Genomic DNA, 45,816 nt, shown 5'->3' on the forward strand with positions numbered 1-45,816 from the left:
ATGCTTAGGTCTTCCTATAGAAAATACACAATCTCTGGCTTTTGTCAATTTTTCTGTGAAGAAAGATGTTTATAATGAATAGCTTTTTAAGGGGGTTGGGGGATCTCTTCTGCATAAGTCCTAAGTTAGATCAGCAGTTGCCACAAAACCTCAATCTTCCTCTCTGCGCCTCTGCGTGAGCTTTACTAATTTACCAACGCCAACCACCATAACTCACAAAAAGCGTGTCAGAATCAACATTAGCCATCAATAAATGTGAGTATATGTTCTGGCGAGACGGACAGCTAATATACAACAGCAAATACAAAATAGAAAAATACTTGGGTGGTGGCGGTTTTGCAGTTACCTACCAAGCGATGCATACCAAGCTAAACCGCCGAGTTGTCATCAAAACCCCCAACATCAGCGTCCAAAACGATCCAGACTATCCCAAGTATGTTGAACGCTTCAAAAAAGAGGCACAGATGCTGGCAATGTGTTGTCCAGACTCACATCCTCATATTGTGCAAGTATTCGACTTTTTTGTTGAAGAAAATGGTCGCTACTGCTTAGAGATGCAATATATAGCAGGTCAGAGTTTATGGCAATACGTGCAAGACCAAGGGAAATTAGCCGAAACTGAAGCTATAAAATACATCCGCCAAATGGGTTTAGCCTTGGTAGATGTACATAAAAAAGGAGTTTTACATCTTGATGTCACTCCTCCTAATATTATGCTCAACTTTAATTCAGGGATTCCTAACTCTGGCAAAGCGGTGTTGATAGACTTTGGTATTGCCGGCGATATGTCCCCACCGAGTACCCTGTCTAGGTCTTTTGGTAACAAAGCATTCGCACTTTATGAGTTAATACACAAAGGAATCCGTCACCCAACAGTTGATATCTACTGTTTAGCTGGATCATTGTACTATGCCATTACTGGACAACGCCCCACCAATTCCTTTAACCGTAAGTATGACCAAGAGGAATTAGTACCACCAAAGCAACTTGTCCCCAGTCTCAGCGATGCGGTAAATGAAGCGATTCTGCAAGGCATGGCATTAGAGGCAAAAGACCGGCCCCAGACAATGGAAAAGTGGTTGAATTTACTCTCCTCCTCGCAAACTAATCTAACAGAAGTGATATTAGCTTCAGATGTAGGGGTAAATTACCAAAATCTAGAAAATTTACTCAAAGCGGGTCAATGGAAAGCAGCAGACGAAGAAACCACCAGAGTCATGCTGAAAGTAGCCAAAAGAGAACAGCAAGGCTGGCTTAATTATGAATCCACTGAAAATTTTCCCTGCACAGACTTACGCACAATTGACCAATTGTGGGTAAAATACAGCAATGGTCATTTTGGCTTTAGCGTACAAAAACGCATTTGGCTAGAATGCGGTGGCAAAGTAGATTATAAAACGGAGTATCTTTTGGGCGATCGCTTAGGCTGGCGCAATAACGACTCTTGGCTATCAAGAAATGAATACAACTATTCGCTAGACTCTACCCAGGGACATTTCCCTCACTGTCTTTACATCACATCTCCCTTAATGCAGACTTTTTACGACTCCATTAAAATAATTTTTCTCTCGCGTCCAGATTTGTAAATTGTAATCTATAAAGGTTTTCGAGATTTGTAAAACTTTGTGAACAAGATATATTCCACGAAGCCTTGCAGGTTCTCGCTTTTCGTTACCTGGCACTGTTTAAATAGGCGATGCACTAAGGCGCACGCTTGGCAAACACAAAAAGCCGAAATCAATATTTCAATATTAGATAATATATAAATGTAATATATAAATCAATACCCAGTTTTTCAACCTTGTAAACACAAGGCTAATAATGACTACTAAGGAACAAATTAATCAAGAACTAGAAAAATTACCTGAACCCTTATTACAGGAAATTTTAGATTTTGTGCAATTTTTGCAAGCCAAACATCAAACAAACAGCATATCTTCAGATAGCCAATCTGCTCAAACGGTTACAACAGAGCATACCTTAACAGGTTCTACTGCTGAAGATTTATTAGAATTTGTGGGCAGTTGGGAAGGTTCAGATATTAGAGAATGCCTGCAACTAGTTCATGACAGTCGGATACCTCTAGAATTTTAATTATGTATCTCTTGGATACTAATCACTGTTCCTTCTTGATGGAAGGTGTGTCTAGCGTTGTAAATCACTTGCGATCGCTTGGTCAGATACAATTAGCAATCAGTGTTATTGTTGCTGGTGAGTTGCACTTTATGGCACAAAACTCACATCAAAAAGCTGCTAATTTAATAAAAATCAATGCATTTCTCAAACGAATTAACCTATACGGAATCGACAAAGAAACAACAGAAATCTACGGTGATTTTAAATCAGAAATTATCAAACAATTCGCCGCAAAAGAAAAAAATAAACGTAAAAAAACCAAACTAAATACCATAGGCATTAGTGAAAATGACCTCTGGATAGCTGCTACATGTTTCATCTGATAGCGACTTTGAGCGAATGCGATAAGTAAGAGAAATTTCTTGGGAAAGTTGGGTGTAAATTAAACAGGGTAAAAAAACAGCTAATTTACACCTACTCAATTAATTCAAAAACTTCTCCACACATCTCACAAATATTTCCACACCCATTCCCAAGGCGGTTTCGTCAAAATCAAACCGGGGATGATGATGGGGATACGCCAAATCTTTCGCGGGGTTAGCAGAACCTAAAAAGAAATAGCAACCGGGAACCTCTTGCAAGAAGAATGACATATCTTCAGCAGCCATAGTTTGGCATTCTGGCACAATACCCATCGGGGTCTCTACCACTTCTTCTGCTACTGTTCGCACCAATTCTGCTATCTTAATATCATTAATTACTGGTGGATAAAGTGCCCAGTATTCTAAGTCATAACTCGCACCATGACTTTGACAAATTCCAGCAATAATCTGCTCGACGCGCTGGTTGAAAAAGCCTTTCAAACTAGGATTAAAATACCTGACAGTAGCACTCATTCTCGCTGTATCAGCAATCACATTCCGCTTGGTTCCAGCATGAAGTTCGCCCACTGTCACCACTGCTGAATCAATGGGATTAACATTCCGAGCGACAATGGTTTGCAGAGCATTTACAATTTGGGCAGCAACTACTACCGAGTCAACAGTTTGATGGGGTAGTGCGCCGTGTCCACCTTTGCCCAAAATTGTGCAGTTAAAGCACTCCACAGCTGCCATCAACGCCCCAGCACGTACACCCACTGTTCCCAAGGGCAAATTATTCCACAAGTGCAAACCAATAATCGCGTCAACATCAGGATTTTTCAGAACTCCAGCTTCAATCATCGGCTTTGCGCCTCCTGGTGATTCTTCTGCTGGCTGAAAGATAATTTTCACGATACCAGAGAAGTCTTGGCGATGCTGCTGGAGATGGTAAGCTGTACCTAAAGCGATCGCAGTATGTCCATCATGTCCACAAGCGTGCATCACTCCATCATGCTGCGATTTGTACGGCACTTCGTTGAGTTCTTGGATTGGCAAAGCATCCATATCTGCCCGAATCGCTAAAACTTGGGGAGTGGGGAGTGGGGAGTGGGGAGTGGGAAGTTTGCTACCTTTGATGGTGGCAACAATGCCAGTGTGGGCAATGTCAGTTTGATGCTCAATTCCCCATTCTTGCAGCTTTTGTGATACAAACTCAGCCGTCAGTTTTTCTTGAAAACCCAACTCTGGTTGTTGATGCAATCGCCGCCGCCACTCTACTAATTGCGGTTGCAATGAACGGATTGTCAGTCGGATGCGAGATAGGTCAACAGAAGAGGGATTGGGAAAGGTAGAAACCATTATAAAGACAAACTAGTTTAAGTACAGCTAACGCAAGTTTATTTTCCTAGTTTATCGTAGGGAATGGGGAAGAATCAGAATCTTCTCAATCACTCAATTCACAACACTTTCGGATTTGGTGAAGTGCGAGTGGAAAGCACTATTTTTTTTTCGGCTGGCTTTTCTAAAAAATTTTCGGATAGTAATTTGGTCAAGGCATCGGGGTGTAGTTGCCAATTTAATAATCCAGATAAGCCCATGACCAAGCCAAATATAGTTGGAACCAAGGCGAGGTAGAACAACCATTTTTTCTGAGATAGAGATGTGATGGCAAATAGCGAGACAGAGAGCGATAAGGAGGCATCAGCTAGGTCAAACTGGTCGTCATGGTAATTCAGCTGGTCATAGGTTGTTTGATCTTTTTCGGCAACTGCCTTCTGTTCCTGCTTTTTCTGGTCTTCTTTATCAGCAATTACTTGATAAGCCGCAATCTGTTTTTCATAGTCAGCCCTCACCGGAGAAGGTTGAGAAACAGATTGCAATTTGAGTTGCGTCACATTAGATTTGGCTATTTCTTCACGAATATTACGAGCTTGGTATAACGCCCAATCGTCAACTTTATTTGCTTGAGCTTGCTGCATTGCCTGAACCAGATTATCGTCTTTGACTTTGCAGATTCCCATAAAGGTTGCGATCAATGCAACTGCAATTGCAACAGCACTATTTAAACGACTTTTGCGTTTTTCGCGGTTAGCTGACGTTTCGGGTTCATCGTTTTCCGGCTCAACTAGGTCAATCGGGTTTATGTCCATATTGTTATACCAATTTCACAACCCCTTTCGGGGTGGGAGTAGGGAGTGGGGAGTGGGGAGTGGGGAACAGAAGAGAAAACTAGAGATAGAAAACTTGGTTTTAAGCCTCGCCCGATGTTAAGCGGCTTAGTTTCCCCACTCCCCACTCATTTCAAGATAAAAGAATGTTTTTAGTGCCGAAAAACTTTTGGATTATTCATGTAATACTGCTGCTCTCAGTTTTCTGTTCCGATGCTACTAAGCTGTTCTACATTTAACTTGCTCCCATTAGGGCGGGCAAGATGCCCACCCCACAATAATTATGTTTAATTTGGTTATGCAAATTAGATGTTTTTCAGCTTAATACTCCATTATCAGTTCAAATCAATTTTGCAACCAACCAGCCATCACAGCAACTATCAAAAATACACCCATTGCCAAGCGGTAGAAAATAAAAATCAAGGTACTGTGTTTTTCCAGGTAGCGTAGGAGTCCCCAAATTGCTAGAAAAGCGGAAATGCTGGCGGAGATTAAGCCCACCAACAAAGTCAACCAACCAGCCGCACTCAGTCCGGCTTTCGTAAGTGTGTGGAGTTCTACAGCACCTGCCAAAATCACGGCTGGTAAGCCCAACAAAAAAGAAAATCGGGCTGATGTCTCCCGTTTCATGCCCAAAAATAACCCGGCGGTGAGGGTGGAACCAGAGCGAGAAACGCCAGGGATGAGGGCAAAAGCTTGAGCAACTCCTACCCAAATGCCATCCCAGAGATTGAGGTTGTCGAAAGTGCGATCGCGTCCTCCGCGTTTTTCAGCGATCGCCAGCAATCCTGACATAATAATTGAAGCCGCACCAATAACTACTAACCCTCGTATTGGTGAATTACAAGCGTTAAGAATTGGTTTGAGTAGCACACCAGCCACAGCAATGGGCAAAGTTCCTATCAATAAACCTAACATCAGTTGCAAAGAACTAGATTGATAGTCTTGCCTGCTAATTGCTCTAATTGTCTCTCCGGTTAATTTTTTTAAGTCTTGCCAAAAATAGACTAAAACAGCAGTTAAACTAGCTAACTGCATTGCTGCGGAAAAAGCAGACCCCGGATCTTTCAGTCCCAGTAGAGTTGGCACTATCCGCAAATGAGCAGTACTGCTAATTGGCAGTAGTTCTGTAATTCCCTGAACGATGCCTAAAATAATCACGTCAATCCAGCTAAAGTTAGCAAAGTCTAGATTTACTTCGCTACCGTTGCCACAGACTGCACTCGCCACCGCAAAAGAAAGCATCATGATATCAGGCGTAACTAATTTACTGTTAATCAAATACCGACAAACTAACTTATGCCAGTGACGTTTCTGTGACTAAGATATGGCACTTGGATGACATTTAATATCAATACACCGTGTAAATGTATCGTGTATTCGCGCAGCGTACCGTCAGGCAAGGAATACCATTTGGTAATTCTAAAAACGTCTTTAACTATTCATATTTCGCACAGACAAAGCTGCTAATGAAGTGGTGTTTTAGTCCCAAAGATGAAATAAGGCAGGTAAATCCTGCCTGATGTGTCACTAGAGTTAGGTTAATTTCATCCTTACTCACCATTGCACGTCTTATTGACAAAGGTATTACCGAGTTATGTCAAAACTGTGACTGCACCAGTTGTAAACCTTCTACCTTTGCCTTGATTGTAAAATGGGTGAAAAGTGACCAATTAGGTGTCTTTTCTAGCCAAAATAATCATCCTATTATCAAGAAATTCTATATCTTGAGGGTACATCCAGATTGGAGTTTTTTTTAGTTCCTGATCAAAGATGATTTTATAAGGATATTTTTCACTAATTAAGTTATTAAAAAATTGCTTACTAGTAGGATAATATAAGCCTGCTCTTCCCCTTATAAACCTACCAAAAGTCATAGAGTTTATCAAAATATAATCGGGTTTTCTGGATATTAACTCTTTGAGAGAGTACCATTGTTCATTTGGCTCTTTCTCCGCAAATTTTAGTTTTTCCAGAAGCCATTTATTGTCTTTAAATTGTTGTTTAAATACTCTATATCTTCCTCCAATGAACGGCATTCTTACAACTGTAAACTTCATCTCAGGCAATTCACTCATATCTGGAGTATACGTTGTCTGTTCTATTGAGCTACCTTTTGGTATATTTTCTTTAATCCATTTCCTAGCTATCATTCTTGGTTCTTCTACAAAACTCTTGCCTACATTTACACTACAAAGTACGTTGTAGCTGATTAAAGCTATTAGAAGTATTGATACAGCTACCCTCTTATTTCTTAATTTTTCCCAAAATGGCGCAGACATTATTAGTAAATAAGGTACGATAGGCAGCACAAAACGAGGAACTATTCGTGGAAAAGAACCAAACTTATAATAATAAATTAAAAATACACCCATAAGTAATAACATAGCTTTCTTTTCCATCCAGTTTTGATTCCTAGAAAAAACTAGATAAATAGAAATCAAGATAGCTATAAAGAAAATAACAACTGATGGCCACCCAATAATCGTTGGAATAGTTACAAAAAATTTCCAATAAGAATTGCCTGTGTGTTGCCCCTCGTATACAGGAGTAATAATATAGTTATACAAAAAATCAGATCGAAAAGTGGGATAATCAAGTATTGCGAAGGGATTACCTACTATAAAACCTATAACTACCATAGATAATCCTACTATTAATTTCTTGCTAAAAAGTAATTTTTTCCATAATAAATAATTCAATGAAAAAATATGAGCCAAAACAATTGCTAGTCCTATAGGCAACCCATTATATTTAGTAGCTGTAGCAATACCCGTAAAAAAGCCAGCTAAAATATAGTTTCGTAAACCTCCATGCAACAGTATGTTTTGACTAAAGTAAAAAGCTAGTAACATGCCAAATGTTACTGGTATATCTGTCGTTAAATAGTGAATATGAACTATAAAGGTAGCGCTAGTAGCAAAAACAACTGTGATAATTCGAGCAGAAAACAAACCAAAAAAATTTTTGGTAATTTGGAAAACTAGGACAATTGAACCTAAAAAAAGAAAACCTGTTAAAACTTGCGCCCAAATAAGGATAATAAAATCAAGAGTATTTTGAGGTATATGTAGAATTGTACCTAAAAGTCCTAAGGGGAATCTATCTAGAAAAAAAATATAATATGTATAGAATGGTGGCTTTAAAAATTCGCCAGGATTTAGTGGCATTTTCCCTGCAAGAAATAAGTTTTTAAATGCCATTTGATCGGGATGCCAAGACTCGACTATACCCCAATTAATTCCATACAGACAAGAACAAAAAGTCAAGATCACAACTGCTAATAAAAACCTGTCTACTTTCAAAGAATGGAAAATTTCAATTTTCTTAGACATAAACTTATTCTCTACGCACTCAGTAATATTGGGAAGTATTCAAGCAAATTTTGGTATCGGCTCAACAATCAGGGGTGGGCTGTTTGGGTCGATGGTTTGCAGGAGCCTATCTACTGGTATCTGCGTCAACTGCTTTTGCATCATGCATCATATTCTATAATGCCGCACGACCTCTAAAATCATAATTTTCTTGCGCTACCCCTACTTATTGAGCCGATACAAAAAATCAATTTAGCGATCGCCTGACGTTTCTGTTCGTCGGTCACTTCTAAATAACGCTACTGTTAATACCTAATGCCCAATCCCCAATTTAAAATGTCAGCGTTTCCCAATCTAAATCTGATGCTATTTGAGCAAGTTTATCTAAATCAGTCAGGTTATCTAAATAGGGCAAGCAGCCTAAAACTGGCGTGTTGGTGAGTGATTGAATCAATTGCTGTGGTGTCCAGTCGGCTATTTCTGCATCCGTTCGGGGTTGTACGCAGTTCAAAACAATGCCTTTGAGATTGACGCGCGATTGTCTAGCTAATGCTACATTCGCCACTGCTTGAGCGATCGCACCTAATCTAACGGGCACTACCAATACCGTTGGTAAACGCCATTCTCCCGCTAAATCGGCTACCGTTAATTCTTCTGTTACTGGCGAACCTAATCCTCCCAAGGCTTCTACAAGCACAAAATCACGATGCGATCGCAATTTAGATAAAGCTTGCCACACAAGTGCTAAATCTACTCGGCGGTTTTCCCGTGCTGCTGCTATCGGAGGAGCTAAAGGTGCTTGAAAGTATAAAGGTGTAATTTCTTCTGCGGTTTGTTCTAGTGTAAATAGCTTTTGATACCACTCGCGATCGCCAATCCCCGATTGAATCGGTTTCATGATTCCCCAGCTACGCTGCGGATAATATTTTTGCCAATAGGCTGCTAATGCTGTTGTTAAAACAGTTTTACCAGCTTCGGTATCAGTTCCAGTAATCAATAGTGTGTTTAACATTAATTTCTTTGGCCAGAAAACGGTTGTGTTCCATCAACCGGGGGAAAAGTTGGCGTTTCACCACTCGGAGGAAGCAGGGTGGGTGTTTCTGTCGGAATTGGGAAGGGTGTCTCTGTTGGAATTGGAATCGGTGTTTCTGTGGGAATTGGAATTGGTGTCTCTGTGGGAATTGGAATCGGTGTTTCTGTCGGAATTGGGAAGGGTGTTTCTGTAGGTGTTGGTTTGACTGGTTTTTCTAATGCAACATTGAGATTGTAATTGCTTTCGGCTACTCCTGAAACCAGTGTTAACTCAATAGTATATCTACCAGTAACCAGTAATGTGCTTTCATAAGATGTTACTTGCTGGGCATTATTATTAATTGGTTGTTGATTAGGACTTAAGACTGTTAGCAAAACGCTGTTTCTTGGGTCAATAAAAGCAGTTAACTTGTCACCTTCCTGACCAAAAAAAGTGTACCGGATTATTTGATTTGTTTTGAGAGTATCTTGAACCGTGGCTGTGTTATTAAATGCTGCCAGATTGAGGCGCTTAGTAGATACAACAGGTTGATCGTTAGTGGGTGTGGGTGTGGGTGTGAATGTAGTACCACCAGAAATCACTGGTGAAGGGAAATTTTGTGGAAGCGTCTCAGTTGGTGGTGTTTTCGGCTGACTGCGGATGGAACTTACCAGCGCCCAAGAACCAAATCCCGCGATGATCACTACAGCAGCGCCAATTGCGGCGATCGCTAAGGGATTATCCAAGACTGAGCTAGTGGAACTTGGTGGAATCACAGGATCGGGTTGTTTCCTGGGCGAAGTTGCTGGTCGTACTAGCTGAGGACGGCGACCAACAGCCATTGTTTGCAAGTTCGATACATCGGGAGTAGAAACACTGGGTTGAGCCAGAGATTGCAGTGCTTGGGATACATTAGCAGCACTTTGATAGCGATCGCTCGGTATATGATTCAACATTCGATTCAAAACCAAGGCAAATCGCGGATTAACTCTTACCCACCGTTGCCAATTCCAAGTTAGTTGGTTTTCGTCAAATAGCTCCCTTGGTTCTTTACCAGTCAGCAAAACAATTGCACTCACCGCTAATCCATACAAATCACTACTAGGATAAGCTCCCCCTGTTTGCATTTGTTCACTAGGAGAGTAGCCTAATTTTCCCACAGTGGTTTCTGGCATTGCACTCTCTGGCGATCGTAAACGCGTTGCCAGTTCCTTTACCACCCCAAAGTCAATTAATACAGGTTTAGCGTCACTATCTCGCAAAATAATATTTTCTGGCGAGATATCCCGGTGAATAATCCCTCGACTGTGAATATGCTCTAAAACAGGCAGCAATAATTGTATCAGCCGCAAAACTTCAGCTTCTGTGAAGGTTTGACCCATAGCTTGACGTTCAGCCAGCAGAGTTCGGTACGTTTGACCTGCAACGTAGTCCTCCACCAAAAATAAGCGTTGGTCTTGCTCAAATCTTTCCCGGAATTTAGGTATTTGTGGGTGTTGTATTTGATACAAAATAGCCGCTTCTCGGTAAAAAAGCTCTTGTGCCTTCTCCCAAGCCAAAGCCTCCGTTGCTGTTGGAATCAATTCCTTGATCGCGCAAAGTTCGTTAAAACGCCTCTGATCTTCTGCCAGATAAGTTCTACCAAATCCTCCTTGTCCGAGAATTTGAATTATGCGGTAACGGTTTTGCAAGACAGTGCCAACTGTAATGGGTGGTTGCATGATCGAATGATTGAGTGTAGTAGCAACTGAGGAGAAAGTCACCCACAAAGATTAAGTCCAAGAGGCGACATACAGTTACCTGCGGCAATATTCTACTATACCCAATGGGTATATCCCCAGCAGGGCAAGGTTGTTTCCTACTGCTTGAAGGAGAATTCAGGAGTCAGAATTCAGGAGTCAGAATCAAGACGCTTATTCAGCGTTCGATGGTTCCTGAGCGAATGGCACTAAGAAAAGATATAGCCCCTGCCCTCACTGTTTAAGAGCCTCCAGGCTCTTAACCGATTCTGGGAGGGCTGCCGCCTCCAGGGGCTTGACCAGAGGCAGAGCCTATGAGAATACATTCCCAGCCTCCCGGCTGGGAATGAGGCTACACAAGCCTTTGGGCTTTACAAGCGTGCCATTCGTTCAGTAACCATCGTACAGAATCTGCAAACACCACCAGGTTTTTTGTCCATTGTCGCGGTCGCATGGCAGCTAAACAGTACGCCGACTTCTTGGAACTAGTTGCTATGGCAGTAAAGATTTTTCTACTACTGAAGTCGGTCGAGAGTTCATAAGTATGCTGTCGCCTGCCTGTGTCAGGAGAATTAGATTGAACAACTTTCCCTGGTTTTTTGAAATTTATTTATCTTAGTAAAATTACTTACAACTTTTTACCAAGCTGATAGTAGCCTTGTTGGGTAATATTTTGATATTAAAAAATACATTTTTATACAATCTTTATCTAAAAATTTATACGTGAGTAAATTATGTTCAGTGCTAGAGAATCATAGACATATTCTTTTTTGTCAATGCGTAATTAGTAGAACAATAAGCTACATTTTGGATACTTAGACAGAAGTGTTATACTCTTATAAGAACAAACTTCAATATCACTTAAGTTATAAATGAGGTAGTTAGCAGAAGCTATCTAGCAAACCAATTTTTAAGAGATTGGGTTATTTACCTCAGCTCAAAAAATTTTAACTATAGACCTAGTGGACGGTCTTGATGTCCGTTAAGCTATCAATAGCTTGTAAACCTTAGAAAATTAGACAATTAGCAAATTATAATTTTATGGAAAAATGTTTTAATTTTGTATGGAAGCTTCAACAAAACTCACAGATGTTTTTTTAAGCGATTTCTCGGTTAAATCTATTAAATCTCTAATGAGAATATTGCTATGAATGCACATAGAGGATCTGCTGTGCTCAGTTCTGCAACTTTCAAAGTGCAACCATCTGTAACAGGACTAACGAATAATCATCGCCTGCGGCTGTTTTCTGGCTCTGCCAATATACAACTGTCTCAAGAAGTCGCTAGTTATGTGGGCATGGATTTGGGGCCAATGATTCGCAAAAGATTTGCGGATGGAGAACTTTACGTTCAAATCCAAGAATCGATTCGGGGTTGTGATGTCTATTTAATCCAGCCATGTTGTCAACCTGTGAACGATCATTTGATGGAATTATTGATTATGGTTGACGCCTGTCGTCGAGCTTCGGCGCGACAGGTAACGGCAGTAATTCCCTACTATGGCTACGCCCGCGCCGATCGCAAAACGGCAGGACGAGAGTCAATAACCGCCAAGCTGGTTGCTAACTTGATCACTGAAGCCGGTGCCAACCGCGTTCTCGCAATGGATTTACACTCGGCTCAAATTCAAGGCTATTTCGATATACCCTTTGACCATGTTTACGGTTCGCCAGTATTGCTGGATTATCTAGCAAGCAAACAACTGCCCGACCTGGTGGTTGTTTCCCCCGATGTTGGTGGTGTAGCACGAGCTAGGGCATTTGCAAAAAAACTGAATGATGCTCCACTGGCAATTATTGACAAACGTCGTCAGGCACATAATGTTGCCGAAGTGTTAAATATCATCGGCGATGTTAAAGGCAAAACGGCAGTGTTGGTGGATGACATGATCGACACTGGGGGCACGATCGCAGAAGGGGCGCGATTACTGCGTGAAGAAGGAGCGCGTCAGGTATACGCCTGTGCAACTCATGCGGTGTTTTCTCCACCGGCGATGGAGCGGTTATCCAGTGGCTTGTTTGAGGAAGTCATTGTGACAAATACGATTCCCATACCAGAAAACAACCGCTTTCCACAATTAGTGGTGCTGTCTGTAGCTAATCTTTTAGGAGAAACTATCTGGCGGATTCATGAAGATACTTCAGTCAGTAGTATGTTTCGCTAGACTGTCATTCGTGTTACTGGCGTAAATTACCCACATTGACCCCTTGATCGGGTACAATGTGGGCTTTTAGTTACATAACTCAATACGCTTGGGTTAAGGCTTAACTGTTTGTCAAAGTGAATTTTTTTTTAACGAACCGCGAAGGAAGAGAAGGAAGAGAAGGAAAAGAAGGAAGAGAACGTCCCTTGTGGGCGATCGCACCTCTGCTCCCAGTACAAGAGCTTTTTCATGTGCGCTAGTAAAATGGATGCAGCACTGCCAAATTAAAATACTTTGATTCAGTTTGGACAATTTGGGTAAAGAGGACAAAGGGATGGTTACAACTCCTAAAAAAGTGATTTCAGTTTTACCTCTGGAAAATGGCGATCGCTTATCTCGCTGCGAATTTGAGCGTCGCTATCAAGCAATGCCGCATTTAAGAAAAGCTGAACTGGTTGAAGGAGTTGTATATATCATGGCATCCCCACTCAGAATTAAAAGTCATGGGGAACCACATGGAAACCTGATCGGGTGGTTGTGGAACTATAAAACGGCAACGCCTGGCCTTGTTCTGGGAATTGAACCCACAGTGCGTTTAGATGCGGATAATGAACCACAGCCTGACGCGGTACTATTCATTCCGGGCAGACAGGCGTTGATTAGTGAGGATGATTATATCCAAGGCGCACCCGAACTGGTGATAGAAGTGGCAGCAAGCAGTGCAGCCATCGATTTACATGATAAAAAACGCACCTATCGACGGAATGGAGTACAAGAGTATATTGTCTGGCGAACATTAGATAATCAGTTGGATTGGTTTAGGCTGCAAGCGGACGAGTATGTTTCGCTACCAACCGATGAGCAGGGAATTATTCGCAGTCAGGTGTTTCCGGGGTTGTGGTTGCCGGTACCTGCCTTACTGTCAGGAGAAATGGCAACGGTGTTATCTGTGTTACAAGCAGGTTTAGCTGCCACTGAACATCAAGAATTTATGCAAAAGTTAAAATAATTCCTAATTCGTAATAGAGCCTCCGGCAAGCTACGCGAACGTAATTAAGTTTTGTAAGGGGGATTGGCTCTGCATGGGAACGAGAGACTCCCTACTTCCTTACCGATATAGCCAAACCCGGAGTAGTGAAAGCAGTTGCTCAGTATCTACAGGTTTGGTGATGTAGTCAGAAGCTCCAGCTTCGATGCACTTTTCCTTGTCGCCTGGCATGGCTTTGGCAGTTAAAGCAATGATTGGTAGTGAGCGAAACTGTTGTTGCTGACGGATGGCGCGGGTGGTTTCGTAACCATCCATTTCCGGCATCATGATATCCATCAAAACTATATTAATCTCAGGATTAGCTTCCAGCCTCTCGATGCCATCTCTACCATTTTCGGCAAACAGCACTTGCATTTGATAGCTTTCTAAAAAGCTGGTGAGAGCAAAAATATTTCGGAGGTCATCATCTACAATCAAAATTTTCCGATTAGCTAGCACCGGATCAGTTTGATGTAGTTGCTCTAGCATTTGACGCTTTGGTGGGGGCAAATTTGCTTGCACCCGATGCAAAAACAGGGCAGTTTCGTCTAACAATCGCTCTGGCGATCGCACATTTTTAATGATAATTGTCTCTGCTAGTCCCCGCAGTTGGGTTTCTTCTTGTCGGCTGAGTTCTTTGCCGGTATAAACGATGATCGGCAGTTTCAAAAGTCTGGGTTCAAGCTTGATCTGCTCAATGAGTGCAAACCCGCTCATATCCGGCAGACCGAGATCCAATACCATACAATCAAAGTGATGCGATCGCAAAATCGAGAGCGCTTCTGCCCCCGTACCCACTGCTGTACTCTGGACATCACTATTACCGATCAGTTCGATAATACTTTGGGCTTGTACGGGATCATCTTCGACGATTAAGAGAGTTCTTACCTGACGCTCAATAAAGCCTTTAATCTCAGTCAATACTTGAGTTAGCGCTTCTGGAGAAACGGGTTTTTGCAGATAGGTAATTGCTCCTAGATGTAATCCCCGTTGCTGTCTTTCATCAACAGAAAGTATATGTACTGGGATATGTCTGGTATCTGGCTTGTGTTTCAGACGATCCAGCACCGTCCAACCATCCATCTCTGGCATGTGGATATCTAGCATAATCGCATTGGGTTTAAACTGTTGCGCCAGTGCTAAACCTTGTTTGCTCTGTAAAGCAACGATGGTTTTAAAGCCCTGCTGACGTGCCATATCTAGTAAGATGCGGGCGAATTTATCGTCATCTTCGATAATTAGCAAAATGCGATCGCCCGGTTGAATTATTTCCCGATCATCTGGAATTTCGTTTGGGAAGCTACTAAGTATTTTCGCGGGTGGAGAGGTATCTACTGTTCTGGCTCTGTTTTCGACCATTGACACTTCTTTGATGGTCGATGCCGTGCGGATAGAGGTGATTGCCTCAGAGGGTAGTATGGTGAGAGTATTTTGACCATTCTTTTCCAGTCGCCTGGGCAAGTAAAGGGTGAAGGTGCTTCCCTTTCCTGGTTGGCTGACTAGTTCAATTCTCCCTCCCAACAGTTGAGCTAGTTCGCGGCTGATGGACAAGCCCAAACCAGTCCCCCCATACTTGCGGCTGGTGGTGCCATCTGCCTGCTGAAATGCCTCGAAAATAATCTTCTGCTTCTCGGCTGGAATGCCTATACCCGTGTCGCTAACTGCAAAAGCAATCATGGGATTATCAACTTCGGCTGCCTCAGTTGCCATGCTAATTTGTAAGTTCACGCCTCCTTCTTCGGTAAACTTAAAGGCGTTAGCCAGGAGATTTTTCAGCACTTGTTGCAGGCGTTTGGAGTCGTTAGAAATTGTCGAGGGTAACTTCTCATCCAGTTCAATAGTAAAATTGAGTTTTTTATTCTGGGCAACTTCCCGGAAAGTCTGCTCTAGAGATGTCTGCAAATCTGCAAAATAAATTTGCTCAATATCGAGCGACATAGTACCCGACTCAATTTTTGCCAAATCTAGAATGTCATTGATCAACTCTAGCAAATCAGTTCCAGCCGAGTAAATAGTCCGGCTATACTCAACCTGTTTGTCGGTCAAGTTGCTAAGAGAGTTATCTGCTAGCAGCCTTGCTAAAATTAACAGGCTATTTAGCGGTGTCCGCAACTCGTGGGACATATTCGCCAGAAATTCTGACTTATATTTGGAAGACAACGCCAGTTGTTCAGCTTTTTCTTCCAAAGATTGCCTCGCCCGCTCAACTTGCTGGTTCTTGCGGGCAACTTCCTGATTTTGAACTTCTAACAATTCTGCCTTTTCTTCTAACTCCTCATTTAATTGTTGTAATTCTTCGTTAGACTGCTTGACAAGAAATTGTGATTCCTCTAACTCGTGCGCCTGTTCTTCCAGGCGTTGATTGCTCTGCTGTAGTTCTTCTTGCTGGCTTTGCAATTCCTCTGTTAAAGTAACAGACTCTTCAAGTAGTTGCTGGGTTTGCACTTGTGAGGTGATATTATTTAAAAATACACCCAGATTTTCACTCAATTGCTCTAGAAATGTTAGGTGTAACTCGTTAAAAGACGCAAAAGAGGCAAGTTCAATTACGGCATTTACCTGCGTCTCAAATAGTATGGGCAGCACAATAATATTTAGCGGTGGTGCTTCTCCCAAGCCGGAACTGATGCGGATATAGTCATTAGGAACTTCTGTGAGCAGGATTCTTTGTTTTTCTAGGGCGGATTGTCCCACCAATCCCTCACCCAAGCGAAACTGATTTGCCAGATTTTTCCGCTCTTTATAAGCATAACTACTCAACAACTTCAGTACAGGCTGGTCGTCTATTGAGTCCATTAGATAAAAAACGCCTTGGGATGCTCCAACCAGTGGTGCTAAATTCGACAAGATCAGGCGAGATACACTTTCCAGATTTCGCTGCCCTTGAAGCATCTGGGTAAATTCAGCTAAGTTTGATTTTAGCCAGTTTTGCTCCTCATTTTTTTGAGTTGTGTTTCGCAAATTAACGATCATCTGGTTGAAGGTGCGCGTCAACACACCAATTTCATCCAGGCGATCGCTATCTGGTAAACTCACCGATAAATCCCCATCCGCCATTTTTTCTGCCAAATCAGAAACTTGCTTGAGCGGTACTGAGATATTTCGGGTCAGGGCAAACCCGATCAAAGCTAAGATCAAAGAAAATAAAGGAATACTATAGACAATATTGGCGATCGTTTGCTGGGCAGCTGCTCGTGCCTTACCAGAGCGCTTTTCCAGCAATGTATTCTCCTCAGTTTTCATGGTCTGGATAACTTTGCGGATTTCACCCATTAGCTGCTTGCCCCGGTCTGTCAGAACGACCTTCTGAGAAGCTTCAAAGCCTTGGTTCTGGCGCAAGTCAATAGTTTCTTTAAGTTCAGCCAGCTTTTGATCGATTAATGGCTGTAAAATATCAAGCCGACTCTGTTGATTGGGGTTATCTGCTGTTAACCTTTGAAGTTCCTTGACTTTTTGATTCAGTACTTGAATGGCAGCGTTATAAGGTTCTAAATAACGCTCTTCTCCAGTAATAATGTAACCACGTTGCCCAGTTTCAGCATTTGTCAGTTGCAAGTTGAGGTCTTCAAGCTGACTTAACACTTGGTAGGTATGGCTTTCTTGGCGCGAAGTTTCGATTAGATCGTTGGTGCTTTGGTAGGAGATTAGACCAATGGTGGTCAGAGTTGCCAAACTCAAAGCAAAACTTACTCCAATCTTGGTTCCAATCTTCAAACGGTTCAACATTATTCCAGGCAACTATTCAAATTATTTCTGTTTTTGAGACTTTTCTGATTATGTTTTAACTATCCAAAACAAATCTATAATATTTCGTTTACGTAGGATATGTCTAGTTTTTTGCACACCAGACATTATTATATATATCCTAGTATATTTAAAAATGTAACGCTATTTTAAATAACAAGTATATAAATAAATTTTTTCTCTAACATTTTGATAATTTTTTCACAAATTTTAATAGACAGCAGAAATTATTACAAAATAAGCAACCAGCTTATTTTGTAATTGAATCTAGCGGTGGATAATTAAAAATTTGTTATTAGATTATAAATTTAACATCGGGCTTTACTAAAAAATGGTGGTTTTTATGAGCGCAGTAATTGACCTAGCAAGACCAAAATTCTGCAATCAAGAATTCAACCTCATTTTATATTACTAAATATAGTGGCTTTTGCGGTTGGATATGACATCAATGCTATTGTACATCACTATATAGATCAACCCTATTAAGATTAACTAGGAGTTCGTAATAATCTGGCGATCGCTTCTAGCCGCATCAAGTTCAGATTGGCTATAGATCCCAAAATGTTGAATCTTGTGACTCTCTAAAATAGCTCTTGCACCGGCGATGTAGATATCAGTACTATTTAGAACTAATAGGTAATTGCCAAGGGTCACTTGATGTTGATAATATCTGGCTATATCGTCAGGAATACCTAAATTAGTGTAGTTATCTTTGGAACTGCTAATATCTACCTCTGTAATACCACTCAGGCTATTTGTATCCTTAGCAATCACCGACACTTGACTCATGGCAAAGCCAGCAGTTTTCAGTTCAGTAAGCGCTCTTTGTGTGTCTTGGCGCGTAGAAAAAACACCAACTGCATTTTTATAGCGACTATTTGGGGTCGAGTATGGCTCATAAATAACCCACTGTTGAATATTACAGCGATTAAAAATGCTCTTAGCAAGACGAATTTCTATGTCTATCCCGGTTACAATCACCAAATAGTAACCTTTACAAACTAGATCACTGTAACCCTGTGCTTGCTCTTTAGGAATTCCTAAAGCTAGCAACACACTATGCAAATCACCTGCGGTTACATTGATCGCACCACCTGCTAAAGTGGTAGCGATCGCTATTGCTTCTGCTCCGGCTAGGATGACTCGGCCTATATCAGGAATTACCCAGAGGACTAAACCGACTAATAAGCCAGTAATCTCTCCAGCAGTATCTTTTGAGGATATATTGCCAGTGCTATCTTTGACTTCAACACTAGCAATATCATTTTGTTCTTCTGCATCCCGTGCAATTAGGGAAACTTTGTGCATTGGAAAATTAGCAGCTTTTAGTTCCTCAAGTGCCAATTGTGCATCCAAACATCTAGCGAAAACTCCTATAGTTCTTCGCTCTTTTTCTAATGTCATTTTATCGGTTTATTGCAGCTAGAAGTGATTCCCAAAAGTGTTAGCTAATTTGAGGTTATTACACAGCCCGACGAGTCAGTACACCCCAAAGGAAAATCAGTAGCATAGCACCAAGAACAGCAAATAAAATGCTTCCAAGGGAAAAAGCTCCTACAGATGCGGCGGCTGCCGAACTACTTCCTAGCAAAGTTTGACCCAAATAACCCCCGACAACGGCTCCAAGGATTCCCAAAACAATGGTGGAGACAATACCGCCACCTTGGGTTCCTGGATAAAAGACCTTAGCTAACGCACCTGCAATTAAACCCAAAACCAGCCAAGCAATAATGTTACCCATTGAATTTTTCCTTACGTGAAAATCTGCTTTGTTTGCTTTTGACTTTTTTATCTTAAAGTTTGGCGATAAAATTTCTGATCTATCTAGAGAATTAATACCAGAAATCTTTAGATATCATTTTAAGATTCACTAGGTCGTCTTTGAGGATGAATATATGAATTAGTGAATTTACCAAACCAGGGAAACTTAAAAAATGGCTTGTGTATTTTACTTTCCTTGAAATCTGCTGTAATTTGTTGCACCAAACTAGATCATTTGATTTGCTGTTGTGTGTATCAAGTTGTAATCGGACGGTGGGTAAATACCTTTGTATAACTTTAACGGCTTAAAGCTTTTCGAGGAAAGTAGTGAGAATAGTTCTTTTTTGATTTCTTTAGATTGGCATCCGTGGTACGTGCTTTTGCTGCCGCAAGTCTGGATTACCTTTGTATGGCAGACGTTTTGCACCAACGATGTATCACTAGGAACATCTGCTTCCATGCTTTTAGATTACAAGCAAATGGAAATTTCTGTTGCGATCGCCTGATGAATCGAGCGGCTCAAAATGAAATGCTAAAGTGAATAATCAAGCTTTTCCAGAGCTACATTACCCTGATCACAGATAAAATTTATATTATGAACGCTACACAAGAAAAACTAAAACTTCAGCTTGAGCAGGCAATAGTTGCGGCTTTTGGCGCTGACTTCGCTGGATTAGATCCAATTTTGGTTCCTGCTAGCAATCCTAAATTTGGTGATTATCAGGCGAATGTGGCTTTATCCCTGAGTAAAAAGAAAGGATTGCAACCAAGAGCGATCGCAGCTGCGATCGTTGATAAATTAGATGTATCCGAAATCTGCGAAGCACCGGAAATCGCTGGGCCAGGCTTTATCAATCTGAAACTAAAAACAGCATACTTAGAAGCGCAACTAAACGCGATTCAAGCTGATTCCAGACTGGGAGTTCCAGCCGCGAAAACGCCGAAGCGGGAAATTGTGGATTTTTCTAGTCCGAATATTGCCAAAGAAATGCACGTCGGACACTTGCGTTCTACGATTATTGGTGATTCCATCGCCCGAATTTTAGAATTCCAAGGACACGATGTGCTGCGGTTAAATCATGTAGGTGATTGGGGTACGCAGTTTGGGATGTTAATCGCCTATCTCCGGGAAGTCTACCCAGACGCGCTTACCACCGCGAATGCTTTAGATATTGGTGATTTAGTCTCTTTTTACCGTAAAGCCAAACTGCGGTTTGATACAGATGCAGCTTTTCAAGAGACAGCACGCCAAGAAGTCGTCAGATTACAAGCAGGCGCAGAAGATACACTCCATGCTTGGAAACTACTGTGTGAACAATCACGGCGGGAGTTTCAAATAATTTATGAGTTGCTGGATATCAAGTTAACTGAACGCGGAGAATCTTTCTACAACTCTTTATTATCTGGCGTTGTGGAAGATTTAGAAAAATCTGGGTTACTGGTAGAAAACCAGGGGGCAAAATGCGTTTTCTTGGAAGGGTTTACAAATAGAGAAGGTGAACCTTTGCCCTTAATTGTGCAGAAATCAGATGGCGGTTATAACTACGCCACTACAGATTTAGCATCCCTCCGCTACCGAATTCAGCAGGATCAAGCAAAGCGGATAATTTATGTAACCGATGCTGGACAAGGAAACCACTTTGCCCAATTCTTCCAGGTAGCACGCAAAGCCGGGTGGATTCCCGATGATGTGGAATTAGTGCATATTCCCTTTGGGTTGGTGTTAGGAGAAGACGGTAAAAAACTCAAAACTCGTTCTGGGGATACTGTACGGTTGCGGGATTTATTAGATGAAGCTGTTTCTCGTGCCCATGCTGACTTAAAAACTAGATTACAAGAAGAAGAACGCCAAGAAACTGAAGAATTTATTAATGAAGTTGCTAGGGTAGTTGGAATCAGTGCAGTTAAGTATGCAGACTTAAGCCAAAATCGCACCAGTAACTATATCTTCAGTTACGACAAAATGCTAGATTTCAAAGGTAATACTGCACCCTATATGCTGTATGCTTATGCCCGGGTTCAGGGGATTAGCCGCAAGGGTGATATTAACTTTAAGGAGTTGGGAAACAATGCCGTTCTGTTAGAGCATGAAACAGAATTAGCGCTGGCAAAATATTTACTTCAACTGGATGAAGTTGTTAGTAGTGTAGGGCAAGACTTGCTGCCCAATCGTTTATGTGAGTATTTGTATGAACTGAGTAAAAAGTTTAATCAGTTTTATGATCGGAATCAGGGAGTTCAGGTGTTGGAGGCGGAGGAACCGCAACGAACATCTCGCTTGATTTTATGTGATTTGACTGCTAGAACCCTGAAGTTGGGACTATCTTTGTTGGGAATTCAGGTATTGGAGAGGATGTAATACTAATTCGTAATTCGTAATTCGTAATTCGTAATTGGTGGAGTTGTCAGAGGGCGTTTTGTTGGAGGCGATCGCAAATGGTACGGACACCATCTAAAAACATAACTTTGGCGGAGTTTCTAATGCTACCAGAAACGAAGCCCGCTAGCGAGTACATCAATGGTGAAATTATTCAAAAACCTATGGCACAGGGAGAGCATAGCACTATTCAAGGTGAACTCATTATTACTGTTAATGCTGTCTTGAAACCTCAAAGAGTTGCACGAGCATATCCAGAACTGCGGTGTACATTTGGTGGCAGATCAATTGTCCCGGATGTAGCGGTATTTACTTGGGAAAGAATACCTCGTAAAGAAAATGGCAGGGTAGCAAATATATTTTTAGCCGCTCCCGATTGGACTATCGAGATTCTATCGCCTGATCAAAGACAAACGAAAGTTACAAAAAATATTTTACATTGCCTGAATTATGAAACACAAATGGGTTGGCTGATTGATCCAGAAGAACAAACCGTATTTGTGTACATCCGCAATCAACAGCCAGTCATGTTCGATGAATTAGAAGCTTTACTCCCTGTGCCAGATTTTGCAAGTGAGTTGAGGTTGACAGTAGGAGATTTATTTGGTTGGCTGTTGGAGTAAACCAAACCCTGACGAACTAAGTAAGAAAATACATCAAGTGCAACAGGTTTTATGGGTAGGAATTGGTTGTAAACGGGGAACCTCATGGCAGTTGATTGATCGGGCCATTGAGCAAATATTTCGAGAAAATCAACTTATTCAACGTGCGATCGCAGGTCTTGCTACCATTGACACTAAAGCCTCGGAAGTTGGTTTAGTAGAACTTTGCAACCTCCGCAATTTGCCCCTAAAAACCTTTTCTGCCCAAATCCTTCGCTCTGTCTGTGTCCCCAACCCTGCCACAATTACCGACCACAAAGTAGGTACACCTAGCGTAGCAGAAGCAGCTGCTATTCTTGCAGCCGCTCAACTCACATCGTTGACTGTTTTCCCATTTACAAGCATAGAGGAATTGCAGGTGAGATTCTTAGTTCCTAAACAAATTTTCCGACTACAAGGGCAGCCAGGAGCGGTAACACTAGCTGTTGCTCAAGCCTCAAATATTATGAGTATTACCGAAGAAGAATTCAGAATTCAGGAGCCAATACGCTTGGGTTAAGCTAAAACTCTTTGTGAAAGTTAATTTTTTTTAACCAACCGCAGAGGCGCAGAGAACACAGAGAGAAGGAAGAAATACTTAACTGAACTGTATTCATTCAGGAGCCAGAATTTAGAATGGATATAAACTCAGAGTTACTGTTGGCAATTGTGTTCGTGATTGAGAAATTATTCCTAAAACAGCCTATGCTGAAGAATTAAGCGATCGTGTTCAATACTTACCTTTGTAAGGCTCGTGGAGAACATAAGATGGAAACGAAAAGTGCAAATAAACTGTAAAAATCTAGAAGAGCGCTCTTATGGGTTCCTATCAATGATAATTTTAAGGATTGGGAACCCCTAAAAATCAAAGTTTATGAACGCAGCCGACGACAAAACGATTGTTCGCGAGTATTTCAATTCCACAGGATTTGACCGTTGGAAGCGAATCTACGGCGATGGCGAAGTCAACAAAGTCCAACTAGACATCCGCAATGGACACCAGCAAACCGTGGATACAGTTCTCGGCTGGCTGAAGGCTGATAACAATTTACCAGAGCTATCAATCTGCGATGCTGGGTGTGGTGTCGGTAGTCTCAGCATCCCCCTGGCGGTAGATGGTGCCAAAGTCTATGCCACCGATATTTCTGAAAAAATGGTCGAAGAAGGCAAGGATAGAGCCAAACAAACCTTGCCAAATGCCGAAAATCCCACTTTTGCCGTGCAGGATTTGGAATCGTTGAGTGGTAGTTACCATACCGTTATTTGCTTGGATGTTCTCATCCACTACCCCCAAGAAAAAGCCGATGAGATGATTTCTCACCTCTGTTCTTTGGCACAGTCGCGGATAATTCTCAGTTTTGCACCGAAGACCTGCGCCCTAAGTATACTCAAGAAAATTGGCAGTTTCTTTCCTGGCCCAAGTAAAGCCACTCGTGCATATTTGCATCGTGAGGCTGATGTGGTGAAAATTTTAGAAAGTAATGGCTTTTCATTGCAGCGAGAGTCTATGACTCGGACTCGTTTTTATTTTTCCCGCCTACTGGAAGCTACACGTAAGTGAAGTTAAAATCGCAGCAAGATGAATACTATCCTTATATCTTGCACCAGGCGACTGGAAGTCACGCGCCAGGTGCAACAAGAGTGGCTCGCCGGACGCCAGTCGCCTCAAGTCGGGAAACCTGCCCACAGCGCTGGCTCCCCAACGCACTGGCTTGGCTACACAGGCAAAACCCACCTCCGTGGGTTAAAAACCCTTGATTTCCTCTTAGTCCACGGACGTGGACGAGAGTTTGTATAGCCGCGATTTCTAATCGCTAGGGCTAGGTGCAAGATGAATACTATACCTTTGCTGCGATTTGATAATCTTAAGGCTGAAGCGCTTACAAAGCTATCATCAGGAGTAGATTGATATACTAGATCCTTTGCGAAAGTCAGGTTAAAATCGCTAGCAAAGTGTAAATCTAAAGTGGAACTATGAAAACTGCTGAAAAATTAGCTGCCGGTTGGCTACTGACACTCGGATTCATGTTTTTAACGCTATCAGCAACAGCGACATTGGAAAAATTTGCTGCACGTAAAATATACATACCAGTGCAAGATGCGGATACTTTTACCGCACCAAATGCTACTTATGAAGATGATAATAGTGCTATTGGTGGTCTAATTTTTGGCGTTCCTACTCTAACACTGGGTACATGGTTAGCATTGGGATTATACCGTCAAAGCCGACAGGAAAAAAAGGCGCTTAATCAACAAGTTAGCGATCGCCTGCAATCAATTTTTTATGAGATGCTACAAGAAAATCAGGGGCGCGTAACTGTTTTAGGGTTTGCAATGCAGTCACAACTACCCGCAGCCAACGCCAGACAATATTTAGATGAAAAAGCTAAAGAATTCAATGCAAACTTTAAGGTGAACGAAGAAGGGGCTATATCATATCATTTTGATGTCTAATTGCCATTTGTCATTTGCCATTTGTTATTCACTAATCACCAATGACCAATGACCAATGACGATCTTAAACTTACAGCTATGTCTAATGACGCAGATTTTTTTGAGCGTAGCTGCCATTTTAGGCGGTTTGTCAGTTGCTGCTGGGGCTTTTGCTACCCATGCCTTGCGGGAAAAAATTAGTGAGCGATCCCTAGAAATTTTTGAAACTGGCGCTCGTTACCAAATGTATCATGCTCTGGCACTTTTTCTCGTAGCATTACTAATTAGTCGCACCGAATTTCCTCAACCCACTCTCGTAGCCAGTGGATGGCTGTTTATCACTGGGATTGCTATTTTCTCAGGCAGCTTGTATGTCCTTAGCTTAACTGGTATTAAATCCTTGGGAGCGATCGCACCACTAGGCGGCACAGCCTTGATTGCTGGTTGGGGTGCTTTAGCTTTTGCTGCTTGGAGTTTGAAGTTGTAAAAAAGTTAGGAGTTAGGAGTTAGGAGTTAGGAGTGGGTACAGACGCGATTAATCGCGTCTGTACTGAGTTAGGAGTTAGGAGTTAAAAACTCTTAGAGGATGTTTGAAAAGTATTTTTGGTAACATCTAAGCCTCCCAAACCTAACCCCCCTAGCCCCCCTCCCGAAGAGCGGGGAGCAGGGTGGTTTCATACAACGAGAGAAAAATGATAATACCTATAAAGGGTATTAAAACATCTACGGTGGGAGAATCTTTCGAGTTAAGTTGCTCCTTATGGGGACAAATTGACCCAGCAGAAGAAGATGCACAAGGGACGACATAATTTCTATTTCAACAAGCAAAGAATTCAGTCAAGTCAGCTGCAATACCAGTAATTAAAACTTCTAATCATCAAATGAATAAAGCCAAAATGTACGGTTCTTCAGTATTTATTATGCTAAATTATTAGTTACGAATCCAAAACGATATTAAAAAATAGAAATCAACACCAGAACTTTTAACTTCTGGTGTAGCACTTAGAATTGCAAACCCTAATATTTGTAAAGGTTTTTGAAATATCAGGATGGCAAGTCCTAATATCAGCGCTAAAATTCCATGCTGTAAACCAATCAGTAATGCCGATTGGTTATCTTTACGCCAGCGATCGCGTCGCTCGAATGACCCGATTAAATTTGCTCATTCTGCTGATGGATGGGCGATAGAGTGCGCCATACAAAGGTGGATGAGCAATTTCCTTTGTATGGCGCAGTGTTGTTAAGATTAAACCTACTTGATGCTCAACTCCCGCCAATAACTTTTCCGTTTAGTAAACTTATAATAATTTTAACTTCACCCGTTACCCCCTATGACTTATGGCAACACTTCAACTGATTGAACCATTAGCCAAAGATTTAGGCGGTTTTTTTGTTCGCCGCAGTTTGCCATACCCTGATCGCCAAATGGTCGGGCCGTTTATTTTTTTCGATCATTTTGGTCCGTCCGTTTTGCCGACTAACAAAGGAATTGATGTACGACCACATCCTCATATCAATCTGGCAACGCTAACTTACTTATTTGATGGTGCTATAATGCACCGCGATAGTTTAGGTACTGTACAGGAAATTCAATCGGGTGCAGTAAACTGGATGACGGCGGGTAAGGGGATTGTACATTCAGAACGCTCTCCCGACAGTGACCGTTACAATGAAGCCACCATTCATGGCATTCAAACCTGGATTGCTTTGCCGATTGAACATGAAGAAACCGAGCCTTGGTTCACTCATTATCCTGCCCAAACCCTTCCCACCTGGGAAGAGAATGGCGTTACCATCAAACTTATTGCTGGAGAAGCATACGGTTATACCTCTCCTGTGAAAGTTTTTTCACCCATCCTCTATTTAGATGGGGTGTTGTCTGTCAATGCTCACTTCACTATTCCTGCTATTTATTCAGAAACAGCAGTATACAGTGTCACAGAGGGATTAAGCATTAACGATGAACCGCTAGAGGCACACCATCTCGCCATAGTACAGCCAGGTCATGAAATCAAGGTTTCTGCTGCTGCTGCTGCTCGGTGTATTGTGATTGGCGGTGAGCCATTGGGTACACGTTACAAATGGTGGAATTTTGTGTCTAGCCGACGGGAGCGAATAGAGCAGGCAAAAGCCGATTGGCGTGACGGTCGCTTTCCTAATATGCCAGATGAAACAGAGTTAGCTCCACTACCAGAAGTGGTGACAGAGGCTAATCCTTTATAATAGGCCCTCCCCTAAACCCGTTAACAGGTTTACTTGATTGTGCTCTGGGAGATAATTTACATTGATTGCGATATGTCAGTGAGTGGTGTAGGCGATCGCCTGAGTAGCTGTCTAATGAATTGTCGTTTCTGTCCCTTGGCAAATTGCTCCCGGGGCACAGGAGCAGAGAAGAAAAAGGATTTTCGGTACAAGCCCCGTATATTGTGGGCGGTACAACTTTTCCCCTCAGCAGGTTCTGCAACAAAAGTTTACAACGTGTCCCCTTCAGGCACATACCTTAGTGGATACCCCTTCAGCTATGAAACACGATAAGTTGGACAAATCAATGAGATGAAAATCACAAACCAATGCTCACCGAACCTCTAAAATCTGTTGCGATCCGAACAGCATTACCAAACGCTGAAGTTGCTTGGTTTGACGACCTTTGTGGGGGCGATACACAATATTTAGGTGTACTAGACAAAAAACGCCGGAGCAACTATGAACACTGCCGAAACATCATGCTGAACGCCGAGCGAATGGGCTTTGGTAATATACTGCTGCCGACCTCATACCTCGTTGGGCAGGAAGTGATTCCGTTTGCCTCTGCTATGGGTCCGCAAACTGAGAGCATCAATATGCTGACGGCTTTGCGGACAGGCGAAATTTTCCCGACCATGCTGGCGCGTCATATCGCTACCCTGGATCATATTCTCAAAGGTCGATTGACTATCAACATTATTAATTCCAATCTGCCTGGTGTAATAGAAAGTCCCGAACTGCGTTACAAACGATGCTGCGAAACTATTGAAATCCTCAAACAAGCCTGGACTAAGGAAAGTATTGATTTTGAAGGTGAAATCTATCAGGTCAAACTTGATACCACAGACCCGGTGAAGCCCTATCAGCAAAATGGCGGACCACTGCTATATTTTGGTGGCATTTCAGAGGGTTCAAAAGAGGTGTGTGCCAAATATTGCGATGTGTACCTGATGTGGCCGGAACCAGAAGAAAGCATTTACGCAACCATGCAGGACATGAGTTTTAGAGCAGCCAAATATGGTCGTCAGATTGACTTTGGTTTCCGTGTTCATGTTATTGTGCGCTCAACCCAAGAAGAAGCCCACGCCTGGGCACAGAGTCTGATGTCAAAATTTGATCCAGCTGGCTTCAACCTTAAAGAACGTACACAAGACCACAAATCTTTGGGTGTTTTACGGCAGGATGAGATCCGGGCAAAATCCACATCGGATTACTTAGAGCCTCTGTTGTGGGGTGGTATTGGTCGGGCGCGATCTGGCTGTGGGGCAGCATTGGTTGGTACACCAGAGCAAATTCTCTGGAAGATAAATCGTTATATGGATATGGGAATCAGGGCGTTCATCTTGTCAGGTTATCCTCTGATTGAAGAGTGTGAACTGTTTGGAAATCATGTTTTGCCACACCTGTCAACGGTCAAATTATCAATGGTTCAGGGACGTACACCTGTATCCGAGCCTGTGACTCCCTTGACCACGGCAGTACTGCGGTAGGGTAGATATGGCAGATATGACGAGATTATTCCCACGGAGTTTGAGGAGATAACAAAAGGTTTAATGTCTGCCAAAACTTGGCAATCAGGGAATGATTTTCGCCATCCAATCCACCCAATCGGGCGCATCTGTCACCAATTGAGCAAACAAGTCTGGGCTAGCGTCGCCACTGGTCTTTGGGGGGAGCGATTTTGTGAGCGTTCGCACCGGGAGTCAGTCGTGAATCCGTTCCAAAACGGTTTACCGTCAGTAAGAGGAAAAGGGTCAGGGAGGGAGCATTTCAGGCTGCTATTTGGTCAATATCTTTTCTTTAGGGGCAAACCTACTGGTTAAATTAAGCCTTGGTGTAATTGAAAATATTGTAGAGTATAGAATTGTCCTCAGTATTGACCGGGAGCAACTCACCCTATGACTACCGCACCCTTAAGCTGGGAAGAACTAGAAACTCTCACGGACTATCAAATAGATACCGTTAATGGTCTCACCAACGCTAGAGCCAGGTTGCGCTTGTTTGGTCAGCTAGAATCTGATGTGCGGGTAACGCTGTACCGCGATAACCACGCTTGGTGTCCTTACTGTCAAAAAGTTTGGTTATGGCTAGAGGAAAAACAGATCCCCTACCGCATCGAAAAAGTGACAATGTTCTGCTATGGGGAGAAAGAAAGTTGGTACAAACGTAAAGTCCCATCAGGAATGCTCCCCGCGATCGAGCTAGATGGACGGATTATTAAGGAAAGCGATGACATTTTGATCGCTTTGGAAAAGGTTTTTGAGCCATTGAGCCAAGGGATGGAAGACCGCACGGTACTGACTCTACGTCAATTAGAACGACTTTTATTTGGAGCCTGGTGCGCTTGGCTCTCCTCTAGAGCAGAGAACTCTCAACAAGAACAACGCAACCGAGAACAATTTATCGGAGTGGTGGCTAGGGTTGAGTCGGCTCTAAGTCGCACCCCAAGCCCTTACTTTCTAGATAAGTTCGGTATCGTCGATGTGATTTTTACGCCATATCTCGAACGGATGAATGCGAGCCTTTACTACTACAAGGGCTACTCCCTGCGAGAGGAAAACCCTCGCTTGAGCGCATGGTTTGCGGCAATGGAAAGCCGACCGACCTACTGCGGTACCCAGAGCGACTTTCACACCCACGCACATGATTTACCGCCCCAGATGGGGGGCTGTTGGGAAAACGGCGAAATCCAGATGCTTCTCAATAAAGCGCGGGTAGATAACGGCCCGTGGTTTGGGCTACCAGATGTTACTTATCCAGAACCCGAAAACTCCCGCATGGAAGCTCTTCAACGAACTATCGAACACCGGATCAATATTATCCGAGTCAACCCCAAAGATGATAAATTGTTTGATCAAGCCCTACGTTGTGCTTTAACACAGATGATGACTGGTGAAGACTGTGTACCTCCATCGGGATCTGATGTCGCTCTCCGATATTTGCGCGATCGGATTAATGTACCGCGAGACATGTCCATCTACGCAGCCAAGCGATTGAGGGAATCCCTGGAGAAAACCGCAGCCCTTGCGGGTGATGGGCAGCCAGACCCCATTCCCACTAAGCATCGACGAGATCAAGACCCGTCTAACTTTGTCATCAAGTAAGATTACCGCACTCATCCTGGCATAGAGCGCGACTCTAACAGTTAACAATGAACAGTTATCTTGGTTTCAATCTTTGACAAAGAGCTTTGTATCAACTTAGATGAATCCCAATACTACAGGGTACTGAGTAATCCTTTAACTGATTCTACACCGTACCCCACCCGCTCAATCGCCAGCCGCAAACAGAGGCGAAAAATGCTTTTAAAAACCTCAAAGTAAGAAAGTTTAGAACTTAGGTTTTTACTTGGGTTGCCACAATGGAGTGATATCAAGGTTTTTAGCAGCAGATACGGCATTTCTAACCTACGCCGGTACGGTTTACACCCCTTTGATTTTTGTAAAGCTATCGTAATATTTATTTATATAAAGCAATATTTGCTTACATAAGCAAACTCAAATAAAAGAGTAAGTAATAAAAGCGATGAATCAACCCATTGAATTATCTTTAGAACAAGAATTTAGCCTGAGAACATTTGCAGACCAAGTGCAGCAGATGTCCCGTGAACAAGCTCGCATTGTTCTTGCTGATGCTCTATAAGCAGATGATAGTTAGGGAAGCGACTTACCAAGAATTGCTCAAACATCAGTGGGAAGTTGATTCTGACTTTTCCCGTTATCTCCTTGACGGAGCGATCGCTAATTTGAATAAGTTTTAGTTAGTTTCAACTTTTACAACTGCTGACATTCCGGGAGTAAATCGAGATTCATAAGCTTGAATACTTGACTGATCAAACAGAATCTTGACGGGAATCTCATGTCGTGAATTACTAGAAGCTGAATTGCTCGTCAGATTATCTTGTGGCATCAAAGCGATACTATCTACCTTGCCTTGAAACTGCCGATTAGCAAAGGCTGAAACTGTAATTTTTACCTTTTGCTCTGGCTGTATTTTTTCTAACTGCTTTTCGGGAAAATAGGCAATAATCCAAGGATGTGGCTGTATTATTGATAAAAGAGTTTGCCCTGGAAGCACCTGCTGTCCTACTTGGACGTTTTTATTGCCAACGACTCCAGCGACCGGAGTTGCTATGTTAGTGTAACTTAAATCAAGTTCCGCTTTTTTTACCTCTACCTGCTTTTGAGCAAAAGTAGCTAATGCTATCTTTAATTACTTTCACTCATCGCTGGGAGAATCCCATTTTTGCAGAAATACCGATTGCTGAGTGTAGTATGGGGAGAACACAATACTCACTTGAGTCATAGCCATGACCCCCGAAGAAAAAGAACGGTTACAAGCAGCAGTAAAAGAAATCGCGGCAATCCTGTATAAAAATACATCACCATGCAATTGTAGACTTTAGATAGAATTAATAATACAGATGTCTAAAAAATCTGATTTTTTAAAATATGTTTTGAGTTGCCTACTCTCAACGACTTTGGCTGTGACTTCTAATTCTCTTCAAGTAGAAGCAAAAAGTATACCCAGAGAAAAAATCTTACTTTCCGAGAATTATGGGAGACTAAGAAACCAGGGACAGTTACGTACTTACTATATATATACGCCAAAATCTTACAACCCTAAACACGCGATGTCGCTAGTTTTAGTGTTTCATGGAGATCGGGGTAGCGGTAATTCTATTGCTCAAGTTACTCGCTTTAGTAATTTAGCAGAAGCATTCGGGTTTATTGCAGTTTATCCAAATGGACTTGACCATCAATGGAGCTTTACAGGACATCTGAGAAAAAAGATAGATGATATTTCATTTGTTGCAGCTTTAATTGAACACCTTCAACGAATTAGAAATATTAATAGCCATAAAATCTATGCCACTGGTTTTTCTCAAGGTGGAATACTCACTCAAGCTTTAGCCTGTAAGCTGCCGAATAAAATTGCTGCTTTCGCATCAGTAGCTGGCTCTCTAACTGCTCGACTTGTGCCTAGTTGTCATCCTTCGCTGACTGTATCAATAATGATGATTAATGGTACAAAGGATTTAAGTGTAGATTATTATGGGGATCGCATCAGTCAAAAAGAAGCACTTGTTTCTATTCCAGAAACAGCAAATTTTTGGCGAAGGCATGATCAATGTACTTCCTCATCTCAATTTCAAAAGTTAACTGGGACTAAATCTAATAATCGCTTGCGAGTCAAAACTCTTCGTTACTCAGGTTGTAGAAACAGCTCAGAGGTATTGCAGTTAGCTGTAGTCAACGGTGGGCACTTCTGGCCTGGTGGTGCTTCAAGTGATACTAAATTAAATCAGTTAAATATTCAGCTTGGTTTGAATGCAAGTAGGGCAATTTGGAGCTTTTTTCAACGCCATAGTTTGAGTAGTTTAATCAAGGGAAAAAACCGTTAATTGTATAGAGATACAATGGATTCCGTCGTTTAACGAATTCGCTTTATCAATTTTATAGGTCTAAAACCCCGTAATCAAGGACGGCTTTAAGTATGTTAGGCTCTTGTCTTTATCCCCGTTACAAAACTGTACCCAACTCTTAGAGAGGCTTCTCTTTCAGAGACGAATTAGGCGAACGCCAACGGCGTAGCTCAGGGCATCGCTTCAGACGAACGACTTATTGAAATTTCCTCCAACACCTGTGAAAAAGTCAAGCCGGATATTTGTTTTAAAGACACGAATACAGCACAACTTGCTGGTTTCCGTGCGCCTAAGTGATCTAACACGGTAGATTGTGGACGAGTTCTGATGCGATTTTCACTGCTGGTTTTGCACTGTTATTGCTGGGGACAAGTGATGGGATTAAATGCGATCTTTGCTTTCGTCGGGTCTGGTTTTGTGGTAAGAATATTAATTAAAAATCACATTGGGACTGGTACTGAAGCAACAACTACATACACTTGGATTTACACGCATTTGTTTAAACCTTGGGCAGGTGCGCTGAATGGTTCGCTGTTATTTGCGATCGCAACCGGATGTTTTTGGTGGTTGATTCTTTATTTCATGTATCGCCATAGTTGGTATTTGAAAATTTCATCTGCACATCAATCCCTTCGCCAAAAAAAGAGTATAAAAAACTCCACCCACTCTTGGGTTGGAGTTTTTGGGCATGGGGCATGGCGAAGAAGTTGCTTTCTTCCCAATGCCCCAAGCGGCGCTTTGAGCAACCTCGACCACCCACTCAAGGGAATTGAGTTTCCTGCCGCTTTCAATGAAGAGATCGGGCGCTCCGTAGTAGAGTTATTGGTATCTCCTCAATACTTCAGGGTAGACAATTATTCTGGTTTCCACGACCAACCGAAGGGATTAAGAGAAGATTTATCGCAAATAATAGTCGCAAGAGAAGGGATTCTTCCAGTCTCAGAAATCCGGTCACGCACATATTCAAAAAAGCTGATTCCTAACTTCCGAGTAGTAGCGACAAGAGACATAAAAGTGTCCCAAGCCTTAGTACCCTCAGTGGTCTGAGTTGCATAACTAATATTACGTCGCTGCACCATAGTTCTAGCAGCTAACTCAGCGGGATTGTTATGCAACGGTAATTCTGGATGCTCTAAAACTAAAAGCAACTCCGAGGCAATGGCCTCCGTTAATCGTTTTCGTTCATCCAACTGTTGATAACCACTGTCGGTGTCAAAAAGTTGAGAAAACTCAGACCGGAGTTTTTCTGCCCCTGGCTCACTGGGAGAATCTCTAAGCGATCGCGGTTAATGTCAATCTGGTACTGGGGAGTGCTGGCTGTGAATTGAGTGAACACTTGGCGCAAGACGGGATTTTGATTGGCTTTGGCAATTATTTGTTGCGCGATCGCCAGAAATTGATCGATACTCAGTTGTCCGTTGCTGCGGTCTTGAAGTTGAAATTCAAAGCCACCTGTTACCCCATAGCCAGAGACGGCGGGCAGGTTGGATGTAAAGATTAACGCATCCTGATTTTGGGCAAAGATGCCATTTAGCCGTTGCACGATCCCCTTCACCGAATGTTCGTCACCCTAGCGCTCTTTCCAATCTTTCAACCTAAAGAAAAATGTCCCCTGATTTGGGCCATTGCCATTCAGACCAAAACCGGCAATGACTAGAGACGCTTCCATCTCCGGCACTTCTTTTTTCAGGGTTTGAGACACAGTGTTAACAACTTTTTCGGTATAAGCGAGGGAAACACCATCGGGAGCCTGAATCAGACCGACGATAATACCTTGATCCTCATCTGGCACAAATCCACTGGGGACGGAAATATACACAAACGCCGTTGCCGCCAGTCCGAGGATAAATAGCCCCAGCACGAACATTCGGATGCGGATCAGGAACTTGCTCAGACTCTCGTATTGCTCCAGTACCCAGCTAAAGCCCCGGTTGAACTGACGAAAAAACCAGCCCAGCGGCCCTCGCCCTTCACCCTCAGTATGATGCAGGAAGAGTCCAGACATACTGGGGGTGAAACTTAGGGCATTGAATAAAGAAATGCCGATGGAGAAGATAATGATCAATGCGAACTGCCGATACATGATGCCAGTCGCGCCCGGAAAAAAGGATACTGGGATAAATACCGCCATCAGCACCAAGGAGGTGGCAATCACCGCTCCAGAAAGCTCCCCCATCGCCTCAAAAGCCGCTTGCCGTCGGTCTAAGCCTTGTTCCATCTTGGCAGCAATCCCCTCGACAACGATGATCGCATCGTCTACCACCAGACCCGTTGCCAGTACTAATCCAAACATGGTTAACGTGTTGAGTGAGAAGCCGAAGAGATAGGCAAAGGCCAATGCACCAATCAGGGATACAGGAACAGCGATCGCCGGAATAATTGTCGCCCGCCAATCTTGCAAAAAGACGAAAATCACTAGCACCACTAGGGCGATCGCTTCCATCAGCGTCTTGAGTACTTCTTCGATTGACACTTCCACAAACTTGGTGGTGTCGTAGCAGATGACGGCTTTCACCCCTGGAGGAAAGTTTTTCTCCAGCTCTGCAATTTGCGCTTCCACGGCTTTGGCAGTATTCAACGTGTTGTTCAAGTTGTGCCTGGGCGGTTACTACAGCCGCCCGATTGGAGTTAACCAAAGCAATGGCGCTGGAGACATTGGCTGTAGTCTGATCCAAACTTAAAGATAGAATCGGCGTTCCCTTGCTGACGCGATCGCCACTGGCTACAATCATATTTGGGATGCGCTCTTTCACCCAATGGCTAACCAAATATGCACGGTCGATTTGCAACTCTTCGATGTTTTCAAGAGTTATTTGTTGGGCATTTAAATCAGACTCAATATCTATAGTTACAGATGCTTCTGGTGTGTTTGCCCTGGTGACACCAACAGCCCTGACCATTTGTAATTCTAAGTCTTTGAGAACATGACGTTTGTAGCCATCAAATTTTTGACTGCGGCTTTTACGCCCATGACGCATATCCTCATCTTCGATGGAAATACGTCTATCCTTGGCCACAGCTTTACGTTCGCGTAGCGTCCCGTAGGGAAGCTTTGGGGAACCATCCGATGTCCCCTTGTTTTTGTGCCATATAAATCGTTTTTTCAATTAACCGTCGGTCAAACGACTTTGACATTAAAAGCGCACGAAATCTCACCAGTGTTCCTTTCCCAAAAGGTGGTTGCTCACAATCAAGACAATCTAAAACTAGCTGCCATCGTCTATCCATTTCAATTGCTTCCATTGCCTCGTCATCTGAAACCCCTGTATACGCTTGTAGAATGATTGCTAATGCTAATTGTGCGGGTGGTACTGGGCATAACCCGACGCTACTATCCTTAAAAACCGTTGCTAGTTCTGTTTGAAATTCTGCGTCAAATAATTTGTGACGTATCTGCCTTAAAAATACAAACAGTTTAGCTTTGCGTATACGTTTTGTGACTTTTTCTTCTTTTGCTGACAGTTCTACGGGACGGTTCCAAACTAACGGACGCATGGTAGCTGCATTCCTGATAACGTGTTCTCCTCTTTTTACACTCTGCAAAAACTGTGCATCTTGTCAACTACTTTTACTGGACTGCCTCTTTAGGGATATTCACCGCGATCGCGCGAGTTTTTGTAGTAATACCATTAATCCCAGAGCCAGGTTCCAAAACAACAACGATTTTCCAAGTTGATTTAGGAATCGTTACTTTTCCTTTGAGGGGTTCACCTTGGCTCCCTAATAGCCCAGCAATGATGTAAAGTTCTTTACCTTCTTTTGTGACAAGCTCCCTAGAGTATTGTTCTAAACCTTCCCAAGAGCGTCGGTTATTATCGGGAGTCTGGGGAACCATATACAGAGGTTGTATGGCACGTTTCATTCAAACGCAAGATCCGTCTGGCTTATTTACTCGACCGCCGTCACCCAAACAAACCGAGTTACGCCGTCCTATTCATTTCTCTTTTTGTGCGGTTACGCGCTTCAATCTCAGTTAGGGGGTATATCACGAGAAGTAACAGCATTCATCCTCAAGGCTATTAATAATTGGTTCTGTTGGTAGATGGAATGTCAATGTTTGGATTGCTATTGTGTATTTGTCAGTAAAAAATGTTGGCTCTCCTAGACTAGTTATAGAAAATTAATACTTGATATCAGGTTAAGTCCTTACATAGTAGGGGATTCAATAATCAGAAAGCATATTTTTATTAAATATGTGATTCTATTTTAGCAGAATCTTGTTATACCAAGTGTTTTAGGTGTTTTTTAGTATTAATTTATCAAACGAAGTCTAGGAGAGCCAAAATGTTTATCAAATTAAAACAATGAATATTCTTGCTTGGATTGTTTTAGGTCTAATTGCTGGTGCTATTGCAAAGGCCATCTACCCTGGTCATCAAGGCGGCGGAATTCTAGGAACAATCTTATTAGGAATTATCGGTGCTTTTGTTGGTGGGAGTTTGGGTGTATTCTTCAGTACAGGAACCCTGACATTAGCTGCCCCCACACTCAGCATTCCCGGTATTGCAGTAGCGGTTCTTGGCACAATTGTCGCTGTTTTCTTGTGGAACTTGCTAAATCGTCGCAGTGCTGTGTAAGAAATTAAATTGGAATTAATTAATAGTAAAAATCTCTTAATTCATTTCACTATATTTTCTCCCGGAATTGAAATTATTTGAATAGCGCCTGCCTGTATTTAGGTGGGCGCTATTCTTTTCTTAGAGTGCGATGCCGTTCCAGCGATGCCCAACTCTTAGAGACGCTGCGCGTAGCAAGATCCCGTTCGCCCCTGGCGTCCCGTAGGGAAGGGTACGGCGCAGGTGTGACAGTGAGCCTGTCGAACTGCTCAGCGTAAGACCTACGGCGCTCGTAGAGAGGAAATTGAGAAGTAAATACCTTGGGGCAACGGCGGCAAGCAACGCTTTGGCTCTACAATCAGTTTATTAGAATTATATTGGGGATAAATATGTTTTATTTATGTCATCAATATTTCCCTCAAATCAGCAACAAAAATTATCTATATGAGAAACATTGTTGAGATTTTATCTAGATTTTGATGTTCCGATATTTGGAAAATTAAACCTACAAACAGTTCCCCCGTTGAATTACATCTTTCAGATTAATATTTCTATAAAGTTTGCAGATTTAAAATTCGGAAATAAATTAGCAATTTTTAGTGACATAAAAGGATTATTAATATTTTTTTATCTTCGGAGAATAAGAGAATTTTTTTTATTTTTAAACTACGATTTAAATCAAGGATAGTTAACTGTCCTTGATTGAAGTCAACAGTATGGAATTAATCTGATGAATAGAATTAAAATTGCAGATTTAGTATCAACTCATTCTGATAACTATCTCCAGAATTTATCGGAAGAAGAAGAAGCAAGAGTGATTGGAGGTTTACCGCTTGTAGTTATTGGGATTGCTATTGCATGTGCTTTACTTTTAGCACATGATTAATAGGTAGTAGATAGTAGAAGCCACTCCACACAACTTCATAAAATTTCTCAGGTTCTAGAATGCAACATCCTTCTAGACCTTAGCCCCCATAAACTCATCGGGGCTTTTATTTTTATCTATCATACAGCGCAGCCAAAGATTGACACCAGAGGAACAGCTACAATTAGTATTACTCTAATCAGAAAATAAAGCAGCAATTCTATGCCAGTTACATCTACTGATAATCCTCATTCCTTGCTCTATGGTTTAGCCAATGGGTCAGTCAAAGCACTCGAACATGATGAAGCGATCGCTGCAAACAAGACTTTGGCACTACAATTACAGTCTAGACTTGAAGATTTTTGGCTTTTGAATTCACCTGATGGACTTTGGGGGGCAAAATCCGCTAGGGCGCTAAATGCTTATAAACATTTTCAAAATCTCAGTGAACCAGGGATAAATCCCCATATTGCTGCTAGCCTGCTCAATACCAAGCCGACTGACTTAATACCAGGATTTCAACTCAACGGCGACTGGCCGAGTCGAACCGTAATGTGGATAAACTTACATAATCAACAAATTAGTACTAACGGCAACAAGGGAGAAATCAATATCGTTTATTTTCGTGGGTTAGACCGCAAGGGAGAATGGAATGGCAATGCACCATTTGTCTGGAATGACCGACGTTGTGTATTAGTAATCAAAGATAAAGCACCAACTTTTGCAGGCAATTGGTTAGCAACTTGTGACCCCGGAGAATATTACTGGGACAATCCCATGAACCAGGAAGGGTGTGCAGATATCAAGGCATGGCAATACCAAGCTTGGAGCGTTGGTCATCACCACGGTAGCACCGGAGATCAATTGGCTCTAGTCCAAACTGGAGATATTACAGTGTTGCGTGGCTCTGATCGCTTGCCGGATGAGGGTAATAACTTTAGCGTAGACCAACACACTACTAACAATCCAGATGGGGCTAGCCCTGATCAACAAGTCTTAGGTTGGTCTGCTGGATGCATGGTGGGCGCCAGTTCTAATGAACATTACCATGAGTTTATGTCTCTGGTACAAGCAGATCCGCGAGAAAAGAATGCTCCAGGAAAATATCAGCACTGGACAACAGTGATTAATGGCAATGAATTTCTAGATATTTTTCCTGGGTAAATGTTCACAAAGCTATCTGAGTCCGGCGTATGAACTTCGCATGGCTTTTAAATGTGAACACAAAGCCGTAGCACAGATAACGTAACTGATAATATTACACGATGATGTCGGTGTTTCCCAATCCTTGCGAGGGTGAATACTTTGTATCCTCCCGCCCAGAAACTTTCTCCGACGAAATTCCCCACCCCTACCATCTTCGATAGTGACCCCATCTGTGGAACCCTCCTCCAAATCCGAAGTTGATGCCAAAAGTAGGATAGGGCGACCCATAAATGGCATAAGGGTTGTAGATGTAAACAGGAGCAGGCGCTACGGTGTAATAACCATCTTCATTACAAACAGTAGTAGTATGTTGCACAATTGTTTTAGGTACAACATCCGATTGCCCAGCATAAGGTAGATTCAAATAACCATCCTCAAAACCACGAGCGAATTCACCTCCCGCAGTCCGAGGTTTATAAGCTTCTCTATTCCGAGCGCTTTGTTCTCCTTCTCGAAAACCATTTGCATAAGCATGGGGGTGGTCAGCCGCCGATTCTTTGATCACCCTATTGTCAGTAACAGGATGACAGTAAACAACCCTATCACCTTTAGCGGCTTGGGGAAAAAGTAAAGATGTTGAGCCAGCGATTAAGCTGAATATTGCAGCAACAACTATTTTCTTCACAGCCTTTAACCTCATTTATGCTTAATGCTCTAAGCCCTTTAACTTTAATTATAAAACCTGAATCCTTGCGGTGACATGAGCCAAAAATCATAAATCCCCTGTCAACACTTCTGCCTAAAGGCTAGGGGGATTCTAGCCTAAAGTCTTAGGAATACCACGGCGAAATAGTGTATTTCTTCTCCGGCGAGTTCTGGCGCAATGTCCATGTTTGCTGCTAGAACGCACACGATTTCAACGGGTTTTTCACCTCGGTATATCAAGCAAGAAATAGCGCTAACCCTGCGAGGAGAGCGGCGGGCGGTTACGCCATCGCCTCGGTTAATAAATGCGGCTTACGGGTGTGGCAGATGCACGGCGAGATGAATATTATTTTATGTGCGATGCCCCTGGTGACATTGGATAGCTGCGGTGAAGCACTCCCCACCTAAGCCGCTTCTTCTGGGTGGGGCATTGAGATCATTGATCTCATTTTTGGCACAACGAGAGCGATCGCTTAATTTAGCTATGATGAGCCAATACCCAATTCTCGAAACTGTGTGGGGGTAAATGAGCAATCGTACAAAGAGTACAGAGAGTTACGCGCTTGGCTGAAAACTTTACTAGGTAAGTATTCTATCAATCAATATTTTTCGTAATTCTCAACGTACCAATTAACATATACTTTTGACTGTATAAAGCTATTCTTTAACTGTAATGCTTAGTAACAGCATATAAGAGCAGTCCTATGTTGAACAGATACCTTAAAGTAGTTCTTTCGTCTACCTTACTCCTTAGTGTAGTAAGTAGTTTTAGTGAAAAGGCCAAAGCTCAAGTTTTCGTTAACGATACTTTTACCGACGGTGGCCGTACTAATGGTGCTGATCCGTTAGATATTTCCTGGTTTGAAATTTCATCAAATTTTTATCAAACAGTTTCAACTCCTCTTCAAATTCAATTAGGCGTAGTTGATGATCCAATTCTTGGAACTGGAAACGCTTTGAACCTTGACACTCCCTCTTTTGTTACCTTTAACTCCTCTTTTCTTCCTCCTCACTTTGCGCTTGGAACCTTTGCTGGCGTTAGTTTGGGGAATAATATAGGCGATGCCCTTGATTTAAGCTTTGATTTTCGCTTCACCACGAAGCCTAGTCTTTCCAGCACCTCTGCTGAGTTGACGCAAATTCGTGGTAGTGGCTTGCGGTTTGGTTTATACAACTCTGGCGATACACCTGTCACGACTGATATTTTAGCTTCACTTGTTGGCAGTGGCACTCCCGTCGAAGATGACGGTGGTTATTTGGTGTCGTTTGGTCTAGCTGGTACCAGATCACTGGGAGTTAATAAAGAAAACTTCGGCTCTGGGGATAGCATTACTGGTGGTGATGGAAATGTTCAGTTAGCATCAACTAGCTCTGTACCTACTATTAACGACACAGCACCTCATACTGCAAACCTCGTTCTCGAACGCTTAACTCCGCAATTAGTTCGACTAACTGCATCAGTTGATGGTTTTTCTGTAGAAACATCTGATTCTGGTTCTGGGATCATTAGCTCTTTTAACGAAATTGCAGTCAGGAGTGTTTTCAGTGACCTCGATATCAACATCGACAACGTGGTACTCCAAGCGCGTACAAGTACCTCAGTTCCAGAGCCGTCTACTAATATTGCAATTTTCGGCTTCGGTCTAGGTTGGCTACTAAAGCGGAAGTTCAATCGCTCCATCGGTGGAATTCGTAGAATTTCCGGTTCGTAGTCCAGATTCACACAGGCCAATTGACTAAATTGTGCTAGCAACCGCCGCTCAAACTGCCCCAGGCGTTCGTCTGTTCAAAATCAATCATTATCGCTGTGTTGATATGTTAGCCGTTATTTTTACCTATAACAATCCAAATTGAGAAAATAAAGGGATTAAACGAAGTCGGAAGTCGGAAGTAAGTTTTGTGACAGGGATTTAGACCCCTAGTTAAAGAAATTGTCAAGGAAAGTCGTGCTTTTAGTCTACGTAATCTGTTAATATTGGATCTTCAACAGTGTTATCTGAACCTATTGGGCGACTACCGTCTATCTCTAGAGTATCTGAAGATAGAAAATTACTTTTAGCGATCGGACGTTGACCGTCTATGTCAATAACCGCTTCAACCTCTAAATCGCTAGGGTCAATTGGACGCTTACCGTCTACAGTTAGCATCTCATGTTCTTGAAAAGCGCTCTTCCCGATCGGGCGTTGACCATCTATATTAATTGTTTTATCATAATCGGTTTCATTTTTCCCAATTGGTCGCTCACCATCTATATTAATTATTTCTTTAATTTCAATATTACTTGGATCGATTGGACGCTGACCATCTATATTAATTGTTTTATTTGTCTGTGTCAGTTCGTTAGATGATGAATCTATATCAGTTTCAGCCTCTATTTTATGCTGACCCAAATTATTTTTCGTACTATCAACTTCCTTTGTGTTATTCATATTTCCTAATCGTGCTTCTAAAACTATTTATCTACTACCAATATGACCTGAAAAATTGTTTGTCTCTAAGCAAAATCCATTAATAATTAGGTAATCAAGTAGAAAAATTATAATTTTTATTACATACAGTTGTTTTATCTAATCTAAATAGAATACTCAAGTATGAGCAAAAAATCATCTATCACAGCACATAATGCATCTCTAACTTGAGAGGGATTTGTCATCTCTCAATAAACATACAGCAGGAGAGAAATGCGGTTTTGTTGCAGACATTAATACAGGAGACTTATTTGAAAGATGGTGCATCAGCCTAAAAGAGCTACTAAACCAAATCTCCGCGCCAGATTTCCCACCAACTCCCAACTCATGACTCCAATAGTCCACATCAGCAGAACTTTCGGCAATAAGAGAGAGAATCGATTGGGGGGCGATGGACTACGCCCTGCTTGAGCAATCGCACTTCAACAGTTAAGGAAATTGCAAATCAAAACTCTTTTACTTGTCGCGGGTCTTCATCAGGTGGATGCCAACCACCTTTGAGCCAAAGACGACGAGCCTTGACACTAGACCCTTCATTACGACGTTCATCATTGAGGTCTAAACGATTACTTGTAGCTGGGACTACAGAACTAATGCCAATAATTTTTAGACCATCTGCTGACCAAATAAAGTGGTCAGACCACTTTTGCTGGCGTGGATTAAACAGAGGTAGCATCTGGACTGTATCTGGATCAATTCCAGTGGTGAAATTGTAGCGATATCCGTTACAACGCTGACAAGCTAACGCTAGGTTATCAGGGTCATCCGAACCTTTAAGAGACTGTGGGATAATATGGTCAATAGAAAATAGAGCAGCATTTGCTTCTTCTGAAGAATGACAGTATTCACAAAGAAATTTTGCTCTTTGTCCGACTAATTTTTTGGTCGCATCATTAACTGTCATAATTCAGAAATGATTTTGGCATTAAGCAAGGTAAAAATTCTATCCAGTTCCAATATGCCTGCCAATTCAGCATCTTCCTCTCCTGTTAGCAATCCAGCTTTCTTTTTCTCAGACAATTCTTCGAGTCTAGACTGTAATTCTAAAGACGGCCTGGAATAAAAATTCTCATTTTAAGTTTCCTGTTCTTAATCGAGGTATATTATATTGGATCGTGTTGACAACTGCCGTAAGTTTGTTCAAAAAATCCTGCTGGCCATCCCAATTCTTCTGGTGTTTTTGGGGGTGCTGACGGTTCTAGCTGTTGATAGGTTATTGGAAATCAAATGCAATCGCCAAAGTAGCAATAGCAATCTTCCAGAATCTCTCTGTGGGTACTTTCATGCATTTTTTCTGCCTTCAAGTATCGCTTTGCAGTCAAAATTGAAGTTAGTCAGTTGAAGGAATCATTCATAACGCTAGACTACCAATGCAAACCAACAATCAACCAAATCCAAGTGATTCACCCTCCGGGTTCGGCAGTTCGGACTCGACGGGAGCCGCCAAGACTCCGACTGCCTCACCGCAAGTATCGGGTCAAATACCTCATCAAAAGATTCTGCCCACTGCCCCATTACCAGAATCTATTAGTCAAAATATCGAGACTATCATCGCATTGCATAGACGTTCTGAAAAAAATGTCTCACAACACCAGCGCTTTGTAGAAACGATAACCGTCTTTTTTGGTCGTCCTGTATTCTTGTATAGTATTCTGCTTGGGATTATTCTCTGGGTAACACCCAATTTCTTACCACGACGTTTAGGCGTACCAAAATTTGAGGAAGTTCCATTTCCTTGGTTACAATTTTCACTGACTGCGGGTTCATTGTTGGTGACAACAGGGGTATTGATTAAACAAGAGCGACAAGAAAAGTTAGCAGAGCAACGGGCGCAACTTAGCCTTCAACTCAACCTACTTTCTGAGCAGAAAATCGCTAAACTCATCGCGTTGGTTGAGGAATTACGCCTAGATATTCCCAATGTCAAAAATCGCTTTGATCCGGAGGCCGAAATAATGAAGTCCCCTACTGATGCACATGCAATTGTAGACTTATTGGAAGAAACCTTAGAATCGGAGTTAGCAAATTTATCGCAGCAAGAAATATCAACTCAGGAGTAACAAAGTAAGCTTAGTATTACAACAAGTACTAAAATGAGCAACTTTTTGATTACATCTATGTTCCTGGACGAAAGCGAATATGATCGGGTATATGATGGCGATCGCCTAATATTTCTAACAAGGGGCCATTAACGTCAAATTTAACCATACTTACTGACGCGACCAAAATATTCACCCGATAGCGATAGCGTCCTAAATCAATTCCCAGTAAACTGCAAAGCATAATCCGAATCGTAGCTTTATGGGAAACTACTAAAACATTACCTTGGGGATGTTTTTCTTGAATTTCAGCAATTACAGGCATAGAACGGTTAGCAATATCTACCGCAGTTTCTCCACCAATGGGTGCATTCCAAGCGGGTTCTGTCAACCATTTTACATAATTTTCTGCGTAATTCTCTTGGGCAAACGATTTACTCTTAGTTTCCCAAGAGCCGTAACTACCTTCTCTAAGTCCGTCACGCAACTGCATATCCATACCGATAGCATCACAAAATGGCTTGGCAGTTGCAATTGTGCGTTTCATCGGGCTAACATAAACAGCCGACCACAACAAGCTTTGATAAACATCGGCAAAACCTGATGCCATCTGCATCCCCTCTGTTGTCAACTCCGCATCAGTTTCACCGCAGAAATTACCACTTTGACTAAAAGTAGTTTCTCCATGTCGCAGTAAATATAAATTGAGTGTCATAGCTTGTATCGCAATTGTGATCAAGGAGTTTGTGTAAAAATAAAATACCATCAATCTCGCAATCGAGTCTGTGACACCAGGACAAAGTAATCAACCAAAAAAGTCGATCAACCACAAACTTTTGATTTCGTTGACAAAAGTAGCGGTAAGAGCTAGTACTCTAGTTTGAGCCGGGATACGGATACCGTTGACGAATCCCCTAAACACCTAAACTGAACTGCTCCTTGAGCTTTCTGAGCAATTTTATACCCAGATGCAAGATTCCCCAACTTCAGTTCAAATGGTTCAGAATTTGATTGCAGACTCCCGCACAATAAACCTGTTAACAAGAATATTTTTGTGAAGATGAAGGATAGCGAAAAGCAGCTAGTTCTAGGGGAAAGTCAGTTAAGAGCGTAGTTTACCGCCGTAGGTCTTACCCTGAGCCTGCGCCGTACCCTTCCCTACGGGACGCCAGGGGCGAACGGGATCTTGCTACGCGCAGCGTCTCTAAGAGTTGGGCATCGCCTCAACAAATGGGAACCCTGATAATAGTTGCGTTTACCAGTCTCATGAAATTCTTGAACTTCCTCAAACCCAAACCAGCCCAGCCAACTATTCTTATGCTACGGACAACAAAACTCCGGCGTTAGCCAAGAGCAGATTCAATCGCTGATGGAATGGTTGGAGAGCTAGTTTAATGGCGGCTGAATATTTCGGTAAATCCCATATTATCTGGTATGACGACGCTAACCCAGACCCCGCAAGAGAGCAGATGATGATAATAGTAGCTATGAATAAGCCTAATTCGGATTTAGTAATAAATACCGAGGGATGGAAAACTGTCAATTGGCGACAAGCTGAAAGATATGTTTTT

At 42.3% G+C, this 45,816-nt stretch carries 41 protein-coding genes and 3 pseudogenes; 26 read left to right on the forward strand and 18 right to left on the reverse strand.

Annotation, left to right across the window (positions count from 1 at the left end; all coding sequences use genetic code 11):
• Positions 1–224 precede the first annotated feature (224 nt).
• From V7L05_RS11490 to V7L05_RS11500, 3 genes are all read left to right on the forward strand, one after another.
• Positions 225–1,586 (forward strand): serine/threonine-protein kinase, encoded by a 1,362-nt coding sequence (locus V7L05_RS11490; protein WP_335164276.1) that lies wholly within the window; start codon positions 225–227, stop codon positions 1,584–1,586.
• A 235-nt stretch (positions 1,587–1,821) separates the two neighbouring features.
• On the forward strand, positions 1,822–2,094 hold the full coding sequence (locus V7L05_RS11495) for a DUF2281 domain-containing protein (RefSeq protein WP_335164277.1): 273 nt from the start codon (positions 1,822–1,824) through the stop codon (positions 2,092–2,094).
• Positions 2,095–2,096: 2 nt separating this feature from the next.
• Complete coding sequence (locus V7L05_RS11500) at positions 2,097–2,459, forward strand: type II toxin-antitoxin system VapC family toxin (protein WP_335164278.1); 363 nt, start codon at positions 2,097–2,099, stop codon at positions 2,457–2,459.
• A gap of 99 nt (positions 2,460–2,558) precedes the next feature.
• Here V7L05_RS11500 and V7L05_RS11505 read toward each other — a convergent pair whose 3' ends face one another.
• The 6 genes from V7L05_RS11505 to V7L05_RS11530 all read right to left on the reverse strand — a co-directional run bounded on the left by V7L05_RS11505 (position 2,559) and on the right by V7L05_RS11530 (position 10,653).
• The gene (locus V7L05_RS11505) at positions 2,559–3,797 is read right to left on the reverse strand and encodes a M20 family metallopeptidase (protein WP_335164279.1); all 1,239 of its coding nucleotides are present in this window, start codon (positions 3,795–3,797) and stop codon (positions 2,559–2,561) included.
• Positions 3,798–3,895: 98 nt separating this feature from the next.
• The gene (locus tag V7L05_RS11510) at positions 3,896–4,588 is read right to left on the reverse strand and encodes a DUF4337 domain-containing protein (RefSeq protein ID WP_335164280.1); all 693 of its coding nucleotides are present in this window, start codon (positions 4,586–4,588) and stop codon (positions 3,896–3,898) included.
• Between the two features lie 363 nt (positions 4,589–4,951).
• Positions 4,952–5,854 (reverse strand): undecaprenyl-diphosphate phosphatase, encoded by a 903-nt coding sequence (locus V7L05_RS11515; RefSeq protein ID WP_335164281.1) that lies wholly within the window; start codon positions 5,852–5,854, stop codon positions 4,952–4,954.
• 425 nt (positions 5,855–6,279) lie between these two features.
• Positions 6,280–7,941, reverse strand: coding sequence for an ArnT family glycosyltransferase (locus V7L05_RS11520; protein ID WP_335164282.1), 1,662 nt, complete (start codon positions 7,939–7,941; stop codon positions 6,280–6,282).
• Between the two features lie 310 nt (positions 7,942–8,251).
• Positions 8,252–8,932 (reverse strand): dethiobiotin synthase, encoded by a 681-nt coding sequence (gene bioD / locus V7L05_RS11525; RefSeq protein ID WP_335164283.1) that lies wholly within the window; start codon positions 8,930–8,932, stop codon positions 8,252–8,254.
• Positions 8,932–10,653 carry a protein kinase domain-containing protein gene (locus V7L05_RS11530; protein WP_335164284.1) on the reverse strand — a complete coding sequence of 574 codons (1,722 nt, stop codon included), beginning with the start codon at positions 10,651–10,653 and terminating at the stop codon, positions 8,932–8,934. The genes bioD and V7L05_RS11530 overlap by 1 nt, the downstream gene beginning before the upstream one ends.
• A 1,165-nt stretch (positions 10,654–11,818) precedes the next feature.
• Between V7L05_RS11530 and V7L05_RS11535 the strand changes: the two genes are divergently transcribed.
• The 3 genes from V7L05_RS11535 (at position 11,819) to V7L05_RS11545 (ending at position 13,823) form a co-directional block, all read left to right on the forward strand.
• Positions 11,819–12,835 (forward strand): ribose-phosphate pyrophosphokinase, encoded by a 1,017-nt coding sequence (locus V7L05_RS11535; RefSeq protein WP_335164285.1) that lies wholly within the window; start codon positions 11,819–11,821, stop codon positions 12,833–12,835.
• A gap of 116 nt (positions 12,836–12,951) precedes the next feature.
• A complete protein-coding gene (locus V7L05_RS11540) occupies positions 12,952–13,074 on the forward strand; it encodes a hypothetical protein (RefSeq protein ID WP_335164286.1) in 123 nt (40 codons plus the stop codon).
• A gap of 74 nt (positions 13,075–13,148) precedes the next feature.
• Positions 13,149–13,823, forward strand: coding sequence for a Uma2 family endonuclease (locus tag V7L05_RS11545; RefSeq protein WP_335164287.1), 675 nt, complete (start codon positions 13,149–13,151; stop codon positions 13,821–13,823).
• Between the two features lie 99 nt (positions 13,824–13,922).
• On the opposite strand, the gene V7L05_RS11550 is transcribed toward V7L05_RS11545, so the two are convergent.
• From V7L05_RS11550 to V7L05_RS11560, 3 genes are all read right to left on the reverse strand, one after another.
• Complete coding sequence (locus tag V7L05_RS11550; protein ID WP_335164288.1) at positions 13,923–17,567, reverse strand: response regulator; 3,645 nt, start codon at positions 17,565–17,567, stop codon at positions 13,923–13,925.
• A 510-nt stretch (positions 17,568–18,077) separates the two neighbouring features.
• Positions 18,078–18,989, reverse strand: a complete 912-nt coding sequence (locus V7L05_RS11555; protein WP_335164289.1) for a general stress protein — start codon at positions 18,987–18,989, stop codon at positions 18,078–18,080.
• A 58-nt stretch (positions 18,990–19,047) separates the two neighbouring features.
• On the reverse strand, positions 19,048–19,326 hold the full coding sequence (locus V7L05_RS11560) for a GlsB/YeaQ/YmgE family stress response membrane protein (protein WP_335164290.1): 279 nt from the start codon (positions 19,324–19,326) through the stop codon (positions 19,048–19,050).
• 307 nt (positions 19,327–19,633) lie between these two features.
• On the opposite strand from V7L05_RS11560, the gene V7L05_RS11565 reads away from it, so the two are divergent.
• The 13 genes and pseudogenes from V7L05_RS11565 to V7L05_RS11625 all read left to right on the forward strand — a co-directional run bounded on the left by V7L05_RS11565 (position 19,634) and on the right by V7L05_RS11625 (position 30,801).
• Positions 19,634–19,852, forward strand: a complete 219-nt coding sequence (locus V7L05_RS11565; protein ID WP_335164291.1) for a hypothetical protein — start codon at positions 19,634–19,636, stop codon at positions 19,850–19,852.
• A gap of 89 nt (positions 19,853–19,941) precedes the next feature.
• A complete protein-coding gene (argS, locus tag V7L05_RS11570; protein WP_335164292.1) occupies positions 19,942–21,705 on the forward strand; it encodes an arginine--tRNA ligase in 1,764 nt (587 codons plus the stop codon).
• Positions 21,706–21,782: 77 nt separating this feature from the next.
• Positions 21,783–22,346, forward strand: a complete 564-nt coding sequence (locus tag V7L05_RS11575; protein WP_335164293.1) for a Uma2 family endonuclease — start codon at positions 21,783–21,785, stop codon at positions 22,344–22,346.
• Positions 22,347–22,383: 37 nt separating this feature from the next.
• On the forward strand, positions 22,384–22,884 hold the full coding sequence (locus V7L05_RS11580; RefSeq protein WP_335164294.1) for a cobalamin biosynthesis protein: 501 nt from the start codon (positions 22,384–22,386) through the stop codon (positions 22,882–22,884).
• A gap of 354 nt (positions 22,885–23,238) precedes the next feature.
• Positions 23,239–23,925, forward strand: a complete 687-nt coding sequence (gene bchM / locus V7L05_RS11585; RefSeq protein ID WP_335164295.1) for a magnesium protoporphyrin IX methyltransferase — start codon at positions 23,239–23,241, stop codon at positions 23,923–23,925.
• Positions 23,926–23,943: 18 nt separating this feature from the next.
• Positions 23,944–24,162: a hypothetical protein gene (locus V7L05_RS11590; protein WP_335164296.1), complete on the forward strand. Its 219-nt coding sequence runs from the start codon at positions 23,944–23,946 to the stop codon at positions 24,160–24,162.
• Positions 24,163–24,338: 176 nt separating this feature from the next.
• Positions 24,339–24,818, forward strand: a complete 480-nt coding sequence (locus V7L05_RS11595) for a hypothetical protein (protein WP_335164297.1) — start codon at positions 24,339–24,341, stop codon at positions 24,816–24,818.
• A gap of 85 nt (positions 24,819–24,903) precedes the next feature.
• Positions 24,904–25,284, forward strand: coding sequence for a DUF423 domain-containing protein (locus tag V7L05_RS11600; protein ID WP_335164298.1), 381 nt, complete (start codon positions 24,904–24,906; stop codon positions 25,282–25,284).
• A 562-nt stretch (positions 25,285–25,846) separates the two neighbouring features.
• Positions 25,847–26,041, forward strand: coding sequence for a hypothetical protein (locus V7L05_RS11605; protein WP_335164299.1), 195 nt, complete (start codon positions 25,847–25,849; stop codon positions 26,039–26,041).
• 94 nt (positions 26,042–26,135) lie between these two features.
• Positions 26,136–27,020 (forward strand): pirin family protein, encoded by an 885-nt coding sequence (locus V7L05_RS11610; RefSeq protein WP_335164300.1) that lies wholly within the window; start codon positions 26,136–26,138, stop codon positions 27,018–27,020.
• A gap of 347 nt (positions 27,021–27,367) precedes the next feature.
• Complete coding sequence (locus V7L05_RS11615) at positions 27,368–28,531, forward strand: LLM class flavin-dependent oxidoreductase (RefSeq protein ID WP_335164301.1); 1,164 nt, start codon at positions 27,368–27,370, stop codon at positions 28,529–28,531.
• 408 nt (positions 28,532–28,939) lie between these two features.
• Positions 28,940–30,145, forward strand: coding sequence for a glutathione S-transferase family protein (locus V7L05_RS11620; RefSeq protein WP_335164302.1), 1,206 nt, complete (start codon positions 28,940–28,942; stop codon positions 30,143–30,145).
• 421 nt (positions 30,146–30,566) lie between these two features.
• A pseudogene (locus V7L05_RS11625) lies at positions 30,567–30,801 on the forward strand (NblA/ycf18 family protein).
• Here the strand turns inward: V7L05_RS11625 and V7L05_RS11630 are convergent.
• Entirely contained in the window at positions 30,798–31,247 is a 450-nt protein-coding gene (locus tag V7L05_RS11630) for an HlyD family secretion protein (protein WP_335164316.1), read from the reverse strand. The pseudogene V7L05_RS11625 and the gene V7L05_RS11630 overlap by 4 nt on opposite strands.
• A gap of 217 nt (positions 31,248–31,464) precedes the next feature.
• Here V7L05_RS11630 and V7L05_RS11635 point away from each other — a divergent pair, with 217 nt between their 5' ends.
• Positions 31,465–32,445 carry an alpha/beta hydrolase family esterase gene (locus tag V7L05_RS11635; RefSeq protein WP_335164303.1) on the forward strand — a complete coding sequence of 327 codons (981 nt, stop codon included), beginning with the start codon at positions 31,465–31,467 and terminating at the stop codon, positions 32,443–32,445.
• Between the two features lie 348 nt (positions 32,446–32,793).
• Entirely contained in the window at positions 32,794–33,513 is a 720-nt protein-coding gene (locus V7L05_RS11640; RefSeq protein ID WP_335164304.1) for a hypothetical protein, read from the forward strand.
• 121 nt (positions 33,514–33,634) lie between these two features.
• On the opposite strand, the pseudogene V7L05_RS11645 reads toward V7L05_RS11640, so the two are convergent.
• The 3 genes and pseudogenes from V7L05_RS11645 to V7L05_RS11655 form a co-directional block, all read right to left on the reverse strand.
• Positions 33,635–35,026, reverse strand: a pseudogene (locus V7L05_RS11645) (efflux RND transporter permease subunit).
• Positions 35,027–35,207: 181 nt separating this feature from the next.
• A pseudogene (locus tag V7L05_RS11650) lies at positions 35,208–35,961 on the reverse strand (transposase); the annotation flags it as partial.
• Between the two features lie 73 nt (positions 35,962–36,034).
• Complete coding sequence (locus V7L05_RS11655) at positions 36,035–36,328, reverse strand: DNA/RNA non-specific endonuclease (RefSeq protein WP_335164305.1); 294 nt, start codon at positions 36,326–36,328, stop codon at positions 36,035–36,037.
• Positions 36,329–36,770: 442 nt separating this feature from the next.
• On the opposite strand from V7L05_RS11655, the gene V7L05_RS11660 reads away from it, so the two are divergent.
• The 3 genes from V7L05_RS11660 to V7L05_RS11670 all read left to right on the forward strand — a co-directional run bounded on the left by V7L05_RS11660 (position 36,771) and on the right by V7L05_RS11670 (position 39,051).
• Positions 36,771–37,043 (forward strand): GlsB/YeaQ/YmgE family stress response membrane protein, encoded by a 273-nt coding sequence (locus tag V7L05_RS11660; RefSeq protein WP_335164306.1) that lies wholly within the window; start codon positions 36,771–36,773, stop codon positions 37,041–37,043.
• Between the two features lie 709 nt (positions 37,044–37,752).
• Positions 37,753–37,908 carry a hypothetical protein gene (locus V7L05_RS11665; protein ID WP_335164307.1) on the forward strand — a complete coding sequence of 52 codons (156 nt, stop codon included), beginning with the start codon at positions 37,753–37,755 and terminating at the stop codon, positions 37,906–37,908.
• 201 nt (positions 37,909–38,109) lie between these two features.
• Positions 38,110–39,051 carry a hypothetical protein gene (locus V7L05_RS11670; RefSeq protein ID WP_335164308.1) on the forward strand — a complete coding sequence of 314 codons (942 nt, stop codon included), beginning with the start codon at positions 38,110–38,112 and terminating at the stop codon, positions 39,049–39,051.
• 187 nt (positions 39,052–39,238) lie between these two features.
• Here V7L05_RS11670 and V7L05_RS11675 read toward each other — a convergent pair whose 3' ends face one another.
• Positions 39,239–39,718, reverse strand: coding sequence for a hypothetical protein (locus tag V7L05_RS11675; RefSeq protein ID WP_335164309.1), 480 nt, complete (start codon positions 39,716–39,718; stop codon positions 39,239–39,241).
• 724 nt (positions 39,719–40,442) lie between these two features.
• Between V7L05_RS11675 and V7L05_RS11680 the strand changes: the two genes are divergently transcribed.
• The gene (locus V7L05_RS11680; RefSeq protein WP_335164310.1) at positions 40,443–41,450 is read left to right on the forward strand and encodes a hypothetical protein; all 1,008 of its coding nucleotides are present in this window, start codon (positions 40,443–40,445) and stop codon (positions 41,448–41,450) included.
• 240 nt (positions 41,451–41,690) lie between these two features.
• On the opposite strand, the gene V7L05_RS11685 is transcribed toward V7L05_RS11680, so the two are convergent.
• Complete coding sequence (locus V7L05_RS11685; protein WP_335164311.1) at positions 41,691–42,167, reverse strand: hypothetical protein; 477 nt, start codon at positions 42,165–42,167, stop codon at positions 41,691–41,693.
• Positions 42,168–42,651: 484 nt separating this feature from the next.
• Positions 42,652–43,110 (reverse strand): HNH endonuclease, encoded by a 459-nt coding sequence (locus V7L05_RS11690; RefSeq protein WP_335164312.1) that lies wholly within the window; start codon positions 43,108–43,110, stop codon positions 42,652–42,654.
• Between the two features lie 466 nt (positions 43,111–43,576).
• On the opposite strand from V7L05_RS11690, the gene V7L05_RS11695 reads away from it, so the two are divergent.
• The gene (locus V7L05_RS11695) at positions 43,577–44,266 is read left to right on the forward strand and encodes a DUF1003 domain-containing protein (RefSeq protein ID WP_335164313.1); all 690 of its coding nucleotides are present in this window, start codon (positions 43,577–43,579) and stop codon (positions 44,264–44,266) included.
• A 55-nt stretch (positions 44,267–44,321) separates the two neighbouring features.
• On the opposite strand, the gene V7L05_RS11700 is transcribed toward V7L05_RS11695, so the two are convergent.
• Positions 44,322–44,960 carry a histidine phosphatase family protein gene (locus tag V7L05_RS11700; RefSeq protein ID WP_335164314.1) on the reverse strand — a complete coding sequence of 213 codons (639 nt, stop codon included), beginning with the start codon at positions 44,958–44,960 and terminating at the stop codon, positions 44,322–44,324.
• Positions 44,961–45,560: 600 nt separating this feature from the next.
• The coding region (locus tag V7L05_RS11705) for a hypothetical protein (RefSeq protein WP_335164315.1) at positions 45,561–45,816 on the reverse strand (256 nt) is incomplete at its 5' end.

This window comes from Nostoc sp. (assembly GCF_036917755.1).
Classification (GTDB): Bacteria; Cyanobacteriota; Cyanobacteriia; order Cyanobacteriales; family Nostocaceae; genus Nostoc.

Coding starts and splice junctions, on each gene's coding strand:
- V7L05_RS11495 (WP_335164277.1), top strand. CDS start 1,822: ATGACTACTAAGGAACAAATTAATCAAGAACTAGAAAAATTACCTGAA.
- V7L05_RS11500 (WP_335164278.1), top strand. CDS start 2,097: ATGTATCTCTTGGATACTAATCACTGTTCCTTCTTGATGGAAGGTGTG.
- V7L05_RS11505 (WP_335164279.1), bottom strand. CDS start 3,797: ATGGTTTCTACCTTTCCCAATCCCTCTTCTGTTGACCTATCTCGCATC.
- V7L05_RS11510 (WP_335164280.1), bottom strand. CDS start 4,588: ATGGACATAAACCCGATTGACCTAGTTGAGCCGGAAAACGATGAACCC.
- V7L05_RS11515 (WP_335164281.1), bottom strand. CDS start 5,854: ATGATGCTTTCTTTTGCGGTGGCGAGTGCAGTCTGTGGCAACGGTAGC.
- V7L05_RS11520 (WP_335164282.1), bottom strand. CDS start 7,941: ATGTCTAAGAAAATTGAAATTTTCCATTCTTTGAAAGTAGACAGGTTT.
- bioD (WP_335164283.1), bottom strand. CDS start 8,932: ATGTTAAACACACTATTGATTACTGGAACTGATACCGAAGCTGGTAAA.
- V7L05_RS11530 (WP_335164284.1), bottom strand. CDS start 10,653: ATGCAACCACCCATTACAGTTGGCACTGTCTTGCAAAACCGTTACCGC.
- V7L05_RS11535 (WP_335164285.1), top strand. CDS start 11,819: ATGAATGCACATAGAGGATCTGCTGTGCTCAGTTCTGCAACTTTCAAA.
- V7L05_RS11545 (WP_335164287.1), top strand. CDS start 13,149: ATGGTTACAACTCCTAAAAAAGTGATTTCAGTTTTACCTCTGGAAAAT.
- V7L05_RS11550 (WP_335164288.1), bottom strand. CDS start 17,567: ATGTTGAACCGTTTGAAGATTGGAACCAAGATTGGAGTAAGTTTTGCT.
- V7L05_RS11555 (WP_335164289.1), bottom strand. CDS start 18,989: ATGACATTAGAAAAAGAGCGAAGAACTATAGGAGTTTTCGCTAGATGT.
- V7L05_RS11560 (WP_335164290.1), bottom strand. CDS start 19,326: ATGGGTAACATTATTGCTTGGCTGGTTTTGGGTTTAATTGCAGGTGCG.
- argS (WP_335164292.1), top strand. CDS start 19,942: ATGAACGCTACACAAGAAAAACTAAAACTTCAGCTTGAGCAGGCAATA.
- V7L05_RS11575 (WP_335164293.1), top strand. CDS start 21,783: ATGGTACGGACACCATCTAAAAACATAACTTTGGCGGAGTTTCTAATG.
- bchM (WP_335164295.1), top strand. CDS start 23,239: ATGAACGCAGCCGACGACAAAACGATTGTTCGCGAGTATTTCAATTCC.
- V7L05_RS11590 (WP_335164296.1), top strand. CDS start 23,944: ATGAATACTATCCTTATATCTTGCACCAGGCGACTGGAAGTCACGCGC.
- V7L05_RS11595 (WP_335164297.1), top strand. CDS start 24,339: ATGAAAACTGCTGAAAAATTAGCTGCCGGTTGGCTACTGACACTCGGA.
- V7L05_RS11600 (WP_335164298.1), top strand. CDS start 24,904: ATGACGCAGATTTTTTTGAGCGTAGCTGCCATTTTAGGCGGTTTGTCA.
- V7L05_RS11605 (WP_335164299.1), top strand. CDS start 25,847: ATGGCAAGTCCTAATATCAGCGCTAAAATTCCATGCTGTAAACCAATC.
- V7L05_RS11610 (WP_335164300.1), top strand. CDS start 26,136: ATGGCAACACTTCAACTGATTGAACCATTAGCCAAAGATTTAGGCGGT.
- V7L05_RS11615 (WP_335164301.1), top strand. CDS start 27,368: ATGCTCACCGAACCTCTAAAATCTGTTGCGATCCGAACAGCATTACCA.
- V7L05_RS11620 (WP_335164302.1), top strand. CDS start 28,940: ATGACTACCGCACCCTTAAGCTGGGAAGAACTAGAAACTCTCACGGAC.
- V7L05_RS11635 (WP_335164303.1), top strand. CDS start 31,465: ATGTCTAAAAAATCTGATTTTTTAAAATATGTTTTGAGTTGCCTACTC.
- V7L05_RS11640 (WP_335164304.1), top strand. CDS start 32,794: ATGCGATTTTCACTGCTGGTTTTGCACTGTTATTGCTGGGGACAAGTG.
- V7L05_RS11655 (WP_335164305.1), bottom strand. CDS start 36,328: ATGAAACGTGCCATACAACCTCTGTATATGGTTCCCCAGACTCCCGAT.
- V7L05_RS11660 (WP_335164306.1), top strand. CDS start 36,771: ATGAATATTCTTGCTTGGATTGTTTTAGGTCTAATTGCTGGTGCTATT.
- V7L05_RS11665 (WP_335164307.1), top strand. CDS start 37,753: ATGAATAGAATTAAAATTGCAGATTTAGTATCAACTCATTCTGATAAC.
- V7L05_RS11670 (WP_335164308.1), top strand. CDS start 38,110: ATGCCAGTTACATCTACTGATAATCCTCATTCCTTGCTCTATGGTTTA.
- V7L05_RS11680 (WP_335164310.1), top strand. CDS start 40,443: ATGTTGAACAGATACCTTAAAGTAGTTCTTTCGTCTACCTTACTCCTT.
- V7L05_RS11685 (WP_335164311.1), bottom strand. CDS start 42,167: ATGAATAACACAAAGGAAGTTGATAGTACGAAAAATAATTTGGGTCAG.
- V7L05_RS11690 (WP_335164312.1), bottom strand. CDS start 43,110: ATGACAGTTAATGATGCGACCAAAAAATTAGTCGGACAAAGAGCAAAA.
- V7L05_RS11695 (WP_335164313.1), top strand. CDS start 43,577: ATGCAAACCAACAATCAACCAAATCCAAGTGATTCACCCTCCGGGTTC.
- V7L05_RS11700 (WP_335164314.1), bottom strand. CDS start 44,960: ATGACACTCAATTTATATTTACTGCGACATGGAGAAACTACTTTTAGT.